We start from the raw sequence: 56539 nt of genomic DNA, 5'->3' as shown, positions 1-56539 counted from the left end.
CTGCAGCCGCCGCGCGATCGAGACCGCGCCGCGCAGCGACACGTCGAGGCCGGGGAATTCCGCCGCTGCAGTTGCCGAGGCGGAATAGACCGAGGCGCCCGCCTCGCTGACGATGACCTTGAGCGGCTTCGGCCCAGAATCGGACGGCATGTCCGACAGCATGTCGGTCACCAGCCTTTCCGTCTCGCGGCTGCCGGTGCCGTTGCCGATGGAAATCAACTCGACCTTGTGCAAGCGGATGAGCTTTGCCAGTTCGGCTTGCGTGCCGCGCACGTCATTCCGAGGCGGAAAAGGATAGACCGTCGTCGTTGTCAGCAGCTTGCCGGTGCCGTCCACGACCGCCACCTTGACGCCGGTGCGGATGCCGGGGTCGAGCCCCATCGTTGCGCGCGAGCCGGCCGGGGCAGCGAGCAGCAAATCCTTCAGATTGCGGGCGAAGACATGGATTGCCTCCTCCTCGGCCCGCTCGCGCAGATCCCGCATCAAATCGAGCGTCAGGTGCAGCGACAGCTTTATGCGCCAGGTCCAGCCCGCCACCTCCATCAGCCAGCGGTCGCCCGGCAACTGGCCGATGGCGTAGGCATCGGCGATCATCCGCTCGACCGGCTTCACCGGCGACGCGTCATCGGCATCGACTTCTATATCGAGCGACAGCACTTCCTCATTGCGGCCGCGCAGCATCGCCAGGGCGCGATGGCTCGGCACATTGGCCCAGCGCTCGACATGGTCGAAATAGTCGGAGAATTTCGCGCCAGCTTCCTGCTTGCCGTCGACGACGCGCGACCGCAAGAAGGCGCGTTCCTTCATGTAGGTCCGCAGCCTGCCGACCAGATCGGCATTCTCGGCGAACTGCTCGGACAGGATGTCGCGCGCACCATCGAGCGCCGCCTTGGCATCGGCTACCTCTTCACTGATGTAGGCCAGCGCCAGTTCTGCGGGCACCGCGGCGCGATCGGCAAGGATGGCCTCGGCCAGCGGTCCCAGCCCGCGCTCGCGCGCGATCTCGGCCTTGGTCCGGCGCTTCGGCTTGTAGGGCAGATAGATGTCTTCGAGTTCCGCCTTGGTGACGGCCGCCGCGATCTTGGCTTCAAGCTCTTCGGTCAGCTTGCCTTGCTCGCGGATGGAACCGAGAATGGTGTCGCGGCGCGCATCGAGCTCGCGCAGATAGACGAGCCGCTCGGCCAGCAGGCGCAGCTGCGTGTCGTCGAGGCCGCCGGTGACCTCCTTGCGGTAGCGCGCCACGAACGGCACTGTCGCGCCTTCGTCCAGCAGTCCAATCGCCGCCGCGGCCTGTTCGGGCCGGGCCGTGATCTCGGCTGCGATGATTGCTGCGATGCGCTTGATGTCGGGTGCCATGTCGTTCCTGCTGTCCTGTCGAAAAGAGCGGCGACCATAGGCGCAGAGCGTCGCTCCGCCAACCGCGGCGTTTTCGATCACCCTGACAGGTCCACAGGAAAGCTGCGATGGCGGGCAGGGTCAGATCATGCGGCTCAGCGCTTCGAAGAAAGCAATCATGTCGAGATCGAGCGGCTCGTCGACCGGTTCCGGCTGCGACGACATCTTGGCGATGACGACCTCCGCCTTGGGATCGACGTAGAGCCACTGGCCGTGGATGCCGATGCCGCAGAAAGCGCCGCTTGCCGCGCCGGTCTGGTACCATTTGTTGCGGTAGCGGCCTTTCGGGAAGAGGAATGCCATCGTGCCACGCTGCCAGGCCTCGGCATCTCCGCCTGTGCTGACAGTGTCGCGCACCCAGGCTTCCGGCACGATGCGGCGGCCATTGGCGATGCCGCCCTGCCGCATCATCTCGCCGATCCGCGCCAGATCGCGCGGCGTCACCGAAATGCCGCCGGCCGTGCGCGCAGTGCCGGCCAAATCGACTGTCACCGAGGCTTCGCTCATTGCACCAAGCGGCAGCCACAATTTCTCGTGCATCAACTCGGCGAAGCGCTGGCCGGACGCGCGTTCGATCAGGATGCCGAGCAGGTCGGAATTGGGCGAGCGGTAGCGGAACGTCCGGCCATGCGGCTCGCCAAGGCGCTGCAGCGTCAGGATGAAGTCGGCCAGGCTTTCCATGCCGCCCGGATTCCACAGCGTCGCGCGGCGATAGCGGGCAAAGGCGCTTTCCGGATCGAGATAGGCTTCTTCGAAGTCGAGGCTGACGCTCATGTCGAGCACATGCCGCACGCTGGCATCGCCATAGGCCGAGCCAGCAGCTTCCGGCAGATAGCGGGTCACCGGCGCCTGCGGGTCGAAAACTCCTTCGCCTTCCAATATGCCGGCTAGAATGGCGGTCAGCGACTTGCTGATCGAGAAGATGATGTGGCGCGCGCCGAACTCCATATGCGGTGCGAACCAGTCGCCGACGAATTTGCCGGCTTTCATGATCGTCAGTGCGTCGGTGTCGGAGCGCGTGAGAAAGGCCGCAACGGTCTCGGCGCCGCCGGCCAGCGCGACCTTTTCGCCAAGCAGCCCGTCAAGATCCTGAGCCGGCGCCTCACTGCTGCTTGACGCTGCAGCGACACGCGCGCTCGGCACCAACTCCCCGACATTCTGGAACGACCACCGGCTGAACGGGCTTTCGCGCCAGTTGCCGAGCAGCACCTGGTTGCGGGCAAAGCCATATCTGGTCTCGAACGCGGTCTTGCCGGTCATGGCTTTTCCTTCCGGTTTTTGGAACTTCGAGACTGTTTCGAAATCAGATGGCCGCCAGAGTAGAGTTGCCAAACGGTCTCTAGGCCAGCGCGGCAGCGATCGCGTGGACGGCTTTCAGCGTCGCCACCGAAAAGGCGATGCTGGTGAAATCCGGGTGGCTCGAAAGCTTCACTACGACCATTCTTGTGTTCCAGTCGATATGGATCAGCTGCCCGAACACTCCCCGGCACATCAGTGCGCGCGAACGCGGGTCCTCGATCCAGAACTGGTTGCGGTAGCTGCCTTCCGGCAGGCTGGGATTGAGGTCCGGTCCGTGCCTGCCGGTGCGCGTCGCCTCGATCCAGTCGGCCGGCACGACACCGCCGCCATTGTCGAGGATCAGCTGGCCGAAACGGCCATAGTCGCGCAGCGTGGCGTTGAAGCCGCCATCGGCGATGGCGTAGCCGGCGCTGTCGACGGTGAAGCAGGCGCTTTCATCCGCCCCGAGCTTTTGCCAGAGTTCTTCCGAGACCAGCTGCGCCAGCCGCTTGCCGGTCACTCGTTCCATGATGAAGGCGAGCACGTCGGTCTCTATCGAACGGTATTCGAACGCGGCGCCATGCGGCCGGCTTGTCTCCTTGAGCCGCAGGATCAATTCGAACATATGCGACGGCCACTCGAAGGCCGGGTCGCTGCCCGGCGGCACCGGTTTCCAGCCGCTGGCGACATCGACCTGACCGATGTCGGAATAGCGGTCGGTGTATTCCTCGGAAAAGCGCACGCCGGACGTCATGTCGAGCACATGCTGCACGCTGGCGCCGGCCCAGCCGGTAGTCTCCAGCTCCGGCAAATAGGTTGTCACCGTCAAGGCCGGATCGATCAGGCCGCGCCCGGCGAGTATGCCGAATACCGAGCCTGTGACCGATTTCGCCATCGACTGCGACAAATGCAGCGTGCGCTCGGTCATCCCGTTGCAATAGCGCTCATAGGCGATCTTACCGTCCTTGAGCACGAGAAGCCCGTCCGTATAGGTTTCGTCCAGCAGCCCGGCCAGCGTCGTAGGCTTCCCCGTGCTGTCGCTCACCGGCAGCGCGTCGAGATCGACCTCGGTCCGCTCGAAGCGGCGGCGATGGCCATTGCCGCGCCAGACTTCGACGGTCGGCAGAATTTCGCGGATGTGCTGGAATGCCCAGCGATTCCAGGGTCCCCTGTCCCAGTCGAGCTTCGGTGGCACCATTTTGGGCGGTGAGCCCTGCATGATCGGCGGCCGCGGATCGGAGTTGCGGTAGGAAGTCATGAGATGCGTCCCGGCAATATGAAAACGGACCCGGCGGCGCCCGCCGCCGGGTCCGTCAACGATGCGATCACTTCTGCAGTTCGGTCCAGATCCTGGTGTAGAGTGCCTGCACGTCGGGCGCGCAGGTCAGCATGAACGTGCCCTTGTCGGCGAACTCGGCGGGGATGTTGACCTCCGGCGCCGTTTTCATGTCCTCAGGCATGAAGGCTTCCGATCCCTTGATGCCGTTGGCGTAGCGCGCGAAAGACGAGATCATCGCGGCGTTCTCGGGATCCATGACGAAGTTCTGGAACAGCTTGGCGTTTTCGACGTTCTTGGCGTCCTTCAGCACCGCCAGATTGTCCATAAAGATTGGATAGCCCTCCTTCGGATAGCCATAGACGAAGTCCTTGTTCTGCAGGCGAGAGCGAAACGACGCGCCGTTCCAGTCGACGCTGGCGGCGAAGTCGCCCTTGGCGAACTTCTCGACGGTGCCATAGTCCATGGAGATCCATTTCGGCTTGGCCGCCACCAGCACATCGCGCACCTTCTTCAGCACCTCCTTGTCGCCGGTGCACGGCTCGCCGCCGACATATCTGATGGCGAGATGCATCACATCGGCCATTTCGGGAACGACGTTGATCTTGCCGACCAGTTCCGGCGGCGGATCCAAAAAGATGGCCGAGGTGTTGGGATCGCCCTTGTAGACTGCGGTGTTGACCGTGACGCCAGTCGTGCCCCACTGCCACGGCACAGTATATTTGCGGCCCGGATCGAAGGGAACATCGACCCATTTCGGATCCATGTTCTTGAAGTTCTCCATCTTGTTCGGCTCTGTCTCCAGGAGCAACCCTTCCTGGATCCAGATCGGCACGAAGCTCGCCGAGGGCACCACGACATCGAAGCCGCTGCCGCCCTGCCTGATCTTGGCCAGCGCGGTGTCGTTGGAATCGTAGTCGGTGACGGTCACCTTGACCTTGTATGTCTCCTCGAATTTCTTGACGAGCTCGGGGCTGGTGTAGTTGCCCCAATTGTAGATGTTGAGTTCGCCCTCGGCGCGGGCGAGACCCGCCGAGGCGAACAGCGCGGCGCTGAGTGCCGTCGCAGTCAGTTTCCACTTCATCGTTTCTCTCCTGTCACTCGTGATCCTTTTTCCTGCTGATGAAAAAGAAGACGGTGACGATCAAGATCGAGATCAGCAGGAACACCGTCGAAATTGCGTTGATTTCCGGCGTGATAAAGCGCCGGAACTGGCCGAGCATGTAGGTCGGCAACGTGTCCTGGCCGCCGGATTTGACGAACTCGGTGATGACGACGTCGTCCAGTGAAATGACGAAGGCCAGCATCAGCCCGGCAAGGATGCCTGGCCACAGCAGCGGAAAGGTGACGCGCCGGAAAGCCTTCCAGGGTGTCGCGTAGAGGTCGGCCGCCGCGGTCTCCAACGACAGGTCCATGCTCTCGAGCCGCGCCCGGATCGGCAGATAGGCAAAGGGAATGCAAAAGGCGGTATGCGCCGCCATCAGGTAGCCCAGCCCCGAATAGCCGGTCCAGATCTTGATGCGCGAGAAGAAGATCAGCAGCGCCACCGCAGTGACGATCTCCGGCACCATCAGCGGCTGGTTGATGAAGGCGTATTTGAAGCCGAGGCCGGGATAGGGTTTGGTTCGGGTCGTGGCGAGTGCAGCCATGGTGGCGACGATGGTGGCAATGGTGGCGGCGACCAAAGCAATCTGCAGCGACCGGATGGCGGCATCGACGACCTGGTTGTTGTTCCAGGCCTGGTAGAACCAGCGCAGCGACACGCCTTCCCAGACCGCGATCGAATTGCCTGAATTGAAGGCATAGACGACAAGCGTGACGATCGGCAGGTACAGCGCGAAGAAGCAGATCATTGCGATGGTGGTGAAGCCGGTCTGCCGACGGATATCGAAACGGCTAGCCATGCGCGCCACCCCGGCGCCCGACGGAACGGACATACAAAAGCAGCGCCACCATCACGATCGCCATCAGCGAGAGCGACAGCGCCGAGCCGAGCGGCCAGTTGCGGCCTTGCCCGAACTGCAGCTCGATCAGATTGCCGAGCATCATATTCTTCGACCCGCCGAGCACGCGCGGGGTGACATAGGCGCCCAGCGCCGGGATGAAGACAAGAATCGAGCCGGCGATGATGCCCGGCTTGACCAGCGGGATGATGACCCGCCTCAGCACCTGGAAGCGGTTGGCATAGAGGTCGTAACCCGCCTCGACCAGCCGGAAGTCGATCTTTTCCATGCTGGCATAGAGCGGCAGCACCATCAGCGGCAGATAGACATAGGTCATGCCGACCATCAGCGCGAAATCGGTGAACATCATCTGGATCGGCTGGCTGATGATGCCGAGCTTGATCAGCACCGTGTTGACGAGGCCCTCGTTGCGGATCACCTCCTGGATGGCGAAGGTGCGGATCAAGAGATTGGTCCAGAACGGGATGGTGATCAGGAACAGCCAGATGTCGCGCTGGCGCGCCGGCCGTGTGGCGATGAAATAGGCGGTCGGGAAGCCAAACAGCAGCGTCAGGATCGTCGTCAGGAACGACAGCTTGGCCGAGCGCCAGAAGATCGACAGATGCGCATCGGCGAAGGCCAGCGTGTCGTCGAAGATATCGCGCTGCATCAACACCGACAGCCAGCCGTCGGTCGAGAATTTCCACACCACGCCGCCGTACGGCCCCGGCGTCAGGAAGGAATAGATCACGACGATCAGCAGCGGGCCGGTCGCCGCGAGAAAGATGATGACCAGTGCCGGCACCGACAGCAGCCAGCGATCGCGGATTTCACGGCGTTCGGCATCCTTGGCGACTTGTTCCGCGCTTGCCATCAATCCCTCAGCACTTGCGCGGCGTCGTTGCCGATCGAGATGCCGACCTTGTCGCCCCGCTCGAAACCGCAGCCGGCGCTGCGCGTGTTCTGCTGGCGCACGGTGAACGCCTCGCTGCTGTCCAGGCGAACATGGATGTGCGTGTCGGTGCCGAAATAGACGATGTTTTCGACCGTGCCGGACAGGTCGCCCTTGCCGCTGGTCAGCTTGGCATGTTCGGGCCTGACAACCACGGTGGCATTGTCCTTCGGCTGGAAGCCTTCCGCTACAGTCGCGTCGATCGTCGCGCCGGATTTGAGCGTTGCCCGGGCCTTGCCGTTGCCCATGCCTGATATGGCCGCGGTCAGGAAATTGGTTTCGCCGATAAAGTCGGCGACGAAGCGCTCCGCCGGCTTGTCATAGATATCCCAGGGCGTGCCGACCTGCAGGATCTTGCCCGACGACATCACCGCGATGCGGTCCGACATGGTCAGCGCTTCTTCCTGGTCGTGGGTGACGAAGATGAAGGTGATGCCGGTCTCGTGCTGCAGCCGCTTCAGCTCGATCTGCATCTCCTTGCGCAGCTTGAAGTCGAGCGCCGACAGCGGCTCGTCGAGCAGCAGCACTTTCGGCTGCGGCGCCAGTGCGCGCGCCAGCGCCACGCGCTGTTGCTGACCGCCGGAAATCTGGCTGGTGCGGCGGTTGCTCAGCGCTTCCATCTTGACCAGCTTCAGCATCTCGGCGACGCGCGCCTTCACTTCGGCCTTGGGCTTGCCGAGCATTTCGAGGCCGAAGCCGATATTCTCGGCCACCGTCATATGCGGGAACAGCGCATAGTTCTGGAACACGGTATTGACCGGCCGCTTGAACGGCGGCAGCGGCGCGATGTCCTGGCCATGCAGCAGGATCTCGCCGGCGCTGGGGAAATCGAAGCCGGCGATCAGCCGCAAAAGCGTCGTCTTCCCGCAGCCGGACGGACCAAGCAGCGTGAAGAACTCATTTTCGCGGATCGACACCGAAACCGTGTCGAGGGCGGCGACCTGTGACTCCCCGCTTCCGAAGACCTTGCGGACGCCACGAACTTCAATTGCACTTTTACCCGGTTGTTCCGGCACGATTACCCCATTCTTGCGTCCGCTCTTCTGGCGGATCCAGTCCCACTCGATTGTCAGCACACGGCGCATGGCTTGGCAAGCACACATCTGAATGTCGATCCAGAACGCAATTCCCGTGCCACCGTCAGGCCTGGTAGGTGATCTTGCCGCCGCAGATCGTCGTCACCGGCCGCACCGTATGCAGCGCTTCCGGCGCGGTCGCCTCGATGTCGGCTGAGAGCACCACGAGATCGGCCATAAAGCCTGTCTTCAGGCGGCCCTTGCGATGCTCCATGAACTCGGCATAGGCGCCTTGCACCGTGTAGCCCGCTAGCGATTCATGCAACGAGAAGCTCTGGTCGGGATCGCTGTCTGCCCATCGTTTGCGCAGCACAGCCGCCTGAATGCCCAGGATCGGATCGATCGGCGACACTGGCCAGTCGGAGGCGAAGACGAGGCGGGCACCGGCCTGCTTCAGCGTCCGCCAGGCATAGCTCAGCGGCCATCTTTCGCGGCCGATGCGCGAAAGCGTCGGCTCCAGCGGGAAGTCCATGGCGCCGGGCGGGTGCGGCGGCTGCATCGAGGCGATGACGCCAAGCTCTGCGAAGCGCGGTACGTCGGCGGCGGTGACCACCTCGATATGCTCGATCCGGTGCCGGCTGTCGCGCTTGCCGTTCGCCTTTTGCGCGGCGTCGTAACCGTCGAGCACGGCGCGCACGGCGCCGTCGCCAATCGAGTGCACTGCCATCTGCAGCCCGCGCCTGTCGACGGCCACGGCAAGGTCGATGAACTGCTGCGGCGTGAACAGCGGCTCGCCCTGCCAATCCGGACGGTCCGCATAGGGCTCGACCATCACCGCCGTCCATGAATCGAGCACGCCGTCGTAGAACACCTTGACCATGCCTGACGACAGCCATTCGCCCGCATAGCGCTCAGCCATATCAGAGGCTTTGTCGAGCATGTCGAGCGTCATGAAGTTCTTGTAGTGGAACGGCACCTGCACCCGGCACAGCAAGTCGCCGTCGGCCTCGATCTCGGACAGGAGTTCGAGCTGGTGCAAATTGCCGTCCATGTTCTGGATCGACGTGATGCCGTGCCTGGCGCACCATTCCAGCCCGCGGCGCATGATCGCCCGGTCGGAGGCCTGCTCCGCCGGCGTCGGCTTCGGGTCCGGCTCGCCGCCGGTGGCCAGGCCGAGCCACACACGCTCCTCGCCGGCCAGCGCGATCAGCGGCCCAAAGGCCTCGCCCTCGCGCAATTCGCCACCGGCCAACCCGTCGTCGCCCATGACGATCTCGTTGCCGGGATCAAGCCGCTTGCCTCCAAGCAGGCCGGCCAATTCCAGTGCCTTGGTGTTCGCCCACATTGTGTGGTGGTCGGGCGCCGCCATGACGAAGGGCCTGTCCGGAAGGATGCGGTCGAGGTGATGGCGGCTGACCCGTTCCGTCGCCGACAGGATGGTATAGTCGGCGCCTTGCGCCTGCAGGACGGATAGATCCGGCCGCTTTGCGGCATAGTTGCGCACAGCATCGCAAAGCGCATCGAAACCGCGGACGCCCATCAGTTGGAGATGATCGAGCTCGGCCGCGCCGCCGAAAAGATGCATATGCGCTTCGATGAAGCCGGGAACGACGGAGCCGCGCTCGGCGTCGATGACGCGCGTGCCGGGTCCCTTGTGATCCAGCACGGTCGCGCGATCTGCGATCGTAATGATTTCGCCGCCCTTGATCGCTATGGCTGCGGCGCGGGGAGTATCGGGATCCATCGTCAATATGCTGGCGTTCTCGACGATCAGATCGGCCGATGGCGGCATAATTTTCTCCCGTTTGAGCTTAGGCTAGCAGAGTATTGACGTCTGGCAAGCCGCCGCTGCCACCCGCAACAAGGATCCGGGAAGCCTCTTGGCGGGGCTGAAACTCTCTGGCACAAAGCAATTCGTCAATGACGGATACGCAACCCGAAGAGCGAGCCGGCCGCCAAAATGAAGACTGTTTTCTCCCCTCTTCACGCCGGTCATGCCGGCAATTTCGAGCTCATTTCGGGCGCCATCGTGCCGGCCTTCGAGAAGCCCTCGCGCGCCGAGTTCATCAAGGCGCGGGTGGAGAGCGAAAAGCTCGGCCCGGTGCTGCCGCCCGACACGCACGACCTCGCTGCCGCCAAGCAGGTGCATACCAGCGACTACATCGACTTCCTGCCGACGGTATGGCCGCTGTGGGAAGCGTCGGGCCGGACGGGCTCGGCCATCCCCTTCACCTGGCCGACGCGCGGCTTGCGCGGCGATGTGCGCCCGCAAACCATCGATGCGCTGCTTGGCTTTTATTCCTTCGACGGCGGCGCCAGCTTCGTCAAGGGTACCTGGGAGGCGATCAAGTCGTCCTATGATGTGGCGCTGACCGCAGCCGCCCTGGTCAAGGGCGGCGAGATATCAGCATTCGCGCTCTGCCGCCCGCCCGGCCATCATGCCGGTGCGGCGTTCATGGGCGGCTATTGCTACATCAACAACGCCGCGGTTGCCGCGCAATGGTTCCGCGACCAGGGCGCCAGGCGCGTCTCGATCCTCGATGTCGATTACCATCACGGCAACGGCACGCAGGAGATTTTCTACAGCCGCGGCGACGTGCAGGTGCTGAACCTGCATGGTGACCCGATGACCGAATATCCGTTCTTCCTGGGCCATGCCGACGAGCGCGGCGCTGGCGCCGGCGAAGGCTTCAATGTCAACTACCCCATGCCGTTCGGCACCGCATGGGATGCCTGGAATGCTTCGCTGGAGGACGCCTGCGCAAAACTTGCGGCTTACGCTCCGGAGGTCGTTGTCGTCTCGCTCGGCGTCGACACGTTCGAGAAGGACCCGATCAGCAGGTTTAAGCTGAAAAGCGCCGACTATCCCAGGATTGGCCGTCGCATCGCCAAGCTCGGCCTGCCGACGCTGTTCGTCATGGAAGGCGGCTATGCCGTCGAGGAAATCGGCATCAATGCCGTCGGCGTGCTGACCGGATTCGAAGATCGGTAATGCATGTCGCCCAAAGGGCTGCCCCGTGCGTTCGACCCGAGAGAGCTTAGCGGTGATGGCAGCTACGCCCCTTGGCGCCGATCGTCCTGGAGCGCGCCGCTTCCCCAGGCCCTCATATTTCGACAAGGCCTACTTGACGGGAAAGAGTGGATCGATCGTCATTGTCTGCTCTCCGGCGCGTAATGGAGGATGACAACACCTGACTTGAGCGTCTTCGTCTCGAGATGCTTCAGGGGTATCCGGCTCGGGCCGCCCTTGAAGAGCGGCGTGCCTTTCCCGAGAATGACGGGGTTGATCCCGAGGTGATACTCGTCGATCAGGCCGTGCTCCATCAGGGTCGCCGTGAGGTCGGCGCTGCCGAACACGAAGATGTCTCCGCCGTCCCTGCTCTTCAGCTTGGAGACTTCTTCCGCGACATTGCCGTTGAAGAGCTTCGTGTTGTTCCAGTCGGCGCTTTTCAGCGTGCGCGAGAAGACCACCTTCTCGATCTTGTTCATGAAATCCGCGATCCAGCCTTGCTCGGACGGCCAATAGGCTGCCATGAGCTCGTAGGTCACCCGGCCGAAGATCAGCGTGTCGGCCTTTTCGTGGGTTTCACGAATGTAGTTCTCGAGTTCTTCTTCGAAGACGAACCAGCTGATGTCCCTGTCAGGACCTTCGAAGAAGCCGTCGACGCTCACCATGTCCCATATGATCAGTTTTCTCATAGAACACTCCTCTTCGTGTATCCCTTTGTGAATTCTCGGCCTATCCCGTGAAGCGGAAGCGCATGTTGGTGATCTGCCCCGCTTCCGAGAGCTCGGTCTTCTCCAGCCTGACCGCTCCAGTCCGACCGGCTATGCCGTTCTGACTGAAGCGGCGGATGCCGTCGCCATTGAGGACGGGCGCGACATGGAGGAGGACCTCGTCCACAAGCCCTGATTCGGGCCGACGGGAAATCGCAGCATTTCAGCGGGATGCGACGAAGCGTTCCAGTTTGCCGAGAGTTTGCAGTCCCAGTTCCACGGCACCGAAGCCCTTCGCCTCCTGGAACTCGGCGGCCGTGCTGAATACCATGCCCAGCGTCACCTTCGTTGCCCCGTCCTGGTCCTCGAACGAGGCCCAGGCGTCGGCATGTTTCGGCCCGTTCTCGCCCCAATGCAGCGTATAGCCGATCCTCTCCTCGGGCCGGACCTCGTTATAGAGATGGTGGTTCGGGAAAACCGTGCCGTCAGGCCCGATCATGTCGAATACCCACTCGCCGCCCGCTCGCAGGTCGATCCTCTTCGTTCGACAGGAGAAGCCTTCCGGCCCCCACCATTGCGGCAGCGTTTCAGGGTTCATCCACGCGCCCCACACCATGGACCGCGGCGCCTGAATCACCCGCTGCAGCACCATGGTCCGTTCGGCCGCGCCCGCGAGATTGTCCAGGCCGGCGCCGAAGCCCGCCCGATAGCCTGCTTCCATGTACTGCGCCAGCGAGGAAAGTTGCACCGTCACGACCAACCGGCTGCGCTCGTGCGTTCCCGAGACATCCGCCGTCACCAGCGCGACCGATTGCGTCACGCCTTCGCACGAGATCACCTCGTAGTTCACACTGCATATCGATGGCTGCAACGCCAGCCAGCCATTCTCGCAGCGGATGTCCGGCTGGCCCTCTGCCTTGCAGAGCGAGATCTCGCGTCCACCCACCCTGGTGTCGGCCTCCAAAAACTCCACGGTGACCGAGGGCGACGGCGCAGCCCAGATCGCCCGCGCGGCCGGCGCCGTCCAAGCCTCCCACAGCACGGCCAGTGGCGCGGCCACGTCCCGTTCGAAGGTCAGCGTCGCAAAACGGCCCTTCCTATCATCGGGCACCGCACGGGTCGCACTGTTTGTAGCGAGGTTCTGTGTCATTCTGCGCGTTCCTTCTTCATCACATTCATCACAAATGCGTCCAACCGGTCGAGCCGAGATTCCCAGATGGCCCGCTGTTCATCGAGCCAAGTCCGCGCTGGATCCAGAGCCTCGGGTACGATGGCGCAGGTGCGTATCCGCCCGTCCTTGGACGTGGTGATCAACCCTACCTCCTCCAGCACGGAAAGGTGCCGCATCACCGTGGGCAGCCGCAGTCCCGTGGGCCCAGCCAGATCCGTTACCCGCGCAGGTGTTTCGGCGAGCCGGGTCAGGATCGACCGGCGGGTCGGATCAGCGAGTGCGTGGAAGAGCAGCGAGAGATCAGGATCATGCTTAGCCATTTCGCTAACTATCGCCCATTTGCCGGTGGCGCAAGCGAAAACTTCGTCAAGTCGCTAAGTATTTCTGGCCCAACGCGCCGAGTTCTTGCAGCAGGCGGCTTCTGTTGCTGGCTCGCTGGGAAAGTCGTTCGCAGCGATGCTCGCACTGGCCGATGCCTGCGATCGAAAACAAAATCCTGAAGCCGCCAGTCCGCTTCCCACCAATCTCATTCGTTCGCGTCTTATCGGTTCACGGCAGAAGGCAGCGGGCGCGGCGGACAGAAAGTCGGACACCTCACCGAAGCGCTTCACGCGGCCTGCAAGAATGGCCGCCGACCTGTTCCCGCCACCGCTATCTCTTTGTTGGACCATGATCTTCTTTGAAAAGGCGTTCGCCCTTTGCGAGGTCATGCTCTACTTCTAGGGGACGGCATGAGGGCACCGATTCTGGAAGAACGCAGCATTTGAAGTCGGGGAAGCATCGATGATCGACGACGAGCCGGACAGCGAACGCGTCTCGGCGCTGGCGCCGTTCCGACACGGCATTTTTGGCGCCGTATGGTCCGCCAGTCTGGTTTCGAATTTCGGTGGCTTGATCCAGGGCGTCGGCGCCGCCTGGATGATGACCACGATCGCCACCTCGTCCTATCAGGTTGCGCTGGTCCAGGCCTCGACCACCTTGCCGATCATGCTGTTTGCGCTCGTTGCCGGCGCCATCGCCGACAGCTTCAACCGGCGCAAGGTCATGCTGATTGCCCAGATCTTCATGCTGATCGTCTCGGTTCTGCTGATCGTGTTCACCTATCTTGGCTTGATAACGCCGTGGACGCTGCTGGCCTTCGCCTTCCTGATCAACTGCGGCACGGCGCTTTACAACCCGTCATGGCAGGCTTCTGTCGGCGACATGGTGCCGCGCGCCAAGCTGCCGGCGGCCGTCGCGCTCAACTCCTTGGGCTTCAACCTGACGCGCAGCGTCGGCCCAGCGATCGGCGGCATCATCGTTGCCGCCGCAGGTGCTGCAGCGGCCTTTGCCGCCAACGCATTGAGCTATGTCGGGCTGATCATCGTGCTGGCCCGCTGGAAGCCGGAATTGCCGGCCTCGACACTGCCGCGCGAGACGCTGGGCGCGGCGATGGGTGCTGGCCTGCGATACGTCGCGATGTCACCAAATATCGGCAAGGTGCTGGTAAGGGGTGCGGCTTTCGGCTTCAGCGCCGGTGCGGTCCTGGCACTGCTGCCGCTGGTGGCGCGCAATGTCGTCAAGGGCGATGCCTTGACCTACGGCATCATGCTCGGTGCTTTCGGCATCGGCGCCGTCGGCGGCGCGCTGATCAGCGTCAGGCTGCGGCAGATCCTGTCGAGCGAGACGATGGTGCGCATGGCATTCGGCGGCTTTGCGCTCTGCGCCTTCAATGCCGCCGTCAGCGATCAGGCCTGGCAAACGTCGCTCGGGCTGCTCATCGGCGGCGCCTGCTGGGTGGTCGCGCTGGCGCATTTCAACGTCACGGTGCAGATGTCGACGCCGCGCTGGGTGGTCGGCCGGGTGCTCTCGGTCTATCAGACGGCGACCTTCGGCGGCATCGCCCTCGGCAGCTGGATCTGGGGTGTCGTCGCCGATGCGCAGGGCGCCGAGTTCGCGCTGACCGCAGCCGCCGTTACGATGCTGGCTGGCGGCGCGATCGGCCTGTTGCTGCCCTTGCCGCAGCAGGCGGTGCTCAACCTCGATCCGCTGAACCGTTTCAAGGAGCCGCACCTTGCGCTCGATCTAAAACTGCGCAGCGGCCCGATCGCCATCATGATCGAATACATCATCCGCGAGGAGGACGTGCCGGAATTCCTGGCCACCATGGCCGAGCGCGGCCGCATCCGCCGCCGTGACGGCGCCCGCAACTGGACGCTGGCGCGCGATCTCGAAAATCCCGCAATATGGATCGAGCACTATCACACGCCGACATGGCTCGAATACATCCGCCACAACAAGCGGGCCACCCACGCCGACGCCGTTGTCGGCGAGCGCCTGCGGGCGCTGCACAGCGGCGACGAGCCGCCGCGCGTCCGCCGCATGATCGAGCGTCCGACAACCGCCGGCACCGCGATCGTCATGCCGAAAGGACCAATCGAGCATTAGGTTGGCGGAGGCCCTGTCGGAGGAAGCACGCGCAAGCTCATTCGCTTGTGCCGCGTTGCGCCGAGAAGCTATTTGACCTTGATGATGACCTTGCCCTTGGCCCGGCCCTGTTCAATGTATGCCAATGCCTCGTTGGTCTGCTCAAGCGGAAAGATGCGATCTATAACCGGGCGGATGACGCCCGTTTCGATGAGCGACGTGATTTTTGTCAACTGCTCGCCATTGGCCGCCATGAACAGGAACGAATATCGGACATCTGCGCGTTTTGTCCGTCTCCTGATGCCTGCGCTCAGAACGCGCATGACCAGGTTCAGCACCCAGCTCAGCCCCTTCTCCCTGGCAAACCCAGGATCGGGCGGACCGGAGATCGAAACGGCTACGCCACCTGGCTTCAACACACGCAGAGACTTTTCGAGGGTCTTGTTGTCCTGGCTGTTCAGGACGACATCGTAGCCCGAAAGCACTTTCTCGAAGTCATCCTTCTTGTAGTCGACAATGACATCGGCGCCCAGCTTCCTTACCATATCCGTGTTCGATGCGCTTGTCGTCGTGGCGACCGTCGCGCCGAGGTGCTTTGCCAATTGGATGGCGAATGTCCCCACTCCGCCGGAGCCAGCCTGAATAAAGACCTTCTGTCCTTTCTTCAGCTTCGCTTTTTCAACCAGCGCCTGCCAGGCGGTCAGCCCCACCAGGGGAATGGACGCAGCCTCCTCCATGCTGAGGTTCTTTGGCTTCAGGGCCACGTCCGCATTATCAATGGCGATGTATTCGGCGAACGCTCCGATCCGACCGTCGCGCACTCGCGCATAGACCTCGTCGCCCGGTTTGAACTGTCGGACTTTCGAGCCGACGCGAATGACCGTTCCGGCCACGTCATGGCCTGCAACGAAGGGCCGGGGATAGGGCAGGATGAGCTTGAACTCTCCATCCCTGATCTTGGAGTCCAGCAGATTGACGCTGGCGGCATGGATCTGCACCAGCACGTCATTCTCCCCTACTTCCGGCTCTGGAATCTCTCCAAGCCGTAGGGGAGCTTTCTTTGCATATCGATCGACGATGAAGGCCTTCATTGCAGCTTTCCTAAATTGAGGAGACCTGGAGCCAGGTCGCCATCTCCGATGCGTTGCCCTATTGCATTATGGTCACTTAATGATAATATGAGCGTAATGCAATAGCTGATCGAAGGAGAAAGACATGCGCTACGAGAAAGGCCGGAGGGAAGCATCGCGGCAGCGGATCATGGATGTGGCGACCGAACGGTTTCGCTCCGACGGCATCGCTGCATCAGGTCTCGCCGGCATCATGGGTGAGGCGGGACTGACCAATGGAGCTTTCTATCCCCATTTTCCGTCCAAGGGGGCGCTTGTGCGTGAGAGTGTGGCAGCCGCGCTGGAGGCCCAGACGGCCCAGATACAGGAGCTATTGGCCGCTGGCGGCACGTCATTGGCCATCGATACGTATCTGTCGGCGGAACACCGAGACAATCCAGGCAAAGGTTGCGCTTCAGCCGCGCTGCTGCCCGAAATTGCGCGTGAGCCGATCGAGACGCGCCAAGTTTACGCCGAGCACCTGCTCAAGCTCGTACGCCAGGTGGCGGCCGAGCTGACGCCCGACGCCCGCGATCCCGAGGCTGTCGCGTTCGGCGTCTTCGCGACCCTGATCGGCACGCTTGAGCTGTCCCGCGCGGTGAACGGAACCGAACTGTCCGATCGCATTCTTGAGGCTGGCGCGGTGGCGGCGAAGGCGCTGCTCCAGCCCAGCGGCAGCGACAGCGACAAGCCAGAAGGAAGAAAACCATCATGAACGTGCATCATCTGTCGCGACCTGCCGCGATCGTCAAACACAGGGACGTGCCGACGAAAACGGTAGACGTCGGCGGTACGAAATTCGCCTACCGGGAGCTCGGGCCCACAACCGGGGTACCGGTGATCTTCCTTACTCATCTGAGTGCGGTTCTCGACAATTGGGATCCCCGGGTCGTCGATGGTATTGCCGCAAAACGGCGCGTTATCACCTTCGATAGCCGTGGTGTTGGTGCATCAGGCGGGTCCACTCCCAACACGGTGAAGGCGATGGCCCGCGACGCGATTGCCTTCATCCGCGCTCTCGGCTTCGAGCAGGTCGATCTGCTCGGCCTATCTCTTGGCGGCTTCATCGCCCAGGCGATTGTTCAGCTGGAGCCTAATCTGGTTCGCAAGATCATCCTCGCGGGAACCGGCCCAGCCGGGGGTACCGGCATCGACAGGGTGACGTTCGTCACCATCTTCGACATGATCCGCGCCGCGCTGACCATAAAGGATCCAAAGAACTACCTCTTCTTCACCCAAAGCCCCAACGGCAAGAAGGCGGCGCGCGAGTTTCTGCAGCGCTTGAAGGAACGGACCAATGACCGCGACACGCCCATTGCGCTCGGCGCTTTCAGCCAGCAACTCAAGGCAGTCCGGGCCTTTGGCCTTGAGCGCCCTGCCGACCTATCGCGTGTCCGGCACCCGGTCCTTGTGGTGAATGGCGATCACGACAGAATGGTGCCCACCAGCAATTCCGTCGACCTAGCACGGCGCTTACCCAATGCCGAACTGGTCCTGTACGAGGACGGCGGGCATACAGCCATTTTCCAGTATCACGGCGCCTTCGTGGAGAAGGCCCTGGACTTCCTCGAGGGCTAGTCAGGCGGTGCCGGTGTGTCGAGTTTGGTGAGAAATGACGCTTCGATCCATACGCTAACCTGACGGGCAACACCGTACACTAGGGCGGGGAAGCCCTGAGGAAGGAAGCGCACGCAAGCTAATTCGCCGAATCTGCGTTGCGTCGACAACCGACCTTCAGTCTGTTCCCGTAAAGCAAACAAGACTGCCAAGTGACAACCCGCGCGTCAGGATGCGGCGCGCAGGCTCGTACGGACGCGCCGCCTGCTTGTGGCGCGGGACTTCTCCGCCACGACACCGGTGATCTCGACCGCGCCGTTCTCATGCGGTTTGGCGTTTGTGACCTTGTGGAGACGCTCATAGGGCAACAGTTCCTTGACCCGGGCGTCGAGCACCGCGACTTCGGCTCGCAGATCCTCGCATTCCTGCCTCTGGACATCGAGCTGTATCTGTTCGGATGCCTGCTGCAGGGAAAGCTGCGAAAAATTCGCGCTCACGGTCGAAAGGTGCATCTTGTCGTTTTCGTTCTCCTTTCTGAGAACGGACAACCTTTCCTCCGCAATTTGCTTTTCGGCGACGGCGTCGCTCCATTGAGCCTTCAGATTGGCGATCTCGCTCGCGGCTTGATTGTTCTCGCTCGAGGCGACTTCCAATCGTGATTGGAGGTTGCGAATTTCAGAACGCAGGCCGCCGATCTCAGCGAAACTACGCGCACGTTCGGCTTCCCTGTCACCTTCCATGATACGGGCCGCTTCCGTCATTTCCGACAGCTTCGCTTGCGCGATATCGAGCGATTTCTGCAGCCGCATCTCCTCTTGTTCGCTCTTGTCGAGCGCAGACAGCAGTTCCGAAAGTCGCGCCGCGTCACTGGCATGAATCGTCGAGAGCTCGTCCAGCCGGTGCCGCGCCTCAGCTTCCCGCTTCAGCGCCTTGTCGAAGTCGATCGACAGGCTGACATGCTTTTCCCGCAATATCTCGTTCTCGCGCGCGCATCGGTTGGCCTCGGCCGTTCTGGCCGAAAGCGTTTTGACGAGGTCGCCGAACTCCGCTTCGCGTTCTGCGCTCGCATTGCCTGCCACGACGAGTTCCAGCTTTGCTGCAGCCAGCGCACTGCGAAGTGCCTCCTTATCCTCGGCCAGGCTTATCTCGCGCTGCTGCAGGGCCTCGACGGCGCTTTCACGCTCGCGCTGCTTTCTGGTCGCATCGTGGAACTGCTCCGATAGCACTCTTTGCTGCGTGGTCAGGCTGACATTTGCCAGTTCCAGTTCGTTGGCGCGAAGAATGTCCCCGTGAAGCAGCTTCAGGAATTCGCCTGTCAGATGATGCGAGGTCGCGATCTCCGACAGTTTCGTGTTGATCTCCTCCAGATACTCCCGCGCATCGTCAAACAGCCCCTCAACGGCATCGAGCGCAGCCAGGCGGGTTTGTGTGTGGGAGGTCAGCCGCCGTGCGATTTCGGGAGCGTCGGCATCGTCCTCGGGCTGAGAGTTGTCATTCCTTGCCGCGAGATTCTCATCTGGAACGTTGTCCAACGGCGATTGGTCGTCCAGGTTGAGACACTCATCGAACGCATCCGCCAAATCGGCTTCGAGTTCCTTGAATGCCCTGTCCACCGTCTCGGCACGCTTGATCAGACTTCTGATTTTCATGACTGAACATCCCCTACTGTAACGCCATCTGGGGTCTTGATCCTCGCCTCCCGGATACGGGTTCATCCCCTTCCCCTGATCGCGCGGTGGCGCATGAGGCGAGCCCACGCTAGGGACGGGCTTGGCCACTGTCCTCGTCTGTTTGAATGATGCAGACCTCGTAACTGCCCTGATTGTCGCCCGCTTTCGGGCAAACAGAGTTCCAGACTTGGACACCGACCGCCGCTGACCGCACATCCCGCGATGGTTGTCGTGCCGCTATCGGGAGAGGACGCGAATACGACTCTGAAACTCACCCCGATCGACATAGCAGCCCCGCAGGTGTCTCGGCCCTGTGTTTGGGTTGAACGATTGGCGGCCGTGAAGCACCCGGCGATTGTCGAAGACCGCCATTTCCCCCGCCTTAAGGCGGTAGGCTATTTGAAAACGCGAACTGCGGATCATCATCATCAGCTTGCGATAAGCCGCATAAAACGGCGCGCATATGTCGGAGGGAAGGTCGATGACATCGACGAGATGAGCGTTGAACCGCAACTCTGTCACTTCCCCATTGCGCCGAGTTACGATCACAGGAAACCGACCGCGCAGATCGTAGTTTTCGTCATGAAAACGATAGGGTATCTCGACCTCGCACAAGAGACGGTAGGCTTCCGGATCTTCCGCCTGTAATGCGGCCACGACCGCAAACCCGTCGGCAAAGACCGATCCACCGCCCTCAGCTTCATTCGCGATACAATGCAGGAATTGATAGCCGGGTGGCACCTCCTGGTTGGCGAGATCGGTGTGTAACGGCAGGGCGACCGGGGTGTAGGCCAAGTTGTTCGGGTTCGGCATCGAGACGACTTCGAATATGGTGCCGAAATTTGTCTAGCGCAGGAAACCTATCCGCTCGGCCGCACGTCGCCCGGCGTCGGGATCATTGCCAAGCCCATCGACGATGGAGAGCCGGTATGCAGCCGTCGCCTTCAGCCAGGCAACCTAATCGGCATCGCTTTGAAAGAGATCTCCGGCTGGGTAACGCGGTATGGTTCCAAGATCGATCGAGCCGTCCCAGAGTTTCGGAGCGATCTCGGCCGGATCGTGCCGCTTTCTGCCCAGACGGTAGGATTCAAAGAAATGGCCCGGGATTTCCTCCTCAGACTGGTCGTTCGGCCAGACAATGCTCACCGCGCCGCCTCTGTCCCTCACGCTGAGGGGCCTGAGTGAGGCGTCCACGCTGGTCAGGTCGAATATTCGCTCTTCGGTCTGTGCGTGAAACGCCGATGGTGCATTATCCTTTAGCCAAAGCCAGGGATAGCAGACGGTTTCGCCTGACGAGAAAGTCACGGCAAGCGCGGTCTCCCGGGCTTCCACGGAAAGCATGGTATTCATGACGGTGTCTCTCTGAACACGAAATTTAATTTTCAGTTTGGATCAGGCTCGCCTGCGATTAACCCAGCGGTGGCGGCCACCACAAACTCGGCTTCCCATAACGATGGGATCCGGGATTTCTGTTCGGTTCTTCGAGCACTCGATCTCCAGGTGAAACCTGATTCAAAGCGACATGGGGATGGTAGCGGTCATTTGCCGGCCGTGTCTAGCTGGAATGCAATGGGAATCTCCGTCGCCTGCCCAACGCGGCCCATCCATGACCGATCTATTCTTGCCGGGGTGTGGCGGCGTCGGCAGTCGGAGCCGGCCAGTCCGCCTGGCCTACCCTCGCCCGACTGATCTCGCCTCGACTTGTCGAGCGCCTCGGCATAGCGCCGCATCAGATGACCTTCGGTCAGCCGCCCGCGGAATGCCGCAAGCGTCGCAGAAGCGTCGATATGGCAAGCACGATGCCGGCCGCACCGGCAGTATGGACAGCGCATCTTCACTGCGGCGATAAAACCCATCGTCATATCGGGAACCGCGTTGACGTAAACGTCAACCCGAAGCTATATGCGCCAGCGACCGTAATCGCGAAATGCGCAAGACGGCGACTTCGGGCCGGATCAAAGTGCCCCAGACCGAAGTGCCCCAGACCGAAGTGCAATGGGGTGCGACAAACGCAACGAGACGAGGAGAACGGCCATGGGCGTTCAGGAAATTGCCGACAAGATCAGCGCGCGCGTGGCGAGTGCCGGGTTCGATCGTTCCGTCAAATTCGATACCGGAGGCGACGGCGTCATCGTCATCGACGGCGCTGCTGTATCGACCACCGACGCGCCGGCCGACTGCACGATAAAGCTTTCGCTCGACGATCTGGAATCGCTGATATCAGGCGATCTCAACCCGACGATGGCGTTCATGTCCGGCAAGATAAAGGTCGAAGGCGACATGAGCGTCGCCATGGCGCTGAGCCAGTTGATCGGCTGATCCACTCCAAACCTGGATGGAAACAAACCGCCGCCCGATGGCAGCGGCTTGTTTCCGATCCGTCAGGCTGCCAGCGGCAGCCGCTGTGCCTTCAGCTTGCGCCCCGCCGCCTTCAGCGTGCCCTGCGCGCCGGCGAGCACGCCATCCACCAGCTCCAGCGCCAGCAGGCGGTGCCGCTCATAAGGTCCCGGCATGGCCAGCGAGCCGGTTTTATCGGCCGAGAACCCGAAGCGCTCGTAATAGGGCGCATCGCCGACCAGCAGGATCGCCGCATGGCCGAGGCGCGCCGCTTCAGTGATTGCAAGGCGCATCAGCGCCGAGCCGATGCCGGCATTCTTGATTGTCGGATCGACGGCGAGCGGGCCAAGCAGAAGCGCTGACCTACCGCCCTCGCCCAACACGACATCCCACAGCCGCATGGTGCCAGTGACGGCGCCCGACGCGTCGCGTGCGACAAAGGCCAGGCCTTCCGAAGGCCGGCGGCCGCGCCGCAGCTTTTCCGATGATTTCTTCCGGCGCTTCGGCCCCATGGCGCGATCGAGCAAGGCCTCGCGCGCCGGGACGTCGGCAGCGGTTTCGGCGGTGATGACGAAAGCGCCAGCAATCTCCCCCCTCGAGTGGGAGATGTCGCCAAAGGCGACAGAGGGGGTCGCCGCGCGTGAAGCGCCAGCCCCACACAGTCCAAGAGAGGTCGCGACAGCTGAGCCGACCCCCTCTGGCCCGCCGGCGATCTCCCCCCTTAGAGGGGAGATCGGCCAATGCTCAGCGCCTCCAACAAAGAAATCCACAATTTCCATTTCCACGATCCTTCACGAGCGGATTGTTCCACAGGCGAGACCGGGCGGGCGACAGGCGCCCACCTAGGGATGATCTGACCGGCTCTTACGAGCCGTCAGATGACGTAGGATCGGAGAGGCTCGAAGCCGTTGAAGGCGACCGAGGCGTAGGTCGTCGTGTAGGCGCCGGTGCCCTCGATCAGCACTTCGTCGCCGATGGTCAGCGACAGGGGCAGCGGATATGGCGTCTTCTCGTACATCACGTCGGCCGAATCGCAGGTCGGGCCGGCGAGCACGCACGGCGCGGTCTCGGTGCCGTCATGCGCGGTGACGATCGGGTAGCGGATCGCCTCGTCCATCGTCTCGGCGAGCCCGCCGAACTTGCCGATGTCGAGGAAGACCCAACGCACGTTGTCGTTGTCGGCCTTCTTCGAGATCAGCACGACTTCCGACTTGATGACGCCGGCATTGCCGACCATGCCGCGGCCCGGTTCGATGATGGTCTCGGGAATCGCGTTGCCGAAATGCTTGCGCAGCGCCGAGAAGATCGCCTGGCCATAGGCCTGTGCCACCGGCACGTCCCTGAGGTAACGGGTCGGGAAACCGCCGCCCATATTGACCATCTTGAGCACAATGCCTTCGTCAGCGAGCGTAGCGAACACCTTTTTGGCGTCGCCGAGCGCGCGGTCCCAGGCGGTCAGGTCGGTCTGCTGCGAGCCGACATGGAACGACACGCCATAGGGGTCCAGCCCAAGCGCCCTCGCATGGCGCAGCACGTCGACCGCCATCGCCGGCACGCAGCCGAACTTGCGCGACAGCGGCCATTCGGCGCCTTCGCCGTCGGTCAGCACGCGGCAGAACACACGGGCGCCGGGTGCGACGCGGGCGATCTTCTCGACCTCCTCGACGCAATCCACCGCGAACAGCCGGATGCCGAGCTGATAGGCGCGCTGGATGTCGCGCTCCTTCTTGATGGTGTTGCCGAAGGAGATGCGGTCCGCCGGCGCGCCGGCGTCCATGGCCATCTCGACTTCGGCAACGGAAGCGGTGTCGAAGGACGAGCCCATCGCAGCAAGCAGGCGCAGGATTTCCGGCGCCGGATTTGCTTTCACCGCATAGTAGATTTTCGAATCGGGAAGCGCCTTCTCGAAGGCGCGGAAATTGTCGCGCACGACATCGAGATCGACGACGAGGCAAGGGCCGTTCGGACGTCGGGTGGCGAGGAAGTCAAGGATGCGCTGGGTAGCCATCGGGGTCTCTCCATAGCGCCTTTCGGCGCGCACAAAGGCTGCGGGACGCAAGTCATCGACCTCGCGAACACGCGGTGGACAAAGGCGGGACGTCAATCCATGGAACCAGCCGGTGGAGACCCCGGAACCATGAAGCGCCGTCTCGCGGCGGTGAACCTTGGCCTTGCCCGGCCTCGGTTCGCTTTGTCTGCCTTGGCTTGGATTGGGAGAACCCGTTCCGCACTGCCGGCAATGAAGGTGTGCCTCTTCAGTAACCCCGGTCTTTGGACGACCGGCAGAACACCAGAAAGGCCCGCACCGTCGTTGCTTCAAGGTGTCCTCGGTCTGGCGGTTGGCCGCTAAACCGACTGGAGGGGTTAGCTCCAGTTACCTTACCGATATCCCTCACCATTTTGAGGATCGGCGGACACCCACAGGCACGTGCGACTTTGGGCAAGCGCGATATAAGGTCGATGGATTTCACAATCAATAAAAATCGTACGCCAGGTTGTAAAATTCCTGGCGTCGAACAATGTTGCAACAACTGTATCCGGATATCGAACGCATGACAGGCACTCGCGGCCCTCTGAACGCTTTTCTCGACCTCGTCGGTATCCCTGAATCCAATGCGCAATCCGGTCCGCTTGCCGGCCTGCGGCTGGCCGTCAAGGATATTTACGACGTCGCCGGCTACCGCACCGGCTGCGGCAATCCGCGGAAATACCAGGAGGCTTCACCCGCCTCGGCGACGGCGCCGGCCGTCCAGGCGCTGCTTGATTCGGGCGCGCGCTTCGTCGGCAAGACGCAGACCGACGAACTGGCCTTCTCGCTGATGGGGCTGAACGCGCATTTCCCGTCGCCGGTCAATCCGGCAGCACCTGATCGCGTCACCGGCGGCTCGTCCTCCGGTTCCGCCGCCGCGGTCGCCGGCGGGCTGGCCGACATCGCCGCCGGATCCGATACCGGCGGCTCGATCCGCGCCCCGGCAAGCTTTTGTGGGCTGATCGGCCTGAGGACCACGCATGGCCGCATCTCGCTCGAAGGCGCCATGCCGCTGGCCCCTTCACTTGATACGTTCGGCTGGTTCGCCAGAGACATGGTCACCTACGACAAGGTCGGCGCGGTGCTGCTCGGCGACGATCTGCACAACCAAGAATTGCAGCGCCCCCTCGCGCTGGATGCGCTGGACGGGCTCGTGCTCGGCCCGCAGGAAGCCGACGAGTATCGCGCCATGGTCCGCGCTGTCTCATCGGTGCTGGGCGCACCGCGCACCGTTGCCCCGCTGTCGCATTCCACCGACGATCTCTATTGGTGCTTCCGCAAGCTGCAGGGTTACGAGGCGTGGCAAAATCATGGTGCCTGGATCGCCGGCAGCGAGCGGATGCTCGGCCCCGGCGTCAAGGAGCGCTTCGAGCATGGCGCAACCATCGACGCGGCAACCGCACAATTTGAAACGGAACGTCGCGTTTCGTTTCGTCGCGAACTTGCCGACCTGCTTGGTGAAGACAGTGTTCTTGTGCTGCCGACAGCTCCAGGTGCCGCCCCGCTCAAGGCCGCCTCATTCGACGATTTGCAGACTTATCGCGAACGCGCGCTGAGACTGTCGTGTCTTTCCGGCCTGTCCGGCTTTCCGCAGATCACCCTGCCGCTGGGCCTGGTTGACGGCGCCCCGTTCGGCCTCTCGCTGCTCGGACCGAAAAACAGCGACCGGCAGCTGATGGCGCTTGCCGCGCGCATCCTTTCAGCCCACCAGAGGAGCGCATGACATGGATACGCTGACCCGCATGCGCGCCTTCATCGACGTCGTCGAGGCCGAAGGATTTTCGGCAGCGGCGCGCAAGATCGGCCGCTCCAAGGCACTGCTGTCGAAATATGTGCGCGAGTTGGAGGACGAGCTCGGCGCGCTGCTGCTTAACCGCACCACCCGGCAGTTCTCGCTGACCGAGGCCGGCCACACCTACTACCGCCGCGCCTCGGAAATCGTCCGCGAGGTCGACAGCCTGGCCGATGCGGTGCGCGAATCCTCCGGCGACGTGCGCGGCAGGATCAAGCTGTCGGCGCCGCGCACCTTCGCCGATGCGCCGATCGGCCTATCGCTGATCGACTTCGCCAAGCAGCATCCCGACATCGTGCTCGACATTCATCTCGATGACCGCTTCGTCGATCTGGTCGAGGAAGGTTTCGATCTCGCCGTGCGCATTTCGCGGCTGGAAAGCTCCTCGCTGATTGCCAGGCGCCTGGCGCCGTTCTCGGTGCGGCTGTGCGCATCTCCCGAGCTGATCGCCAGGCACGGCATGCCGGCGCGGCCGCAGGACCTTGGCCGCATGCCCTGCATCATCGACACCAATGGCCGCTGGCTGACCAACTGGCCGTTCAAGGGCGACAGCGGCGACACGGTGACCGTTTCGGTCTCCGGTCCGATCGAGGTCAACAGTCCGATGGCGGCAAGAGCCGCCGCCGTGGCGGGATTGGGATTTTCCGTCCTGCCGGATTTCATCGCCGCGCCCGATATCGACAGTGGCCGGCTGGTGACCGTGCTGGATGACCGCATCCTGCCGGGTGGCGGCATTTTCGCCGTCTATCCGCACCGGCGCTATTTGCCTGCGAAAGTTCGCGTCTTTGTCGATTTCCTGGTGCAGTGGTTCAAGTCGATTGACAATGCATGAGCTTTTAGCCGCCCGGGGTCCCATTTTCGCCCGCTTTCTGGTAACTCTCGACAGTCACCGAAGTCGATGGAATCACCACCCAGAATGAACCTGAAGCGGCAAGCAATCATGATGGCTTCGGCCATGGCGGCGACATTTGCCACGGTCGGGCCAGCCGACGTGCATCCCCACGTCTTCGCCGAGGCTCGCCTCGAAGTGATCCTCAGCCCGGATCACCAAAGTGTGAAGGCCTTGCGCCATGTCTGGCGCTTCGACGATTTGTTTTCGAGCACGGTGATGATGGAGTTCGACAAGAATTCCGACCTGAAGCTCGACGACAAGGAGCTGAAGGAAGTCGCCGACACCGTCCATGCTTCGCTGGCGGAGTTCAATTACTTCCAGCTCGTCACCGTCGACGGCAAGGATGAGGCGATGAGCCCGCCGCCGCAGCTGATGGCGAATTTCGACAACGACCAGCTCATTATCCTATTCGAATCCGAACCCAAGGCGCCGACCAGGCTGGCCGGCAAGATCGATATCGGCGTCTATGACCCGACCTTCTACACGGCGATCGAATTCACCGAGGATGCCAATATGCAGGTCGCCGACTTGCCGTCGACATGCACGAGCAAGGTCGTTCGTCCGAACCCCGACGAGGCGATCGCCGCGAACCAGAAGAACCTGACGGATGCCTTCTTCAACGATCCGACAGGCACCGATATGAGCAAGATATTTGCGACCAAGCTTGAACTGAACTGTCAGCCAAAAGGATAATCCGGTGACGAAACCGTCCCTGCGTTTGGCTTTCGGGCTCTTGGCCGCCGCCCTTGTGATGGCGCACGTCCTCGGCTCCGCCCACGCCCAGAGCTCGCTCGGCATCGGCACCAATGACGGGATGGCTCCCACCACCGGCCCGTTCGCCCAGATCCTGATGTGGATCAATCTGCGTCAGCAGGAATTCTACCGCGCGCTTGCCGGTGCGATGAAGGCGATGCGTGAGGACGGCAGCAAGCTGTGGCTGCTTATCGGCCTGTCCTTCGCCTACGGCATTTTCCATGCCGCCGGCCCCGGTCACGGCAAGGCGGTGATCTCGTCCTACATGGTCGCGAACGAAGTCGCGCTCAGGCGCGGCATCATGCTGTCCTTCGTCTCGGCCCTGTTGCAGGCGCTGACGGCGATCCTTGTGATGATGCTCGCCTACTTCGTCCTGCGCGGCACCACCATATCGATGACTGACGCGGCATGGTTCCTCGAAGTCACGAGTTTTGTCTTTGTCACCCTGTTCGGCGCCTGGCTTTTGTGGCGCAAGGCCGGCCCTGCCATCCTTCGCCTGTTCGGCGCGAACCCTGCCTACAGCCTCTCGGCGGCCCATGCCGGCCATTCGCAAACAGGCCATCCTGTACATGCACATTCAGTGCATGCGCCTCACGCACATGGCCATGAGGGCCACGATAGCCATGATCATTGCGCACACGACCATGACCATGGCGGGCACCATCACCATGGCGGGCACCATCACCATGGCGGGCACCATCACCATGCGGCGGGCGAGGTCTGCGAGACGTGCGGACATTCACACGCGCCCGACCCGGCGCTGCTTTCCGGCGACCGCTTCGACTGGCGCACCGCCTGGTCGGCGGTGGCTGCGGTCGGTATCCGCCCCTGCTCGGGCGCGCTGATCGTGCTGAGCTTTGCCATGCTCAACGGGCTGTGGTTCGGCGGCATTCTGTCGGTGCTGGCGATGGCACTCGGCACCGCGATCACCGTCTCGATCCTGGCGACGCTGGCGGTGACGGCCAAGAACTGGGCGGTGTATTTCGCTGGCGACGGCCGCATGGGCAACCGCATCCACTCGATCGTTGAGATCGGCGGCGCAGCCTTCGTCTTTTTGTTTGGGTTGCTGTTGTTGTCGGCGAGCCTGACTGGCCGATGAAGCAGTCCCTTCACCCTACCGGGCGTCGGCGCTGCCCCTCACCCTTACTCTCTGGAGAGGGGGATCGCCAACGTTGCGGCCAGCCCCCTCGCCCCGTTTACGGGGAGAGGATGCCGGCAGGCAGGTGAGGAGCAGCGCCGAGGTCGACAATTTGTGTGTTGCCGCTGGCCCCGAATATCGACACCTAACCTGCGATCTTCCCGTCCAGCTCGTCCTCGATATGGGCGCGGATGATGTCGTCGAAGCTGGTTTCGGCGGCAAAGCCAAGCTCCCTCGACCGCCGCGCCTCAAACCGTGTCGGCCAGCCCTTGACGATCGCCCAGATCGTATCGTCGGGCTCCTCGCGGATCAGTTTCACCGCCTTGGCGCCGGCGATGCGTTCCAAGGCCTCGATCTGCTCACCGACCGTGACGGCGATACCGGGCATCGTCAGATTGCGGCGCGGCCCGACGGCGCTGCCGTCGATCCCTGCGGCGTGGATCAAAAAATTCACCGCCGAGCGCGGGCTGGCGTGGGTGTGCACGACGGAGCGCGGCACCGGCAATATTGCTTCCTGGCCGCTCAACGGCTCGCGGATGATGCCGGAGAAAAAGCCCGAAGCCGCCTTGTTGGGCTTGCCCGGCCTGACGCAGATGGTCGGCAGCCTGATGCCGATGCCATCGAAGAAGCCGCGCCGCGTATAATCGGCGAGCAATGCTTCGCCCATCAGCTTCTGCGTGCCGTAGGAGGTCAACGGCGTCGGGTGGAATTCGTCTGATATAATGTCCGGAAACGGTGCGCCGAACACGGCGATCGACGAGGTGAAGACGACGCGCGGCGCAAACCCCGCCAGTCTTATGGCATCGAACAGCGCCCTTGTGCCGTCGAGATTGACGCGATAGCCGAGATCGAAATTGGCCTCCGCCTCGCCCGACACGACGCCGGCGAGATGAAAGATCACGTCTGGGCGCGACGCGACCAGCCGTTCCATCGCGCTCGCCGCGGCAAGATCGCCTGTATGGATGGCGACGTCGACGCCATCCAGTGTCGGCGCCTGCGGCGGCACGATGTCATGAAGGTCGAGCGCGGCGACCTTCCGGCCGCTGAGCGTTCCATGCTTCGCCAGCCGGGCGATGAGCTTGCGGCCGACCATGCCTGCCGCGCCGGTAATCAAAACACGCATATCAATGATCCTTTTTGCGCTGGCTGCGGCCACGCAACCAAAACACGACGAAAATGGCCACCATGAAGACAGCGGCAATAATAGCGGCAAGAATGGTCGACACGCGGCCGACTGCCAGCATCACGGTTGGCAAATAGTAGGCGGCGATGCCGAACAGCAGCAGCACCCACAGTGCGCCGATCGCCGCATTGCGCGTGTCACGATCCATCACGCGGCCCTGACACGCCGGGGATTTGTCAACTTCGTTACCATGCCATGGAACTCCTGGGATCAGTGATAGTGGCGATGATGCGGAGCCGCATCATGCGCATGGTCGTGCTCGCCATCGTGCTTATCATCGGCGCAATGGCCGAATTCCGGTTCTACGGTGGCGTGGGCAATGCCATGCGCGGCAAGCCGCTTCTTGATGGCGCTGACCGCATTGTGGGCATCGACGCCATCGTTGAGGCAAGCATGCAAGGTCGCCATGTTGCTTGACCCGTCAAGCGACCAGACATGCATGTGATGCACCTCGCGCACGCCGTTCACCGCCCCTTCTATGTCCCTGGCGATCAGGTCGCGATCGAGGCTCGCCGGCACACCTTCGAGCAGGACGTGGGCTGCTTCGCGTATCAGCGACCAGGCGGTGGACAGGATCAGCAGCGAGACAAGGACGGACAGGATCGGATCGATAGGCGTCCAGCCTGTCGCCAGGATAATCAGCGCAGCGATGATCGCCGCCGCCGAGCCAAGCAGATCGCCGAGCACGTGCAGGATGGCACCGCGCATGTTGAGGCTGTCGCGGTCACCGCCATGCAGCACGAAGAAGCAGCCGATATTGACCAGCAGGCCGGCGATCGCAACGATCAGCATCGGCCCGCCGAGCACGGGCGCAGGTGTCAGCAGGCGTTCCCAGGCCTCATAGATGATCCACAGCGCAATGGCGAAGATGGCGATGCCGTTGGTATAGGCGACCAGCGTCTTGACCCGGCCGAAACCGTAGGTGAGGCGAACGGTGGCCGGCCGGCCGGCCAGATGAAAAGCATACCAGGCAAGGCCGAGCGCGATGCTGTCGGCGAGCATGTGGCCAGCATCCGCCAGCAGCGCCAGCGATCCCGTCAAGAGACCGCCAAGCGCTTCTACGATCATGAAGCCCGCGGTCAGGCAGGCGGCGATCAGCACGCGTTTCTTGTCGGTCGAGCCGTGCACATGACCGGCGCCGTGGCTGCGGTCATGCCCTTGCGAACCATGGTCGTGGGTATGCGCCACCTGCGAACTCCTGTCAGAACTGATCCATCCCGGCAGAATCCGGACGGAGGCTCTGTGTTCTTGTTTGACCATGATCTTTGCCCGAAAACCGGCTTCCACTTTTCGGGATCATGGTCCTTCTGGTTTGACCACGATCTTGCCCGAAAACTCGCCTTCACTTTTCGGGATCGTGGTCCTGGGTCATGGTCAGGCGCCGAACTCGGCGCGGAAATCCTCGAGCCGTCGCTTCTGCCGGCCGTCGCCGTCGAAATTGCCCGGATCGAGCCATGCCTCATAGGCTCTACGCAGTGCCGGCCACTCCTTGTCGATGATCGAGTACCACGCGGTATCGCGGTTTTCGCCCTTGACCACAAGATGCTGCCGGAAAACGCCCTCGAACTTGAAGCCGAAACGCTCCGCCGCGCGCTTCGACGGCTCGTTGCGGTTGTTGCATTTCCATTCGTAGCGGCGATAGCCAAGCTCGAAGAGGTATTTCATGAACAGGAATTGCGCTTCCGTCGCCGCCGGCTTGCGCGAGATCAGCGGACCCCAATAGATGTTGCCGATCTCGATCACGCCATAGGCAGGGTCGATGCGCATCAGCGTCTGTCGTCCGGCGACCTTGCCGCTGGCCTTGTCGATGACGGTGAAGAACAGCGGGTCCTCGCTGGCTTCGGCCTTGTCCAGCCACGGCTGCAAGGCGGCGCGGGTCTGCGGCGGATAATCGGGCAGCCAAGCGAAGCGGCCGTCGGCATCAGGCACCGACGACGCCTCGAACAGGCCGTCGCCATGCTTTTCGGAGGTCAGCGGCTCAAGCCTGACAGTGCGCCCTTCAAGCACCTTGCGTTCCGGCCGCGGGCGCGGTTGCCAATTCTTGAGATTTTCCGACACCCAAAGCTCCAATCCGTTTGACTTTGCGAAAGGACGCTCACAAAAACGCTCGCTCGGTGAAAGAACCACAGGGACGGGAAAAATGCTCCACACGATTTCGGCCTTCGATCGTCTCGGCGAGGAAAACGCCTTTGCGGTGCTGGCTCGTGCCACCGCGCTCGCCCATCAGGGCCGCGATATCGTCAATCTCGGCATCGGCCAGCCCGACTTCAAGACGCCGCAGCCCATCGTCGAAGCCGCAATCAAGGCGCTGCGTGACGGCCACCACGGCTATACGCCGGCCAACGGCCTGCTGGCGACACGCGAAGCGGTGGTGCGCCGCACGCTGACCACAACCGGTGTCGAGGTGTCGCCCGAGGCGGTGATGATCCTGCCCGGCGGCAAGCCGACCATGTTCGCCGCGATCCTGATGTTCGGCGAACCGGGCGCCGAGATCCTCTATCCCGATCCCGGCTTTCCCATCTATCGCTCGATGATCGAGTTCACCGGTGCTGCTCCGGTTCCGGTGCCGATACGCGAGGAGAACGGCTTTGCCTTCTCGGCGCAGGAGACGCTGGCGCTGATCACGCCGAAGACCAGGCTGCTCATCCTCAACTCGCCGGCCAACCCGACCGGCGGGGTCACCCCGCGCGCCGAGATCGAGAAGCTGGTCAAGGGGCTGGAAGCGCACCCGGACGTCGCCATCCTCTCCGACGAGATCTACGACGTGATGACCTATGACGGCGAGACGCACTTCTCGCTGCTCAATTTCCCCGAAATCCGCGACCGGTTGATCGTGCTCAACGGCTGGTCGAAGACCTGGGCGATGACCGGCTGGCGCATGGGCTGGTCGATCTGGCCGAACGGCGACAAGGGCGCCCACCTCTACGACAAGGTGCGCAAGCTGGCGGTCAATTGCTGGTCCTGTGTCAATGCGCCGAGCCAGTATGCCGGCATCGCGGCCATCGACGGTCCGCAGGACGACGTTGACAAGATGATGCGCGCCTTCGACCGCCGCAGGAACGTCGTGCTCGAAGGCTTGAACGCCTTACCAGGCGTTTCCTGCATCACGCCGAAAGGCGCTTTCTATGCCTTCCCTAATGTCTCAAAAACTGGTTGGAAGGCCAAGAAACTCGCCTCGGCTTTGCTTGAGGATGCCGGCGTGGCGCTGATCGGCGGACCTGATTTCGGCGTTCTCGGTGAAGGCTATATGAGGCTGTCCTACGCCAATTCCGAAGAGAACATCCTGCGCGCGCTGGAACGGATCAAGGCGTTTCTGGGCAAGTGAGGGCGGGTACGCGACCGACGAAAGGAGATGTCAGATGTTCTATGCCATCCTTGCCTATCACGTGGAAGAAGTGATCACGGCGCTGACGCCGGAGGAGGACGCGGCGCTGATGACCGACCTGCTCAATATCCACGAACGGCTTTACCGGGATGGCAGCCTCGGCCCGGCGGCGCGGCTCGGGGCGACCCAAGACGCCTGCACCTTGCGCGGGCCGGGCGCCGGAATGGTCATTGACGGACCCTTCGCCGAGACCAAGGAGCAATTGTTGGGACTATACGTCGTCGACTGCGCCACGCGCGACGCCGCGATCGCGATTGCGCGCGACTTTCGCCGTGTCAATCCGACCGCCGTCTACGAAATCCGCCCTATCTCGCTATATCTTCCGGGCGTGCCGCTTTCGGTGACGCAGTCCTAAAGCGCATCGCGTTTGAAGGATGCGACGCGCTTTAGTTCTTGTTTTATGCATGTCGTTCTCGCAAAACCGCTGCGCACTCTTGCGCGACATGCATTAGCCAAAATTGAACGTCGCCCGGCCGGGTCCCCCGGCGTCGCCGGCCTTTCATCGTGCCAGTGGCACGATGAATTCGCTTACGCGAACCGGCCGCTCACCCTCGCCCGACATACGGCATCTTCGTCGCCATCACGGTCATGAACAGCACATTGGCGTCGAGCGGCAGGCTGGCCATATGGACGACGGCATTGGCGACCTGCTGGACATCCATCACCGCTTCGGCGGCGATGGAGCCATTGGCTTGCGGTACTCCGACCGTCATCGCCTGCGCCATGTCGGTCAAGGCGTTGCCGATGTCGATCTGGCCGCAGGCGATGTCATAAGGCCGGCCGTCCAGCGCCAGCGTTTTGGTCAGCCCGGTAATGGCGTGCTTGGTCGCGGTATAGGGCACTGAGCCCGGACGCGGCGCGTAGGCAGACACCGAGCCGTTGTTGATGATGCGACCGCCCATCGGCTGCTGCCTGCGCATGGCGCCGAAGGCAGCGCGGGCGCACAGGAACGAGCCGGTGAGATTGACCCCGACAATTTCGTTCCACACCTCGACCGGGATCTCGTCGATCAATGTCGACTTGTAGCCCATGCCGGCATTGTTGAAGAGCAGGTCGACACGACCGAAAGCCGCCGCCACCGTCTCGAACAGATCGTCGACCTGGTCGGCCTTGCTGATGTCGCAGGCGACTGCCAGCGCCTTGGCTTGTGTCGATCCGGCATCAGCGATTGCCTTGTTCAGCACCGGCTCGCGGCGTCCGCAGAACACCGTATTCCAGCCGGCCCTGAGCAGCGCCGTGGCGACGGCTTTGCCGATGCCCGTGCCGGCGCCAGTGACGATGGCCGTTTTGTAGTCTGTCATAACTGTCCTCCTACAGCGCCGCATGCCCGCAAGAACGCGATAGCACCGTGATTTTGAGCAATTTTGAATTTGCGCATGATCGCCTGCAAAAATCGATTCCGATTTCGGCTCATGCGCTAACCGGCTCCGACAAAAAGGGCGGCCATTGGCGGCCGCCCTGATCTGAACCGGCTGGGAGGAGGAAAGCCGATCCGACTGCTTAAAATCATGCGCTTCCTGGGTAAACGAGACATTAACGCGAAAGCACGCCGGATTCCCGCTCTCCGCGGCCCTGAAGCCTACCAGCGCGAATTGGCGGTTGCCTTGCCCGATTCCGGCACCTCTGGCGCCGGCACTTTTGCCGCCGACACCGTCGCCTCGACATGGTCGAGCAGTGCATCGGGCAAGCTGAGGCGGCCGGCGAGCAGATCGAGATAGCCGCGTTCGGCACGTGTATTCGGATCGATGGCGAGGCGCGAGGCGGTGTAGAGCTCGAGCTTCTGGGCGTCGGTTTGGGCGCCGGCGACCAGCGTATCCAGGTCGAGCGGCCTTTCCAGTTCCGACAACAGGAATTTCTCCGCGTCGGAGTCGATGCCCGCGAGACTGAGCTTGCCGGCGATCTTTTGCCGTTCGTCGTCGTCGATATGGCCGTCGGCCTTCGCCGCCGAAATCATCGCGCGCACCAGCGTCAGCGTGAATTCGTCCTCGCCTTGCGGCGCCTGCGAGGGATGAAAGCTGGTGTCGGCGGGCGGCGGCAGCAATTCCGGTTCACCGGCAACTTGCGTTTCAGCCGGCGCCTTGCCGTTCTTGTAGTTCTGGTAGGCCTTGTAGGCGAGGCCGCCGACGACGGCCAGGCCGCCGAGCTTCACCGCCGTGCCGGCGACCTGACGGCCAGCGCCGGTTCCGAGCAGCACCGCGGCCAGCGCGCCAGCGGCCAGCGGATTGTCCTTGGCCATTTGCACCGCCTGGCCCCCTTTGTCGCGCACGGTCGATCCGGTTCCGGGAATTTGCGAGCCGAGCAGATCATTGAGGAGCTTCTTGGGATCGAACATCAGTGCCTCCAGAATTGGCCGGCCGAAAGCGCCGGGCAGGTTTTCGGACGTTGAACAGGTAGGCCCCGCATATGGACATTACAATGACGGATGGGCGCTTTGCCGGCGACGGCACAAACGAGATGATGTCAGGATCTGCCTTGTCCAATGCGTTGGCCGAAAATCGGAATCGATTTTCGGAAAGCACGATTATGGATTCAAAGTGTTAGAGCGCACTTTGTGCGTCCAAGCCGACGCACGTCGCTTTAACGTCCAATGTGCGGAGCCCTGCCTTGCGCTTGCGCCAGCTCGACTTGGCGTTGACGCTCGGCGTAGCGGGCGCGATCCTCGTCGGAACGGGCATCGTAGCAATGCGGGCATGAGATGCCGGCGGCGTATTTCGACGACAGCAGGTCCTGCCCGGTCAGCGGATGCCGGCAGGCGCGGCAAAGTTCGGCCTCACCCTCGACCAAGCCGTGCGACACCGAGACGCGTTCGTCGAAGACGAAGCACTCGCCCTGCCAGAGGCTTTGCTCGGCGGGCACCTCTTCGAGATATTTCAGGATACCGCCCTTGAGATGGAACACATCCTCGAAGCCGAGCGACTTCACATAGGCCGTTGCCTTCTCGCAGCGTATGCCGCCGGTGCAGAACATGGCCACCTTGCGGCCGACGAGTTCGGCCCGATGCTGCTCGACCCAGGTCGGGAATTCGCGAAAGCTCGTTGTCGCGGGGTCGACCGCTCCCTTGAACGTGCCGATCGATACCTCGTATGCGTTGCGCGTGTCGATGACGATCGTGTCCACATCCGATATCAGCGCGTTCCAGTCGGCCGGTGCGACGTAGGTGCCGGCGCTTGCGGCCGGATGGAGATCCCCAACACCCATGGTGACGATCTCGCGCTTCAGCCGCACCTTCATGCGGTGAAACGGCATCTGCGCGGCGCTGCTGTACTTGACCTCGAGACCGGCGAGACCTTCGATGGATTCGAGATGATCGATGAGCGCGGCAATGTCAGCTTCGCTGCCGGCGACCGTGCCGTTGATGCCCTCATGCGCCAGCAGCAGCGTGCCCTTGATACCGCGTCCGCAGCAAAAGGCGGCGAGCGGCGCGCGCAACGCCTCAAAGTCGTCGAGCCGGGCAAACCTGTAGAGCGCGGCAACGCGCAGGGGTTGATTGGGCAGTGTCATCGCCGAAGCCACTAAACGCTCATGAAAGCCGATTCAAGGCCGGCGCGCGGAGCAGCCTCTCCTTGGTGGCCTTGACGGCCGGTCTGACGGACTTGCCGGCAGCGCGGGACATCGCGACACGCTTCGCTTCGTGGACAGAAAACCGGCCTTCTGCTAACCGATTGTACGGATCAATACCGGAGAGACGACAAATGCCCAGCAAGACCGAAAAGCTCCTGTCGCTCCTCAACGGCCAACCGGTTATCCCGGTGCTGAAGATCGCCAATCTCGCCGATGCCGTGCCGCTGGCGCGCGCGCTGGCGCGCGGCGGCCTGCCGGCGATCGAGATCACGCTGCGGACCGCTGATGCGCTCAAGGCGATCCGGCTCGTGGCAAGCGAGGTCGAGGACGCCATCGTCGGCGCCGGCACCATTCTGGACGCCCGCCAGTTCGACGAGGCGGCGGCAGCCGGATCGAAGTTCATCGTCAGCCCCGGCATCACCCGCGAGCTTCTGGCGGCGGCGAAGGACAGCGACGTTCCGTTGCTGCCCGGCGCCATCACGCCCGGTGAGATCATGGCCGCCCGCGAGGCAGGCCTGCGCTTCCTGAAATTCTTCCCGGCAGAACAGTCGGGCGGCATCGCCTCGCTCAAGGCATTCGCCTCGCCGCTCGCCGATGTCCAATTCTGCCCGACCGGCGGCATCACCGACAAGAACGCCAGCGACTATCTGAGCCTGCCCAACGTCATCTGCGTCGGCGGCTCCTGGGTGGCGCCGGACGATTTGGTCAAGGCCGGCAAATGGGACGAAATCGAAGCCCTGGCGCGCGCCGCGAGCAAGCTCGGGCGATAGAGACACTCTCACCACAAGCGGACCGCTGCATGCCGCGCAAAAGCATGCCCTCGGGCCTGACCCGAGGGCATGCAGCGGTTTTGCGATAACGACATGCATAAAAAAGCCGCGCGGGTTACCGGCGCGGCTTTTTTATTGGTTGGTCGATCCGCTACTCGGTCCTGAAGCGGGCGACCGACAGGAACTTGACGGCATTGCCGGTGAACCGGTTGGCGTCGGCCAACTGATCGTCCGCCTGGAAGCCCACGGTATAGACTTCGGTTGGCGGCGTGTGCACGATATTGTAGGCGTAGCGCTGCGCCGTCGTCGCGCTGGAGACGGTGGCGACATTCTCGCCGCTGTTCAACGCCCAGCGCGCCGCCGTCGGCTCTGCGGCGACTACCACGGACTTGGGACCAGGCTTCAGGTCACGGGCGGTTGCCCTGGCTGCCTTGCGGGTGGTCTTCACACCCGTGCCGATCGCCGCGGCCGGATCGGAGCCAGCCGGGCGGGCAAAGACAGCCTCACGCGGCGATGCGGCATTGCCCTTCGCCAGCTCACCGAGGACCGCGCTTGGCTGGGAGAGCGAAGCGACCTGGTATTCGTCGGTTGCGCTGACCCGTTCGAGGACGGCTTTGACCGCGGCAGACTGGACTGCGGCAGACTGGACCTGGTCAGGCTGGGCCAATTCGGGCTGGGCCAGATCGGGCCGAGCCGACGGCAGCACCGAGAACACATCGGTAGCGGTCTTGCCGTGCCCGGCGGTATCCGCCAGCGCCAGAAGCACAGCCTTGTCCTGCGGCGCAAGGTCGGCCGCTGCAAGGTCGGCCGGCAACGAGTGATTGGGGCGCCAGCTCGGCAACGGAATGTTGTTGGCGGCAACCTGCGCCGCATCGGCGACAACGGACGGTTCGGCCATGCCGAAGGGAGCGTTCGCCGGCGCTTGCGCGGTCGTCACCGCCTGTTCGGTGGTGGCGGTGGCATCCGCCACGCCGAACGGAACGTTTTCGGGCGGCTGAGCGACATCGGCCTTCGGACGCGGGGCGAAATCGGGCAGCGGCACGCTGCGCGCCGGCAGCGCCGCGATGATCGTCTCCGGCGTGTCCTCCTCCGGTTCCGGAGCAGGCGCATCGGCGATTTGCGGAATCTCGGCGCGCTTCGCATCCTCAGGCGATACGATGGCAATGCCCGGAAGCTTGCTGTTCCTGGCGGCCGGCGCCGGCTTGGCGTTCGCCAGCTTCACGCTCGCCGGCTTCACATTTGTTGACTTCGGCGTTGGCGCGGCCACCACATCGGCGCTGTCATCGGCCTCGTCTTCACCGCCGCCGAAGAAAGCCGCCAGCAGACCGCCGGATCTTTTGGCACCTCCACCTGCGCTGGCCATTTCGATGGCGGGAGCGCCGGCGCCCTTGCGCGCCTTGTACGAGGCGAGCGCCTGTGAATAGCCGGGCAGCGGCTCGCCGTCGCTCGGCACATGCAGCGTCTTGCCGTTGGGGAACACGCGCGCCAGTTCCTGGCGGCTGATGCCAGGCCAGTGCCGCACATTGCCGACATCCATGTGGACAAAGGGCGAGCCGGACCTCGGATAATAACCGACGCCACCGCCCTGCATCCGCAGACCGATGTCGCGCAGTTTCTTCAGCGGCACGCCGGGGATGTAGAAGTCCATGGCCTTGCCGAGCGTATGCTGGCTTTTCTTGGCAACGCCCCTGCTGCGGCTGCGCAGCATCGAGTTCGTCGACGACGAGCGATAACCGCACACGACCTGGATATAGTCGCGGGCGCCGCTCTGCCGGTAAGCCTCCCAGACCAGGTCGAGCAGGCGCGGATCCATCTTGGTCGGCTCGTTGCGGCGCCAGTCGCGCAGGATGACGTTGATCTTTTTCAGACCCGCCTGATCGTAGCGGCCGCCGCGCTTGAAGACGATCTCCGCCTTCTCTTTGGTGTGCAGGTTGTAGAGTTTCAGCGAACGTGTCTGGGCGCTGGCGCCGGTCGCAGCCGCTGTAAGGAAGCCAAAGGCGAGAATCACCGCTGCCAGCCATCTCGGCCAGGCGCTCATGTGATAGTGCCGCCCGTTTGTGTGTCGTTCGACTTTGTTCAAATCAAAAGGCCTTGCAGGCTGCCGTTTGTCCCCGGATTTGACCAACGGATGCGGTGGTGTTCACATCCGAATATCGATCCTAATGGTTAATCATCGCTTATTGAAGCCGAAATGCGGTAACACCGTGGCGATATCCCGTCAAAAATATTGCACGGGGTTTCTTGGTAAACTGCTGGTTTAGATCATGTTTTGGGCTTTGCCTGAACACGATCTGTTACCAGACGCCTCAATGCGTGATCACTGCCGGCAAGCGCGTCGCCCGACCGCGTCACGCCCGATTCGACGACTGTCGATTGTCCTGATGCCGGGCTGGCAAGCTGGTCCGGGCTGCCTTTGTCAGCCAGACTTGCCTTGTCAAGAAGCAAGCCGGTCGATACGGCCCGTATTCTGATCGATGCCATATTCCTTGAGCTTCCTGTAGAGCGTCGAGCGGCCGATGCCGAGGCGGCGGGCAACTTCGCTCATCTGGCCGCTATAATGGTCGATGGCGAGCTTGATCATTTCGAGTTCGACTTCGGCCAGCGCCCGCACATTGCCGCGTTCGTCCAGCGCCCGCAGCGTGCCGAAGCGAGGCTGCGGCCTGGCTGGCGGATCGAGCTCGGCTACAGCGATGCCGTTATCCTCGCCAAGCGGCTCGGTGACCAAAGGCAACGCGGGCAACGCGCCATGCGCATCGAGGTTGACGGTGCCCTCGACCTGCGCCCGGATCTGCGGAAACTCCTCTTCCGTCAGCACATCGCCTTCGCAAAGCACCGAGGCCCGGAAGACGGCGTTTTCCAGCTGGCGGATGTTTCCCGGCCAGTCGTAGGCCTGCAGCATGGCGAGCGCCGCAGCCGAAATGCCGTGCAGGCGATGACGTGGACCGGTGGGCGCAACCTTGTCCAGAAAATGCTCAACCAAATACGGAATGTCGTCGCGACGGTCGCGCAGCGGCGGCACGAAGATCGGATAGACGTTCAGGCGGTAGAACAGATCCTCGCGGAACTTACCGTCCTTGACCTGCTGCAGAAGATTGCGGTGTGTCGCCGAGATCAGCCTGATGTCGACCCTGACGGTCGAACGCCCGCCGACCGGATCGACCTCACCGTCCTGCACGGCGCGCAGCAGCTTGACCTGCACGTCGAGCGGCAGGTCGCCGATCTCGTCGAGGAAGAGCGTGCCCGAATGCGCCTCGACGAACTTGCCGGTGTGTTTTTCGGTGGCGCCGGTGAACGAGCCCTTCTCGTGGCCGAACAGGATCGATTCGACCAGATTGTCGGGGATGGCGCCGCAATTGACGGTGACGAACGGTTTTGAGCGGCGATCGCCGCTGCCCTGGATGGCGCGCGCCACCAACTCCTTGCCGACACCGGATTCGCCCTCGATAAGGATCGGGATGTTGGACGCGGCCGCCTTCTGGCCGAGACGGATCACCCGGTCCATCGCCGGGCTGTGCGTGATCATGTCCTTGAAGGTTAGATGGCCGCCGCGCCGCCGCGACGTGCGCTTCACTTCCCCCTCGACCGCCTCGACTTTGAGCGCGTTACCGATCGATGCCTGCAGCCTGTCGGGAGATGCCGGCTTGACGACGAAATCGAAAGCACCGTGACGCATGGCCGAAACGACGGTCTCGATGCCACCCTGGGCGGTTTGCACGATGACCGGAACCTGGATGCCGCGCTCACGCATCGCCTTCAGCACGCCGATGCCGTCGAGGCCCGGCATGACGAGGTCGAGGATGACCACCGACACGTCGCGCGCCTTGGGCCCGTCGAGCGCGTCGAGACCGGCCTCGCCGCCATCCGTGATGATCGCGCTGTGGCCGAATTTCGTCACCGCCGCCTCGAGCAGCCTGCGCTGCACGGGATCGTCATCGACTATGAGTATGGAACCTGTCATGACTGGTTCAACGATGCTCGCCCAATATGCCCACCCCACTGTGCCCACCCAATGGGGAATCCAACCCTATGGATCATCCTGGCACAGGGTTCTAAATAAGATTTCAAAAAACCCGGTGAACGAATTCCTTAGGATTTGACCGGCTTTCTCACCTCTTTGAATCTTTGGCCCTTTGAATCTTTGGGTCTGACCGCTTAGAGACTGTTTCGAAATTCGCTCTGGCGAGTCATATGGTGGTGGTTTCGAGAACCGGCGCGCAGCGGACATTAGAGCGCCGCGCGTCCATTGGACGCGCAAAGGACGCTCTAACACTTTGGTTGGCGCATGATCCTTTCCGGAAACCGAAATCGGTTTCCAGGGTCATGCGCTGGTCCGTGAGCCCGCGCATGACCCCGAAAATCCGAAAGATTTTCGGAAAGGTTCATACGCAAAACCAAAAGTGCTACAGCGTCCTTTGCGCGTCCCAAGGACGTGCGGCGCTGTAGGTAAGCGCAGAAAACGCCATCAGATGGCCGCCAGAGTAGAGTTTCCAAACGGTCTCTCAGGTCTTGCAATCTGGAAAGTGTCGGCAATGAGCATGGTTTTTGGTCGGCAGCTTGCGGCGGCGGCGTCCGGTCAGGGCGCGGCGGAGCTTGGTGATCTGCCGGAATGGGATCTCGCCGATCTCTATTCCGGCATGGACGCCCCCGAGCTGAAACGCGACATCGCCAAGGCGCTCGCCGATGCCATCAGCTTCGAGAGCCGCTGGAAAGGCACGCTCGCCGCCGAGGCGGAGCGTGCCGACAGCGGCGGGCTGGGCGAGGCGCTTGCCGCCTATGAGGCGCTGGAGGAACTGATTGGCCGGATCGTCTCCTATGCCGGACTGATCTACGCCGGCAACACCGCGGATCCGCAGCGCGCCAAGCTCTATGGCGACATTCAGGAGAAGATGACCGACGCCAGCGCGCATCTTCTGTTTTTCGCGCTCGAACTGAATCTTGTCGACGATGCCGCGATCGAAACCGCGCTTGCTGCCGATCCTGCCTTCGCTCACTACCGGCCGTGGGTGCTTGATCTGCGCATGGACAAACCCTACCAGCTCGAAGACCGGGTCGAGCAGCTTCTCCACGAGAAGTCGATTACCGGACGCGGCGCCTGGAACCGCTTGTTCGACGAGACGAGGACCGATCTGCGCTTCGACATCGATGGCGAAGAGCTGACCCTGGAGCCGGCGCTGAACCGCCTCCAGCACGCCGATGGCGAGGTGCGCCGCCGGGCTTCTGAAGCGCTGGCCGCAACCTTCCGCAAGAATCTGCGCACGTTCACGCTGATCACCAACACGCTGGCCAAGGACAAGGAGATTTCCGACCGCTGGCGCGGCTTCGCCGACATTGCCGATTCGCGTCATCTCGCCAACCGCGTCGAGCGCAGCGTGGTGGATGCCCTGGCGTCAGCCGTTCGTGACGCTTACCCCCGCCTGTCACACCGCTACTACGCGATGAAGGCGCGCTGGCTCGGCATGGAAGTGATGAACCACTGGGACCGCAACGCGCCGTTGCCGGAAACCCCGCAAGCGATCATCGGCTGGGACGAGGCCAAGAACACGGTGCTTTCCGCCTATCAGCGCTTTTCACCTGACATGGCGGAGATTGCCCGGGCTTTCTTCGACCGCAACTGGATCGACGCGCCGGTAAGGCCTGGCAAGTCGCCGGGCGCATTCGCGCATCCGACCGTGCCGTCGGCGCATCCCTATGTCCTGCTCAACTACATGGGCAAGCCGCGCGACGTGATGACGCTGGCGCATGAGCTTGGCCACGGCGTGCATCAGGTGCTCGCCGCAGGCCAGGGCGCGCTGATGGCCTCGACGCCGCTGACACTGGCCGAGACGGCGTCCGTCTTCGGCGAGATGCTGACGTTCCGCTCGCTGCTGGACCAGACCACCGACAAGCGCGAGCGCAAGGCCATGCTTGCCCAGAAGGTCGAGGACATGATCAACACGGTCGTGCGCCAGATCGCTTTCTACGAGTTCGAGCGCAAGGTGCATGCCGAGCGCAAAAACGGCGAGTTGACATCGGACAGACTCGGCCAGTTCTGGCTGGAGGTGCAGGCGGAAAGCCTCGGGCCGGCGATCAAGCTGCGCGAGGGTTACGAGGTCTTCTGGAGCTATATTCCACACTTCATCCATTCGCCTTTCTACGTCTACGCCTATGCGTTCGGCGACTGCCTGGTGAATTCGCTCTATGCGGTCTATCAGAATGCAGAGCGTGGCTTTCAGGACAAATATTTTGCGATGCTGCGCGCCGGCGGCACCAAGCATCATTCCGAGCTCCTGGCTCCCTTCGGTCTTGATGCCACCGATCCTGCTTTCTGGCAGATTGGACTTGGCGTGATCGGCGGGCTGATCGACGAGCTCGAAGCTTTGGACAATTGACGCACAGCGCTGAACATCCAGGTTCGACAGAACAGTTTAGCCGCGATGCATATTGGGGCCATTCTATTCTTGCTCTAAATATCTGTTCTTGAATAACTCTCCGTGGAATTTTTCCGTTAGCTTTCCGGAAGCCGTATGATAGCGTCCCGCCTCAAGCTCAGTCGGGCGCGGGCTTAGGCCAATCTTCGGCCGGTCACGGGGATTCGACGATTTGCGACAGCGCCGTTGGCCATGGCAGGAAAGCCGGTCGCCGACAGCGCGATTTAAGCCGGCTGTTCCGCGAGCAGCGGAGCCACCATTGAATGGTCCTTGTGCCAAGGTCCCAGGCCACGGCAGATGGATCGGACTGGAGAGAGACAATGGGCACTTTTTTCTACATGCTCCTGGCGTTCCTGGCAGGTGTGTTGGCTGGCTGGTTCATCTGGGGACGCCCGCGTGGCGATCTCGACAGCCTGCGCGGTGACATGGACCGCACCCGCAGCGAGCGCGACAGGGTACGCGCCGACGCCGACCGCCTCACCCGTGAGCTGGAAGTATGCCGCGGCGCCCGCGCCGACCTGGAGCGCCAGTTGGGAGAGGCACAAGGCACCAAGACCGGCGCGACAAAGGCAGCAATCCCGGCACCGCCGGCATTGATGGCGACATCCGCGCCGGCTAATACGACGCCGGCCAAAACGACGCCCGCCAAGACCGGGTCAGCAAAGACCGCGCCAGCAAAGACCGGGCCAGCAAAGACCACTTCCAAGAAACCGGCGGCCGCGAAGGCGGCAGCCGCGCCGAAGGCCAGTGCATTGAAAACGAGTGCGTCGCAGGCAAGTGCGTCGCCGGCAAGTGCGCCAAAACCTCCCGCATCGACAACGAGTGCTGCACCAAAGAGCGCTGCGCCAGCGGCAAAGAAAGCCGCGACAACAAAGGCGGCGGTGGGCAAAGCCAGCAATCTGCGACGCCTGATCGGCATCGGTCCGGCCAACGAGCGATTGCTACACGGGCTCGGAGTCACAACCTATGCGCAAATCGCCGCCTGGACGGCCGCCGACGTCAAGCGGATCGAGGAGACGTTGAACTTCGACGGCCGCATCGAGCGTGAGCGCTGGATCGAGCAGGCGAAACTGCTTGCCGCCGGCGATGAGGAGGAATTCGCGCGCCGCTTCCCGACCCCGGGGACCGGGAGCAACACCTGAATTGCCTGCCGGCATCGAGCACATAAGGGACCGGCGACGCCCGCGAGGTGCCGCCGGTTTTGCTTTTGCACAAGCTGCGTTTGCGTCTTGAGACGCCGGTCTCTCGATTGCGCGCGATCGAGCCGCCATATAGAGCGATAGCTGGCGTCATCGATCGCAGCATCCGAGTCCCATGCCCCTGCCCTCTGCAATTTTTCGAAATGACGAGCGCGCACATCAGCTCGTCTTCGACCGGCCGACGGATATCATCGTGGCGCATGAGGCGGAGGATTTCCTGCCGGCGCTGGACATTGCGCAGGCCGCGCATGACGCCGGCAAATGGCTGGCCGGCTATTTCTCCTACGAGGCCGGCTACCTGCTCGAGCCGAAGCTCGTTCCGCTGCTGCCGGGCGGACGCCGCGCCCCGCTTGTCTGCCTGGGGATCTTCGACGCGCCTGTCGAACAGCCGGTTGTGCCCGGCAACGCGCCGTCGACCAACGGCCCGATCTTCAACGCCAGGGCCGCCTGGACTTCGGAAGACTACGCAAAACGCTTTGCGCGACTCCACAATCACATTCGCAAGGGTGATTGCTATCAGGGCAATCTGACCTTTCCGGTTCATGCGCAGTGGTCGGGCGATCCGCTGGCCGCCTTCGACGCGCTGACGGAGCGCCAGCCGGTGAAATACGGCGCGCTGATCGCGCTCGGCGATCCGGTCGTCTTGTCGCGTTCGCCGGAACTGTTCTTCGAGATCGACGCCGCAGGCATGATCGAGACGCATCCGATGAAGGGCACCGCCCCGCGCGGCGCGACCAAGGCGGAGGACAAGCGGCTGAAGACGTTCTTGCTCAATGACGAGAAGAACCAGGCTGAGAACCGGATGATCGTCGATCTCCTGCGCAACGACATTTCGCTGATCAGCGAAGTCGGCACGCTGGAGGTGCCGGAGCTTTTTCGCATCGAGAGCTACCCGACCGTCCACCAGATGGTGAGCCGCGTGCGGGCCAAGCTGTTGCCCGACCTCACCATCCGCCGGATCTTCGCTGCGCTGTTTCCATGCGGATCGATCACCGGCGCCCCGAAAATCCGCGCCATGGAAATCCTGCACGATCTGGAAGCCACGCCGCGCGACGTCTATTGCGGCGCCATTGGCTGGATCGCGCCCGGCGGCACGATGCGCTTTTCGGTGGCCATCCGCACCATATCGCTCTTTTCCAGCGGCGAGGCCGTCTACAATGTCGGCGGCGGCGTCGTCTTCGATTCGACGGCCGAGGAGGAGTATCAGGAGTGCCTGCTGAAAGCGCGCTACGCGACGGGAACACCGCCGATTTCGAGCTGATCGAAACCATGCGCTGGCAGCCGGGCCAGGGCTTCCTCCGTTTCGACCGCCATTTGGCACGCCTTTATGGCTCGGCGGCCGAACTGGGTTTTGCCTGCGATCCGCAGAAGGTCGGCGAGATGCTCAGGAACGCCGTCGACCGGCCGGACATAGCCTTGCGCACACGCCTGGTCCTGTCGCGCAGCGGCAAGGTGACGGTCTCGGCGCTGCCTTATGAGCCGCACGCAGCCGACAAGCTCTGGAGGCTGCAGCTGGCGCGGGTGCGGCTTGATTCAAGCGACACGCTGCTGCGCCACAAGACAAGCCGCCGGGACATCTATCAGCGGGCGCGCGCCGAATATCTGATCAGTCGGGCCGACGAGGTTCTGCTGGCCAACGAGCGCGGCGAAATCTGTGAGGGCACGATCACCAATCTCTTCGCCGATTTCGGCGACGGCGCGTTGGCAACACCGCGGCTCGATTGCGGCTTGCTGCCTGGCGTATTGCGCGGCGAATTGCTGGACGAAGGCCGCGCCCGCGAGGCAATCTACAGCCTGGATGATCTGAAGTCGGCCAAAGCGCTGTTCGTCGGCAATTCACTGCGCGGATTGATCCCGGCGCGGCTGGGCTGAAACGCAATCGGTGCCGGACGACGCGCCCATTGCTGCGTCTCGAGCATGGTTTCCCTTGCGAGTTGGAGAAGATGCGTCCGGCCCGAGAAGGAATGGGCCGGACGCGCGGCAGCCGCTTGGGAGGAGCGACTATTCGCCTCCGTGGGTCTGACCGGAGCCGCCGACGGAAACGATGTCGAAGGGCTTGCCTTCGACGGCAATGTCGCCGGTTTTCTCGAACGACGCCGCGTCAACGAGATGCAGCACGCCTTGCAGTGGGTCAGTGACCACGATCTTGTCGCCAGCGACCGCGACACGCGGCCTCGGATCGCTCCAGTGACCGTCCATCGAATAGGGGGCGGTCAGCTTGAGCGAGTTTGCGATCTCCCCCTTCACCACGTCGAGCTGGTGAAGCTGGCCGTCCTCGGTGAAGACGTAGGCGAACTTGGCACGAACGGGGTCGACCGCGAAATGCACGCGGCGCGTCGGAAGGTTGATCAGCCGGAATGCGTCGCTCTCGATCGTCGGATCGATCAGCACCACCTTGTCGGCGCCGTAGTTGCCGAGGAAATATTGCAGGCCTCTGCCGCCGATCAGCGTCGTGGTTTTGCCATCCGGCAGGCTGTCGGCATAGGGCAGATGACGGATCGCCGGACTGCCGTCGCCATGGCTGACGACAAGCAGGCCGGTCGCGCAGGCGAAAGCCAGAATATTGCCGGAAGACGCCTCGCCGTGGAGGTCTGGGCAGGCGTGGCTGCCGCCGATCGGCGCGCCGGCCTTGTCAGCGACCCTGATGCCGACCGGGAGTTCGTCCGGCTTTTCCCTGTTCGGCTCCGACAGCAGGACATGGGAGCCATAGTCGACTGCGACGCCGTGCTGCGGCGCGTCCGTCTTCACTTCGCTGAAATCCGGCTTGCCTTCCAGGACCGACTTCTCGGCGATGATGCGGGCGACACCCTCGCCGTCGAAAAAAACGGCGAAGTCCCCGTCATGCTCGACGAAATGCGACGGCTTCTTGCCTGTGATCTCGATGCCGGCAAGTTTTGGCGCTTCGACCTCGATGTCGCCGTGCTCGCCGTGGTCCTCGAAGGAAATGCCGCTCACGATCCCGGCAACGACGCCGGCCGAGCCCTGCACGGCAAACACGGTCCTGCCGCTTTTGCTGCGATGGAGCGACGCCGGCCCTTTGATCTCAAGCGTGTCGAGCTTTTCGCCATCGATCGCATCGACTACGGTCACCTTCGGGTCCGCGTGATCCGAGATGAAGAGGCGCCATGCGGTCACCTCCTCGGCGTGGGCAGCACTTGTTGATAGGGACACAAGCAGCGCGATGGCCGTGGCTGACGCCCAATTTGTCCTCACGGTATTCTCCTTGAATGTTATTACATAACTCGTTGTGATCGACGAAGAGGCGGATTGCTCCGCCTTTCCATCACAGGGCTGGCGGTCAGCTTCCGAGGATCGCGCCTTTGATCGTCGTGATGTTGTGCCGCATCATCTCGAGATAGGTCGCAGCCGGACCGTTCTTATCCGACAGGGCGTCGGAGTAGAGCTCACCGCCGACTTTCAGGCCCGTCTCGCTGGCGATCTGCTCGATCAGGCGCGGATTGGTGACGTTCTCCACGAAGATTGCCGAAGCCCTGTCTTGCCTGATCTGTTTGATCAGGGCCGCGACGTCGGAGGCTGACGCCTCGGATTCGGTGGAGACGCCCTCCGGTGCCAGGAATTTTATGCCGTATTCGTGTTCGAAATAGCCATAGGCGTCGTGGGAGGTGATGATCGTGCGCTTGTCCTCGGGGATCTCAGCTACGGCAGCTTTGATCTCCGCTTCCAGTGCCTCGAGCTGCTGGCCGTATGATTCGGCATTGGCCCGATAAGTGTCGCAGCCGGCTGCATCGGCGGCACAGAAGGCGTCGGCGATGTTCTTCACATAGAGTTCGGCATTGTGCACGGACTGCCATGCATGGGGATCGGACTCGCCGTGATGATGGTGCCCTTCCTCATGGCCCTCTTCCGCCGCGGCGTGTTTTTCCCCGCCCTCGGCGGGTTTATCCTGATCGTGGTGACCTTCTTCCTCGGTCTTGCGCAACACCTCGCCGCCTTTGGTCAATTCCACGATCGGCGCCTTCGTGGCGCTCGCCTCGACGAGACGCTGGAGGAAGCCCTCGAACTGGAGGCCGTTGACCAGCACCACGTCGGCCGAACCGACGGTTGCCGCGTCGGCCGGCTTTGGTTCGTAGACATGGGCGTCACCATTCGGGCCGACCAGCGTGACGATGTCGACACGATCGCCGCCGACATTCTTCGCGAAATCGGCGATGATCGAGAAACTGGCGACACCCCTGAGGTTCTCGGCAGCGGCCACCGACGCAGCGATTGGCATCGATGTTATAGCGCCTATCACGGCGGCGAGTTTTAGCGTCCTGGACATTCGATCGACTCCTTTGTTCAAGCGGTTCGGGGGGGAGATGCGCCGGACGCGTCGCGAGCAGCCGCGCGTCCCGGCAGAGATAGAAGGCAATGTGGGATCGTGCCCGCCGACAAATGATCGCCGGGCCGTATGATCCCATCGAGGCGCGCTGTTGTGGCCCGGCGTCAGGATTTGAAGCGTCAGGTCTTGAAAGATCACGCAGGCAGCCATTCGATCCATCTCCGCGGGAGCCATCAAAGTGAGCCCCGCTCTTGACGATCCGTTATGTTATGTTATCACGCTCGTCAATCCAAAATGTTATACTATAACTGATGCCCGCCATTGTGCTCAAAACTGCCTGGAACACGAGGGAACAGCGGATGCCTGGACGCAACCAGCAGCTGGTACTCGACGCGCTGACGCGCTCCGAGAGGCCGATGGGGGCCTATGAACTGCTTGGACTTCTTCGCCAGGAAGGGCTCCGCTCACCGCTACAGATCTATCGCGCTCTGGATCGGCTCGTCGAGCAGGGCCTGGTTCACCGGATCGAGAGCCTGAGCGCGTTTGCGCTCTGCGTCCACAGCGAATGCGGCACCCATGGGCGCGCCGCCTTTGCAATCTGCGCGAATTGCGGACGGGCAAGTGAGGTTCATGACCCGGCATTGGAGCGGGTGCTGCGCCGGATTGCCCGACGGCAGGGCTTCCAAACCAACTCGGCCACGGTGGAGCTTTCGGGTCTATGCGAGGCTTGCGCGCATTGAACAGACGCCGGCCTTCCGTCTACGGGCGATCCAATCGGCTCGCGCCTGACCCAGCTGAAATCCGCAATCCAACATCCGGAGACGACTATGCCGCTTGAAGCCGCCCAGAAAATGCCCGTCACGGTTCTTACCGGCTACCTCGGCGCCGGCAAGACGACGCTGCTCAACCGCATCCTGTCCGAACAGCACGGCAAGCGGTACGCCGTGATCGTCAACGAGTTCGGCGAGATTGGCATCGACAACGACCTCATCGTCGATACCGACGAAGAAGTCTTCGAGATGAACAACGGCTGCATCTGCTGCACGGTGCGCGGCGACCTGATCCGGATCATTGAGAGCTTGATGCGGCGCAGGGACCGTTTCGACGCCATCCTGATCGAGACGACTGGCCTTGCCGATCCCGCCCCCGTCGCCCAGACCTTCTTCGTCGACGACGATGTCAGGCAGAAGACGAAACTCGATGCGATCATCACCGTCGCCGATGCCAAGCATCTCCTCGGCGAACTGGATCATGCGCACGAGGCGCAGGAGCAACTCGCCTTCGCCGATATCGTCATCCTGAACAAGACCGACCTGGTGGCGCCGGCCGAACTCAAGGCAGTGGAGGCGCGCATTCGCAGGATCAACCCGACGGCTGCGATCAAGCATTCCATACGTTGCAACGTTCCACTCGACGAGGTTCTGGATCGCGGCGCGTTCGATCTGAACCGTGTCCTTGAAGTTGAGCCGGACTTTCTCGACGCGGGCCACGACCATGTGCATGACGATCACGTCACCAGCTTCTCTCTCGTCACCGAAGCTTCGATCGATCCGCGCAAGTTCTTGCCGTGGATCCAGATGATCACACAGAAATTCGGCATCGACATGCTGCGCATGAAAGGCATCCTGGCGTTCAAGGGCGATGAAGATCGCTTTGTCGTTCAGGCCGTCCACATGCTGCTCGAAGGCGACCACCAGCGCCCCTGGAAAGCGGGGGAGAAGCGCGTCAGCCGCCTGGTATTTATCGGCCGCAACCTGCCCAAAGGCCTGATTGAAGACGGCTTCCTCAAATGCCGCGCCGAAATGGACACGCTGGTGGCGCTGAATGCATAGGTTTGGCAAGGCCGACGACAGCGCGCGTCCTTTATCCCGTTGCTCTGGCCGACCGCCTTCGTCTTCGGGACGGGATTGGATATGAACCGTCTCGCGAACCCACTCGCCCCGCGCGGCCTTGCCCTTCCGGAGAAGACCAGACAGATCAAGGTCTGGGTTCGCAGGGCTTGCGGGCTCGATGACGATGTCGTCGTGTCCGTCACGGAGCTGGTATGCCGCAAAAATGGCTGTCCCGACATCGAAACGGTGATCGGCATAATGCGTCCCGGCGAGAAAATCGAGACGATCCGGCTTCGCAAGGCAATCGCCGATGTGACCTCGCACGATCTGCCGCGAGGGTGAATGGATCGGACATGCGCAGAGTGTTCGGCCTCTCGACCAAAGCTGTTGCGCTTACCGAGTGTCACCGGAATGTGACCGAGATCGGGAACCGTCGACGAGAGCTGGTGCTCGCCACATCTTTCGCCGCGCCATTGCTGGCGGCCGACTTCGCCCAACTCGACTACAAGGGCCAAATCGGGGAATGACCGCCGACCGTCAGCGACTGGTCGTCCTCCTTAACCACATGACGAATGCGGCGTAGCCCGCGGCTTTTCGCTGGTTTATGACAATGATCTGTGGTTGTAGCGCGTGGCGGTCGGGCAAAAAAATGCTCCGCTTTGCGTCTGTTTGCCCGGCTTTTCAGCCTGTCTGAGGGAGTAATCGATAAAATGGCGAATGAAAACTGGCCCGTTTACGGTGAGATCACCGGCCCTGTCGTCATGATCGGCTTCGGCTCGATCGGACGGGGAACGCTGCCGCTGATCGAGCGCCATTTCAAGTTCGACAAGTCGCGCATGACGGTCATCGACCCACGCGATACCGACCGCAAGCTGCTCGACGAGCGCGACATCACCTTCATGCAGGATGCGGTGACCAGCAAGAACTACAAGAAGCTGCTGACGCCGCTGCTGACCAAAGGCGGTGGCCAGGGCTTTTGCGTCAACCTGTCGGTCGACACCGGCTCGGTGGATTTGATGCGGCTCTGTCGCAAGCTGGGTGTGCTTTACATCGACACCGTCGTCGAGCCATGGCTCGGCTTCTATTTCGACACCAAGGCCGACACTGGCAGCCGCACCAATTATGCGCTGCGCGAATCCATGATCGAAGAAAAGCGCGCGCACCCCGGCGGGGCGACCGCAATCTCCACCTGCGGCGCCAACCCAGGCATGGTCTCGTGGTTCGTCAAGCAGGCGCTGGTCAACCTCGCCACCGATCTTGGCCTCGAGTTCTCCGAGCCCGCGCAGCACGATCGCGAAGCTTGGGCCAGGCTGATGAAGAAGGCCGGCGTCAAGGGTATCCACATCGCCGAGCGCGACACACAGCGCACCAAGAAGCCGAAGCCGATGAACGTGTTCTGGAATACCTGGTCGGTCGAAGGCTTCATCTCGGAAGGGCTTCAACCGGCCGAGCTCGGCTGGGGCACGCATGAGACGTGGATGCCGAAGAACGGCAAGAAGCACAAGCATGGCTCGAAGGCCGCAATCTATCTGGAGCAGCCGGGCGCCAACACGCGTGTGCGCAGCTGGTGCCCGACGCCGGGCCCGCAATATGGCTTCCTGGTGACGCACAACGAGTCGATCTCGATCGCCGACTTCTTCACCCTGCGCGGCAAGAAGGGCAAGGTTCAATATCGCCCGACCTGCCACTACGCCTACCATCCCTGCAACGACGCCGTGCTGTCGCTGCACGAAATGTTCGGTGCCGCCGGCAAGGCACAACCGGTGCATCACGTGCTCGATGAAAACGAACTGGTCGACGGTGTCGACGAACTCGGCGTGCTGCTCTACGGCCACGATAAGAACGCCTATTGGTACGGCTCGCAGCTGTCGCTGGCGGAAGCGCGCAAGCTGGCGCCTTATCAGAACGCCACGGGCATGCAGGTCACGTCGGCAGTGCTGGCGGGCATGGTCTGGGCGCTGGAAAATCCCGAGGCCGGCATCGTCGAGGCGGACGAGATGGACTACAGGCGCTGCCTGGAAGTGCAGTCGCCCTATCTCGAGCCGATCAAGGGCTACTACACCGACTGGACGCCGCTCGACAACCGCCCTGGGCTGTTCCCGGAAGACCTCGACAAAAACGACCCATGGCAATTCCGCAACATCCTCGTTCGATAGTTCAGCATCCTCGTTCGATAGCAATGTCTCACCGCCTTGCAATCGTCTGGAAATCGGGCGATTGAAGGAAGGCGGCCTGGAGCGACGTGCATCCATTTGGACGCACAAAGTAGGCTCTGGCGTTTGAGTGTACGCATCGTGCTTTCCGAAAAATCGCATCGATTTTCGGGCCAATGCGAGAGGAGAGGATCTTGATGATGACGATTGCGCGCAAATTGCTTTCGGCCGGCGTTATCGCGGCCGCTGCCGCCTTGGCGGCGTGCACCACCGCCGGCCCGGGCGGACCGCCATCGGCCACGCGGAGTCCGGTCGAAGGCTCATGGATCGACGCGCAGGGCACGGGCCTGTCGACCTTCGCCGGCGGCAGCTTCAAGACCGTCGCCACCGACACCGGCCAGAAGCTTGCCGACGGCAGCTACGCCATGACCGGCGGCACCTCGGTCCAAATCCAGGGCACTTCGCTGATCCGCGAGACGCCGATCAGCTTCAACTGCTTGTTGATCTCCACCTCGCAGCTTAATTGCACCAGCGTGAGCGGGCAGAACTTTGTGCTGACGCGACGCACCTGAGCCCATACTGAACTGCTTTTGCAAAGGACGGCGGCTTGAGGCCGCCGTCCTTTTGTGCCGGCAAAGCTGGGCCCGATTCCACTTGCATCGGCTAAAACGCGATGTGAACATGGACGAAAAGCCGGCTGTTATGTTCCAGTCGAGCGAGGGCGTTAAACAGGTCATCCAGGAGACGAAGATGAAGAAGATCGCCGCCATTGCCGCCCTGTCGGCGTCTACGCTTGGCCTGTCGACCGGCATGTCCTTTGCCGACTACACGCTGAACATCCTGCACATCAACGACTGGCACAGCCGCATCGAAAGCAACAACAAATATGAATCGACCTGCTCGGCCGAAGAGGAGACCAAGGGCGAGTGCACCGGCGGCGCGGCGCGGCTGATCACCGCGATCGCCCAGGAGCGCAAGAAGCTGGAAGGCCAGAACGTGCTGCTGCTCAGCGCCGGCGACAATTTCCAGGGTTCGCTGTTCTACACGACCTACAAGGGCAAGACCGAAGGCGAATTCCTCAACCAGATAAAATTCGACGCCATGGCAGTCGGCAATCACGAGTTCGACGATGGCGAGGCCGCGCTGGCGCCGTTCCTGGATATGATCAAGTTTCCGGTGCTCGGCGCCAATGTGAAGGCCAACGCGCAATCCAAGCTCGGTGACCGCGTGAAACCGTCTGTTGTGATCGAGGTCGGCGGCCAGAAGATCGGCGTCGTCGGCGCGGTCACCAACGACACGCCGGAACTCGCTTCGCCAGGCCCCAACGTCACGATCGAGGACGACGTCAAGTTGATCACGTCAGAGATCGAGAGGCTGAAGGGAGAAGGCGTCAATAAGATCATCGCGGTCACCCATATCGGTTACAAGCGCGAGCGTGACGTCATCGCCAAGATCCCGGGTGTCGACGTGGTGGTTGGCGGCCACAGCCATTCGCTGCTGTCCAACACCGACCCCAAGGCTGAAGGCCCCTACCCGACGATGGTCGACAATCCGGACGGCTACAAGGCGCCGGTCGTCCAGGCGGCGTCCTATTCGAAATATCTCGGCGAGTTCAAGGTCGTGTTTGACGACAACGGTGTCGTCAAGCAGGCCAGCGGCGACCCGATCTACCTCGACAAGTCGATCACGCCGGATTCCGCCGTGCTTGCCCGCATCAAGGAGCTTGGCGCGCCGATCGAGGCGTTGAAGAACAAGGAGGTCGCCGAGGCCACCAAGGCGATCGACGGCAGCCGTGAGAACTGCCGCACCCGCGAGTGCGAGATGGGCAATCTCGTCTCCGATGCCGTCCTCGACCGCGTCAAGGACCAGGGTGTCGAGATCGTCATCACGAATGGCGGCGGTCTGCGCGCTTCGATCGACCAGGGCACCGTCACCATGGGCGAGGTGCTGAACGTGCTGCCGTTCCAGAACACAGTGGCGACCTTCCAGATTTCCGGCAAGGATCTGGTTGCCGGGCTGGAGAACGGTCTCAGCCAGATCGAGGACGGCGCCGGCCGCTTCCCCCAGGTTGCCGGCCTGAAATATTCATTCGACAAATCGGCCGCCGCGAATGCCGGGCGCGTCAAGTCGGTCGAGGTCATGCAAGGCGGCGGGTGGACGCCGATCAATCCGGACAAGGATTACCTGGTCGCCACCAACAACTATGTGCGCCAGGGTGGCGACGGCTACAAGGTGTTCGCCGACAAGGCCAAGAACGCCTACGATTACGGTCCGGGCCTCGAACAGGTGGTCGCCGATTATCTCGGCGCGCATGGGCCCTATACACCGAAGCTCGAGGGCCGCATCACCGAAATCACGGCCGCCGCCGCGGAACCGGCCCAGCAAACGGCCCAGGAATCGGCGAAGCCGGCCGAGCCTCCCGCTCCGGCCGAGCCCGCAAAACCAGCAGAAACGGCTCCAGCCGCAACTGCGGAGCCGGCAATGCCCGAACCCCCGGCCGGTTCGGACGATATTGCCACGACACCGCCAGCCGTGCCGACGGAACCCGCCCCGGCAACGCCGCCACCTGCCGAGGCTGCGCCTGCCGAGCCGGCAAAGCCGGCCGAAAGCAGCCATGTGATCGTTGCCGGCGACACCTATTGGGATTTGGCGGAAAAGGCCTATGGCGATGGCGCCAGGTGGGAAACGATCTCCGACGCCAACCAGGACTACGAGCCGCGCCGCCTTCCCGTCGGCGCAACCTTGACCATCCCGGCCGCAAACTGAATTCTTCTGTCATTGTTGAAAAACCCGTCCGGCAAACCGGGCGGGTTTTTCTGCTTTCGCCTCCCAAGCTTAGATAAGGTGCGGCCAGACGCTGCATTGAAAACCGGCGCGGCATCGCTAGTTTCGCGCGGTGTCCGGAGATCCCTTATGACGCCTTCCAACCCTGCCGATCCCAAGGCCGCGACGGTCCTCGGCCCGCTGCCGGCAGGACAGCCGCCGGTCGGGGCGGGCAGGATCGGCGTCATGCTGGTTAATCTCGGCACGCCCGACGGCACGGAATTCAAGCCAATGTGGCGCTATCTCAGGGAATTCCTGTCCGATCCGCGCGTCATCGAACTCAACAAGGCGATCTGGTATCCGATCCTCTACGGGCTGGTTCTCACCACGCGGCCGAAGAAGTCGGGCGCCAACTATGCCAGGATCTGGAACCGGCAGCGTGACGAGTCGCCGCTGCGCACCTACACCCGCGCTCAGAGCGAAAAGCTGACCGAGGCGCTGCGCGACCTGCCCGGCGTCAGCGTCGACTGGGCAATGCGTTACGGCAATCCTTCGACCGAGAGCGTCGCCAAA

54 protein-coding genes (2 of these 54 only partly in view) are annotated in these 56539 nt (G+C 62.6%); 25 read left to right on the top strand and 29 right to left on the bottom strand.

Annotated features, from left to right (window positions below; all coding sequences use genetic code 11):
- The 8 genes from AC0L15_RS05860 to AC0L15_RS05825 all read right to left on the bottom strand — a co-directional run.
- On the bottom strand, positions 1 to 1356 hold the 5' portion of the coding sequence (locus AC0L15_RS05860) for a Tex family protein (RefSeq protein WP_287246163.1). The gene continues 954 nt to the left of window position 1, outside the view; the window shows 1356 of its 2310 coding nt (coding positions 1–1356); the start codon lies at positions 1354 to 1356; its stop codon lies beyond the left edge, outside the window.
- A 120-nt stretch (positions 1357 to 1476) separates the two neighbouring features.
- Positions 1477 to 2655 (bottom strand): serine hydrolase domain-containing protein, encoded by a 1179-nt coding sequence (locus AC0L15_RS05855; RefSeq protein WP_287246162.1) that lies wholly within the window; start codon positions 2653 to 2655, stop codon positions 1477 to 1479.
- 79 nt (positions 2656 to 2734) lie between these two features.
- A complete protein-coding gene (locus AC0L15_RS05850; protein ID WP_287246160.1) occupies positions 2735 to 3931 on the bottom strand; it encodes a serine hydrolase domain-containing protein in 1197 nt (398 codons plus the stop codon).
- Between the two features lie 67 nt (positions 3932 to 3998).
- Positions 3999 to 5033: an ABC transporter substrate-binding protein gene (locus AC0L15_RS05845; protein ID WP_287246159.1), complete on the bottom strand. Its 1035-nt coding sequence runs from the start codon at positions 5031 to 5033 to the stop codon at positions 3999 to 4001.
- A gap of 13 nt (positions 5034 to 5046) precedes the next feature.
- Positions 5047 to 5853: an ABC transporter permease gene (locus AC0L15_RS05840; protein WP_128183524.1), complete on the bottom strand. Its 807-nt coding sequence runs from the start codon at positions 5851 to 5853 to the stop codon at positions 5047 to 5049.
- Positions 5846 to 6766 carry an ABC transporter permease gene (locus AC0L15_RS05835; RefSeq protein ID WP_287246158.1) on the bottom strand — a complete coding sequence of 307 codons (921 nt, stop codon included), beginning with the start codon at positions 6764 to 6766 and terminating at the stop codon, positions 5846 to 5848. The genes AC0L15_RS05840 and AC0L15_RS05835 overlap by 8 nt, the downstream gene beginning before the upstream one ends.
- A complete protein-coding gene (locus AC0L15_RS05830; protein WP_236389387.1) occupies positions 6766 to 7860 on the bottom strand; it encodes an ABC transporter ATP-binding protein in 1095 nt (364 codons plus the stop codon). Before AC0L15_RS05830 ends, AC0L15_RS05835 begins: the two co-directional genes overlap by 1 nt.
- Before the next feature lie 124 nt (positions 7861 to 7984).
- Positions 7985 to 9652 (bottom strand): amidohydrolase, encoded by a 1668-nt coding sequence (locus AC0L15_RS05825; RefSeq protein WP_287304914.1) that lies wholly within the window; start codon positions 9650 to 9652, stop codon positions 7985 to 7987.
- Between the two features lie 168 nt (positions 9653 to 9820).
- On the opposite strand from AC0L15_RS05825, the gene AC0L15_RS05820 reads away from it, so the two are divergent.
- On the top strand, positions 9821 to 10852 hold the full coding sequence (locus AC0L15_RS05820) for a histone deacetylase family protein (RefSeq protein WP_287246152.1): 1032 nt from the start codon (positions 9821 to 9823) through the stop codon (positions 10850 to 10852).
- A 158-nt stretch (positions 10853 to 11010) separates the two neighbouring features.
- Here the strand turns inward: AC0L15_RS05820 and AC0L15_RS05815 are convergent, their stop codons facing one another.
- The 4 genes from AC0L15_RS05815 to AC0L15_RS05800 are packed head-to-tail and all read right to left on the bottom strand — an operon-like array spanning position 11011 to position 13068.
- The gene (locus AC0L15_RS05815; protein ID WP_287246151.1) at positions 11011 to 11559 is read right to left on the bottom strand and encodes a dihydrofolate reductase family protein; all 549 of its coding nucleotides are present in this window, start codon (positions 11557 to 11559) and stop codon (positions 11011 to 11013) included.
- Positions 11560 to 11599: 40 nt separating this feature from the next.
- Positions 11600 to 11764, bottom strand: coding sequence for a hypothetical protein (locus tag AC0L15_RS05810; protein WP_287246149.1), 165 nt, complete (start codon positions 11762 to 11764; stop codon positions 11600 to 11602).
- A gap of 36 nt (positions 11765 to 11800) precedes the next feature.
- A complete protein-coding gene (locus AC0L15_RS05805; RefSeq protein WP_287246147.1) occupies positions 11801 to 12727 on the bottom strand; it encodes an SRPBCC family protein in 927 nt (308 codons plus the stop codon).
- Positions 12724 to 13068 (bottom strand): ArsR/SmtB family transcription factor, encoded by a 345-nt coding sequence (locus AC0L15_RS05800; protein ID WP_287246145.1) that lies wholly within the window; start codon positions 13066 to 13068, stop codon positions 12724 to 12726. Before AC0L15_RS05800 ends, AC0L15_RS05805 begins: the two co-directional genes overlap by 4 nt.
- 85 nt (positions 13069 to 13153) lie before the next feature.
- On the opposite strand from AC0L15_RS05800, the gene AC0L15_RS05795 reads away from it, so the two are divergent.
- Entirely contained in the window at positions 13154 to 13471 is a 318-nt protein-coding gene (locus AC0L15_RS05795; RefSeq protein ID WP_287325132.1) for a hypothetical protein, read from the top strand.
- 60 nt (positions 13472 to 13531) lie between these two features.
- Entirely contained in the window at positions 13532 to 15175 is a 1644-nt protein-coding gene (locus tag AC0L15_RS05790) for an MFS transporter (RefSeq protein WP_473495994.1), read from the top strand.
- Positions 15176 to 15243: 68 nt separating this feature from the next.
- Here the strand turns inward: AC0L15_RS05790 and AC0L15_RS05785 are convergent, their stop codons facing one another.
- Positions 15244 to 16245 (bottom strand): NADP-dependent oxidoreductase, encoded by a 1002-nt coding sequence (locus tag AC0L15_RS05785; protein ID WP_287246140.1) that lies wholly within the window; start codon positions 16243 to 16245, stop codon positions 15244 to 15246.
- A 124-nt stretch (positions 16246 to 16369) separates the two neighbouring features.
- On the opposite strand from AC0L15_RS05785, the gene AC0L15_RS05780 reads away from it, so the two are divergent.
- Both AC0L15_RS05780 and AC0L15_RS05775 read left to right on the top strand, forming a co-directional pair.
- Positions 16370 to 16978 carry a TetR/AcrR family transcriptional regulator gene (locus tag AC0L15_RS05780; protein WP_287246138.1) on the top strand — a complete coding sequence of 203 codons (609 nt, stop codon included), beginning with the start codon at positions 16370 to 16372 and terminating at the stop codon, positions 16976 to 16978.
- Entirely contained in the window at positions 16975 to 17841 is an 867-nt protein-coding gene (locus AC0L15_RS05775) for an alpha/beta fold hydrolase (RefSeq protein ID WP_287246137.1), read from the top strand. Before AC0L15_RS05780 ends, AC0L15_RS05775 begins: the two co-directional genes overlap by 4 nt.
- A gap of 206 nt (positions 17842 to 18047) precedes the next feature.
- On the opposite strand, the gene AC0L15_RS05770 is transcribed toward AC0L15_RS05775, so the two are convergent.
- From AC0L15_RS05770 to AC0L15_RS05760, 3 genes are all read right to left on the bottom strand, one after another.
- Positions 18048 to 19469: a coiled-coil domain-containing protein gene (locus AC0L15_RS05770; RefSeq protein ID WP_473495993.1), complete on the bottom strand. Its 1422-nt coding sequence runs from the start codon at positions 19467 to 19469 to the stop codon at positions 18048 to 18050.
- A 258-nt stretch (positions 19470 to 19727) separates the two neighbouring features.
- Entirely contained in the window at positions 19728 to 20321 is a 594-nt protein-coding gene (locus AC0L15_RS05765) for a TauD/TfdA family dioxygenase (protein ID WP_353813034.1), read from the bottom strand.
- Between the two features lie 126 nt (positions 20322 to 20447).
- Entirely contained in the window at positions 20448 to 20840 is a 393-nt protein-coding gene (locus AC0L15_RS05760) for a gamma-butyrobetaine hydroxylase-like domain-containing protein (RefSeq protein ID WP_287246133.1), read from the bottom strand.
- A gap of 684 nt (positions 20841 to 21524) precedes the next feature.
- On the opposite strand from AC0L15_RS05760, the gene AC0L15_RS05755 reads away from it, so the two are divergent.
- Positions 21525 to 21809 (top strand): SCP2 sterol-binding domain-containing protein, encoded by a 285-nt coding sequence (locus tag AC0L15_RS05755; protein WP_023798033.1) that lies wholly within the window; start codon positions 21525 to 21527, stop codon positions 21807 to 21809.
- Between the two features lie 62 nt (positions 21810 to 21871).
- Here the strand turns inward: AC0L15_RS05755 and AC0L15_RS05750 are convergent, their stop codons facing one another.
- Positions 21872 to 22435: a GNAT family N-acetyltransferase gene (locus AC0L15_RS05750; RefSeq protein ID WP_287246593.1), complete on the bottom strand. Its 564-nt coding sequence runs from the start codon at positions 22433 to 22435 to the stop codon at positions 21872 to 21874.
- A gap of 266 nt (positions 22436 to 22701) precedes the next feature.
- A complete protein-coding gene (gene odc2 / locus AC0L15_RS05745; RefSeq protein WP_287246131.1) occupies positions 22702 to 23835 on the bottom strand; it encodes an ornithine/lysine decarboxylase in 1134 nt (377 codons plus the stop codon).
- Positions 23836 to 24379: 544 nt separating this feature from the next.
- Between odc2 and AC0L15_RS05740 the strand changes: the two genes are divergently transcribed.
- From AC0L15_RS05740 to AC0L15_RS05725, 4 genes are all read left to right on the top strand, one after another.
- Positions 24380 to 25579, top strand: coding sequence for an amidase (locus tag AC0L15_RS05740; RefSeq protein ID WP_287246130.1), 1200 nt, complete (start codon positions 24380 to 24382; stop codon positions 25577 to 25579).
- A gap of 1 nt (position 25580) precedes the next feature.
- The gene (locus AC0L15_RS05735) at positions 25581 to 26480 is read left to right on the top strand and encodes a LysR family transcriptional regulator (RefSeq protein ID WP_287246128.1); all 900 of its coding nucleotides are present in this window, start codon (positions 25581 to 25583) and stop codon (positions 26478 to 26480) included.
- Between the two features lie 84 nt (positions 26481 to 26564).
- Positions 26565 to 27233 (top strand): DUF1007 family protein, encoded by a 669-nt coding sequence (locus AC0L15_RS05730; RefSeq protein ID WP_287246127.1) that lies wholly within the window; start codon positions 26565 to 26567, stop codon positions 27231 to 27233.
- Between the two features lie 4 nt (positions 27234 to 27237).
- A complete protein-coding gene (locus tag AC0L15_RS05725; RefSeq protein ID WP_473495992.1) occupies positions 27238 to 28392 on the top strand; it encodes a nickel/cobalt transporter in 1155 nt (384 codons plus the stop codon).
- Between the two features lie 184 nt (positions 28393 to 28576).
- Here AC0L15_RS05725 and denD read toward each other — a convergent pair whose 3' ends face one another.
- The 4 genes from denD to AC0L15_RS05705 form a co-directional block, all read right to left on the bottom strand.
- Complete coding sequence (gene denD, locus AC0L15_RS05720) at positions 28577 to 29554, bottom strand: D-erythronate dehydrogenase (protein ID WP_473495991.1); 978 nt, start codon at positions 29552 to 29554, stop codon at positions 28577 to 28579.
- Between the two features lies 1 nt (position 29555).
- Complete coding sequence (locus AC0L15_RS05715) at positions 29556 to 29762, bottom strand: hypothetical protein (protein WP_027153224.1); 207 nt, start codon at positions 29760 to 29762, stop codon at positions 29556 to 29558.
- 62 nt (positions 29763 to 29824) lie between these two features.
- Positions 29825 to 30802, bottom strand: coding sequence for a cation diffusion facilitator family transporter (locus AC0L15_RS05710; protein ID WP_287325147.1), 978 nt, complete (start codon positions 30800 to 30802; stop codon positions 29825 to 29827).
- Positions 30803 to 30988: 186 nt separating this feature from the next.
- On the bottom strand, positions 30989 to 31672 hold the full coding sequence (locus AC0L15_RS05705) for a GNAT family N-acetyltransferase (protein WP_473495990.1): 684 nt from the start codon (positions 31670 to 31672) through the stop codon (positions 30989 to 30991).
- Positions 31673 to 31754: 82 nt separating this feature from the next.
- On the opposite strand from AC0L15_RS05705, the gene AC0L15_RS05700 reads away from it, so the two are divergent.
- Both AC0L15_RS05700 and AC0L15_RS05695 read left to right on the top strand, forming a co-directional pair.
- Entirely contained in the window at positions 31755 to 32939 is a 1185-nt protein-coding gene (locus tag AC0L15_RS05700; RefSeq protein WP_287246118.1) for a pyridoxal phosphate-dependent aminotransferase, read from the top strand.
- A 34-nt stretch (positions 32940 to 32973) separates the two neighbouring features.
- Positions 32974 to 33354: a YciI family protein gene (locus AC0L15_RS05695; protein ID WP_287246116.1), complete on the top strand. Its 381-nt coding sequence runs from the start codon at positions 32974 to 32976 to the stop codon at positions 33352 to 33354.
- A gap of 190 nt (positions 33355 to 33544) precedes the next feature.
- Here the strand turns inward: AC0L15_RS05695 and AC0L15_RS05690 are convergent, their stop codons facing one another.
- From AC0L15_RS05690 to trhO, 3 genes are all read right to left on the bottom strand, one after another.
- Positions 33545 to 34300, bottom strand: coding sequence for an SDR family oxidoreductase (locus tag AC0L15_RS05690; protein WP_287246114.1), 756 nt, complete (start codon positions 34298 to 34300; stop codon positions 33545 to 33547).
- Positions 34301 to 34578: 278 nt separating this feature from the next.
- Entirely contained in the window at positions 34579 to 35331 is a 753-nt protein-coding gene (locus AC0L15_RS05685; protein ID WP_287246112.1) for a tellurite resistance TerB family protein, read from the bottom strand.
- 245 nt (positions 35332 to 35576) lie between these two features.
- Positions 35577 to 36500, bottom strand: a complete 924-nt coding sequence (trhO, locus tag AC0L15_RS05680; protein WP_287246110.1) for an oxygen-dependent tRNA uridine(34) hydroxylase TrhO — start codon at positions 36498 to 36500, stop codon at positions 35577 to 35579.
- 191 nt (positions 36501 to 36691) lie between these two features.
- On the opposite strand from trhO, the gene AC0L15_RS05675 reads away from it, so the two are divergent.
- Positions 36692 to 37330, top strand: a complete 639-nt coding sequence (locus AC0L15_RS05675; RefSeq protein WP_287246109.1) for a 2-dehydro-3-deoxy-phosphogluconate aldolase — start codon at positions 36692 to 36694, stop codon at positions 37328 to 37330.
- Positions 37331 to 37481: 151 nt separating this feature from the next.
- Here AC0L15_RS05675 and mepK read toward each other — a convergent pair whose 3' ends face one another.
- A complete protein-coding gene (gene mepK / locus AC0L15_RS05670; RefSeq protein ID WP_287246108.1) occupies positions 37482 to 39368 on the bottom strand; it encodes a peptidoglycan L,D-endopeptidase MepK in 1887 nt (628 codons plus the stop codon).
- A gap of 396 nt (positions 39369 to 39764) precedes the next feature.
- A complete protein-coding gene (locus AC0L15_RS05665; RefSeq protein ID WP_287246106.1) occupies positions 39765 to 41288 on the bottom strand; it encodes a sigma-54-dependent transcriptional regulator in 1524 nt (507 codons plus the stop codon).
- Between the two features lie 571 nt (positions 41289 to 41859).
- Here AC0L15_RS05665 and AC0L15_RS05660 point away from each other — a divergent pair.
- From AC0L15_RS05660 to AC0L15_RS05645, 4 genes are all read left to right on the top strand, one after another.
- Positions 41860 to 43698: a M3 family oligoendopeptidase gene (locus AC0L15_RS05660; protein WP_287246104.1), complete on the top strand. Its 1839-nt coding sequence runs from the start codon at positions 41860 to 41862 to the stop codon at positions 43696 to 43698.
- A gap of 359 nt (positions 43699 to 44057) precedes the next feature.
- Positions 44058 to 44879, top strand: coding sequence for a proton-conducting membrane transporter (locus AC0L15_RS05655; protein ID WP_473495989.1), 822 nt, complete (start codon positions 44058 to 44060; stop codon positions 44877 to 44879).
- Between the two features lie 172 nt (positions 44880 to 45051).
- Complete coding sequence (locus AC0L15_RS05650) at positions 45052 to 46197, top strand: aminodeoxychorismate synthase component I (RefSeq protein WP_128183473.1); 1146 nt, start codon at positions 45052 to 45054, stop codon at positions 46195 to 46197.
- Entirely contained in the window at positions 46146 to 46808 is a 663-nt protein-coding gene (locus tag AC0L15_RS05645) for an aminotransferase class IV family protein (RefSeq protein ID WP_236389443.1), read from the top strand. The genes AC0L15_RS05650 and AC0L15_RS05645 overlap by 52 nt, the downstream gene beginning before the upstream one ends.
- 129 nt (positions 46809 to 46937) lie before the next feature.
- Here AC0L15_RS05645 and aztD read toward each other — a convergent pair whose 3' ends face one another.
- Together aztD and aztC are read right to left on the bottom strand one after the other, a co-directional pair.
- Positions 46938 to 48149 carry a zinc metallochaperone AztD gene (aztD, locus tag AC0L15_RS05640; protein ID WP_473495988.1) on the bottom strand — a complete coding sequence of 404 codons (1212 nt, stop codon included), beginning with the start codon at positions 48147 to 48149 and terminating at the stop codon, positions 46938 to 46940.
- An 85-nt stretch (positions 48150 to 48234) separates the two neighbouring features.
- Positions 48235 to 49218 (bottom strand): zinc ABC transporter substrate-binding protein AztC, encoded by a 984-nt coding sequence (aztC, locus tag AC0L15_RS05635; protein ID WP_287064652.1) that lies wholly within the window; start codon positions 49216 to 49218, stop codon positions 48235 to 48237.
- 311 nt (positions 49219 to 49529) lie between these two features.
- Here aztC and AC0L15_RS05630 point away from each other — a divergent pair, with 311 nt between their 5' ends.
- The 8 genes from AC0L15_RS05630 to hemH form a co-directional block, all read left to right on the top strand.
- The gene (locus AC0L15_RS05630; RefSeq protein ID WP_287183001.1) at positions 49530 to 49958 is read left to right on the top strand and encodes a Fur family transcriptional regulator; all 429 of its coding nucleotides are present in this window, start codon (positions 49530 to 49532) and stop codon (positions 49956 to 49958) included.
- An 87-nt stretch (positions 49959 to 50045) separates the two neighbouring features.
- The gene (locus AC0L15_RS05625) at positions 50046 to 51050 is read left to right on the top strand and encodes a CobW family GTP-binding protein (protein ID WP_287064653.1); all 1005 of its coding nucleotides are present in this window, start codon (positions 50046 to 50048) and stop codon (positions 51048 to 51050) included.
- Between the two features lie 81 nt (positions 51051 to 51131).
- Positions 51132 to 51392, top strand: coding sequence for a nitrate reductase (locus tag AC0L15_RS05620; RefSeq protein WP_287064654.1), 261 nt, complete (start codon positions 51132 to 51134; stop codon positions 51390 to 51392).
- Between the two features lie 11 nt (positions 51393 to 51403).
- On the top strand, positions 51404 to 51577 hold the full coding sequence (locus AC0L15_RS05615) for a hypothetical protein (RefSeq protein WP_287246097.1): 174 nt from the start codon (positions 51404 to 51406) through the stop codon (positions 51575 to 51577).
- Between the two features lie 183 nt (positions 51578 to 51760).
- The gene (locus tag AC0L15_RS05610; RefSeq protein WP_287064656.1) at positions 51761 to 53206 is read left to right on the top strand and encodes a homospermidine synthase; all 1446 of its coding nucleotides are present in this window, start codon (positions 51761 to 51763) and stop codon (positions 53204 to 53206) included.
- A 197-nt stretch (positions 53207 to 53403) separates the two neighbouring features.
- Positions 53404 to 53775 (top strand): outer membrane lipoprotein Omp10, encoded by a 372-nt coding sequence (gene omp10, locus AC0L15_RS05605; RefSeq protein ID WP_287064676.1) that lies wholly within the window; start codon positions 53404 to 53406, stop codon positions 53773 to 53775.
- 178 nt (positions 53776 to 53953) lie between these two features.
- Positions 53954 to 55969, top strand: a complete 2016-nt coding sequence (locus AC0L15_RS05600) for a bifunctional metallophosphatase/5'-nucleotidase (protein ID WP_287246591.1) — start codon at positions 53954 to 53956, stop codon at positions 55967 to 55969.
- A gap of 147 nt (positions 55970 to 56116) precedes the next feature.
- Positions 56117 to 56539: the 5' portion of a ferrochelatase gene (gene hemH, locus AC0L15_RS05595; RefSeq protein ID WP_287064657.1), read on the top strand. It continues 642 nt past the right edge of the window; only the first 423 of its 1065 coding nucleotides appear in the window; its start codon is at positions 56117 to 56119; its stop codon lies beyond the right edge, outside the window.

The sequence above is a fragment of the Mesorhizobium sp. WSM4846 genome, from assembly GCF_055811415.1.
This window is presented reverse-complemented; position numbering and strand designations above follow the sequence as displayed.

Bases quoted from the DNA above. Each gene is read 5' to 3' on its own strand.
- AC0L15_RS05855 (WP_287246162.1), bottom strand. From the start codon at position 2,655: ATGACCGGCAAGACCGCGTTCGAGACCAGATATGGCTTTGCCCGCAAC.
- AC0L15_RS05850 (WP_287246160.1), bottom strand. From the start codon at position 3,931: ATGACTTCCTACCGCAACTCCGATCCGCGGCCGCCGATCATGCAGGGC.
- AC0L15_RS05845 (WP_287246159.1), bottom strand. From the start codon at position 5,033: ATGAAGTGGAAACTGACTGCGACGGCACTCAGCGCCGCGCTGTTCGCC.
- AC0L15_RS05840 (WP_128183524.1), bottom strand. From the start codon at position 5,853: ATGGCTAGCCGTTTCGATATCCGTCGGCAGACCGGCTTCACCACCATC.
- AC0L15_RS05835 (WP_287246158.1), bottom strand. From the start codon at position 6,766: ATGGCAAGCGCGGAACAAGTCGCCAAGGATGCCGAACGCCGTGAAATC.
- AC0L15_RS05825 (WP_287304914.1), bottom strand. From the start codon at position 9,652: ATGCCGCCATCGGCCGATCTGATCGTCGAGAACGCCAGCATATTGACG.
- AC0L15_RS05820 (WP_287246152.1), top strand. From the start codon at position 9,821: ATGAAGACTGTTTTCTCCCCTCTTCACGCCGGTCATGCCGGCAATTTC.
- AC0L15_RS05815 (WP_287246151.1), bottom strand. From the start codon at position 11,559: ATGAGAAAACTGATCATATGGGACATGGTGAGCGTCGACGGCTTCTTC.
- AC0L15_RS05805 (WP_287246147.1), bottom strand. From the start codon at position 12,727: ATGACACAGAACCTCGCTACAAACAGTGCGACCCGTGCGGTGCCCGAT.
- AC0L15_RS05800 (WP_287246145.1), bottom strand. From the start codon at position 13,068: ATGGCTAAGCATGATCCTGATCTCTCGCTGCTCTTCCACGCACTCGCT.
- AC0L15_RS05790 (WP_473495994.1), top strand. From the start codon at position 13,532: ATGATCGACGACGAGCCGGACAGCGAACGCGTCTCGGCGCTGGCGCCG.
- AC0L15_RS05785 (WP_287246140.1), bottom strand. From the start codon at position 16,245: ATGAAGGCCTTCATCGTCGATCGATATGCAAAGAAAGCTCCCCTACGG.
- AC0L15_RS05780 (WP_287246138.1), top strand. From the start codon at position 16,370: ATGCGCTACGAGAAAGGCCGGAGGGAAGCATCGCGGCAGCGGATCATG.
- AC0L15_RS05775 (WP_287246137.1), top strand. From the start codon at position 16,975: ATGAACGTGCATCATCTGTCGCGACCTGCCGCGATCGTCAAACACAGG.
- AC0L15_RS05770 (WP_473495993.1), bottom strand. From the start codon at position 19,469: ATGAAAATCAGAAGTCTGATCAAGCGTGCCGAGACGGTGGACAGGGCA.
- AC0L15_RS05760 (WP_287246133.1), bottom strand. From the start codon at position 20,840: ATGAATACCATGCTTTCCGTGGAAGCCCGGGAGACCGCGCTTGCCGTG.
- AC0L15_RS05755 (WP_023798033.1), top strand. From the start codon at position 21,525: ATGGGCGTTCAGGAAATTGCCGACAAGATCAGCGCGCGCGTGGCGAGT.
- odc2 (WP_287246131.1), bottom strand. From the start codon at position 23,835: ATGGCTACCCAGCGCATCCTTGACTTCCTCGCCACCCGACGTCCGAAC.
- AC0L15_RS05740 (WP_287246130.1), top strand. From the start codon at position 24,380: ATGACAGGCACTCGCGGCCCTCTGAACGCTTTTCTCGACCTCGTCGGT.
- AC0L15_RS05735 (WP_287246128.1), top strand. From the start codon at position 25,581: ATGGATACGCTGACCCGCATGCGCGCCTTCATCGACGTCGTCGAGGCC.
- AC0L15_RS05730 (WP_287246127.1), top strand. From the start codon at position 26,565: ATGAACCTGAAGCGGCAAGCAATCATGATGGCTTCGGCCATGGCGGCG.
- denD (WP_473495991.1), bottom strand. From the start codon at position 29,554: ATGCGTGTTTTGATTACCGGCGCGGCAGGCATGGTCGGCCGCAAGCTC.
- AC0L15_RS05715 (WP_027153224.1), bottom strand. From the start codon at position 29,762: ATGGATCGTGACACGCGCAATGCGGCGATCGGCGCACTGTGGGTGCTG.
- AC0L15_RS05700 (WP_287246118.1), top strand. From the start codon at position 31,755: ATGCTCCACACGATTTCGGCCTTCGATCGTCTCGGCGAGGAAAACGCC.
- AC0L15_RS05695 (WP_287246116.1), top strand. From the start codon at position 32,974: ATGTTCTATGCCATCCTTGCCTATCACGTGGAAGAAGTGATCACGGCG.
- AC0L15_RS05690 (WP_287246114.1), bottom strand. From the start codon at position 34,300: ATGACAGACTACAAAACGGCCATCGTCACTGGCGCCGGCACGGGCATC.
- AC0L15_RS05685 (WP_287246112.1), bottom strand. From the start codon at position 35,331: ATGTTCGATCCCAAGAAGCTCCTCAATGATCTGCTCGGCTCGCAAATT.
- trhO (WP_287246110.1), bottom strand. From the start codon at position 36,500: ATGACACTGCCCAATCAACCCCTGCGCGTTGCCGCGCTCTACAGGTTT.
- AC0L15_RS05675 (WP_287246109.1), top strand. From the start codon at position 36,692: ATGCCCAGCAAGACCGAAAAGCTCCTGTCGCTCCTCAACGGCCAACCG.
- mepK (WP_287246108.1), bottom strand. From the start codon at position 39,368: ATGAGCGCCTGGCCGAGATGGCTGGCAGCGGTGATTCTCGCCTTTGGC.
- AC0L15_RS05665 (WP_287246106.1), bottom strand. From the start codon at position 41,288: ATGACAGGTTCCATACTCATAGTCGATGACGATCCCGTGCAGCGCAGG.
- AC0L15_RS05660 (WP_287246104.1), top strand. From the start codon at position 41,860: ATGAGCATGGTTTTTGGTCGGCAGCTTGCGGCGGCGGCGTCCGGTCAG.
- AC0L15_RS05655 (WP_473495989.1), top strand. From the start codon at position 44,058: ATGGGCACTTTTTTCTACATGCTCCTGGCGTTCCTGGCAGGTGTGTTG.
- AC0L15_RS05650 (WP_128183473.1), top strand. From the start codon at position 45,052: ATGCCCCTGCCCTCTGCAATTTTTCGAAATGACGAGCGCGCACATCAG.
- aztC (WP_287064652.1), bottom strand. From the start codon at position 49,218: ATGTCCAGGACGCTAAAACTCGCCGCCGTGATAGGCGCTATAACATCG.
- AC0L15_RS05630 (WP_287183001.1), top strand. From the start codon at position 49,530: ATGCCCGCCATTGTGCTCAAAACTGCCTGGAACACGAGGGAACAGCGG.
- AC0L15_RS05625 (WP_287064653.1), top strand. From the start codon at position 50,046: ATGCCGCTTGAAGCCGCCCAGAAAATGCCCGTCACGGTTCTTACCGGC.
- AC0L15_RS05620 (WP_287064654.1), top strand. From the start codon at position 51,132: ATGAACCGTCTCGCGAACCCACTCGCCCCGCGCGGCCTTGCCCTTCCG.
- AC0L15_RS05615 (WP_287246097.1), top strand. From the start codon at position 51,404: ATGCGCAGAGTGTTCGGCCTCTCGACCAAAGCTGTTGCGCTTACCGAG.
- AC0L15_RS05610 (WP_287064656.1), top strand. From the start codon at position 51,761: ATGGCGAATGAAAACTGGCCCGTTTACGGTGAGATCACCGGCCCTGTC.
- omp10 (WP_287064676.1), top strand. From the start codon at position 53,404: ATGACGATTGCGCGCAAATTGCTTTCGGCCGGCGTTATCGCGGCCGCT.
- AC0L15_RS05600 (WP_287246591.1), top strand. From the start codon at position 53,954: ATGAAGAAGATCGCCGCCATTGCCGCCCTGTCGGCGTCTACGCTTGGC.